Raw genomic sequence first — 57,671 nt, 5'->3', positions numbered from 1 at the left:
CTATTAGCTACAGGAAAAGTTGACGTAGAACCTCTGATTCATGCTCACTACCCACTCAGCCAAGGGCTTTTGGCTTTTGAGGAAGCCCAACGCCGAGGCGTGTTAAAGGTATTATTAGAGATTGGTAATTAGTTGTTTCCCCTGCCTACACTAGTATAAGTAAGGATTAGTCTTTGCTTGATAATCCATACAGTTGATGGCTTCTTCTGTGTTAGCACGGGATGGGTGTACAGTGCATTTCAGACGATAGTCATCTGTAAAAAATTGGCAGCCAGAACAGGGTATTTGGTGCATTTGTTTGGCTGTGTTGATACTATCTCGCGTAGCACTCCACAAACTCCAAGCGATGAGAATCATCAAACCCCATGCACCGACAAAACAAATCGGTACTAAAAACTTTTGAATCCCCAGAATGATAAATATAATTGCTTCCAACACGGCCAGTCCTGATAAAAGTGACGAGTTAGAAGTTATGTTATCGCAATACGGAGTGTAGAGTTCTAAGTCCTAAGTATTATTCAATCTATTTTAAGTTCTGGCAGCTAGCTCATTTTAAAAACCAAATGCCAGAAATCCTCCATCAACAGCGATACATTGTCCTGTAATATATGATGCGGCAGGCATACAGAGAAAAGCTGTAAGACTCGCTACTTCTTCGGGTTGACCCACGCGTTTCATTGGTGTACGTGAAAGAACTGCGCTTAAAGTTTCGGGATTGTTGAGTAGAGGCTCGGTTAGAGGAGTTTGGATAAACCAGGGTGCGATCGCATTAACGCGAATACCATCATCTGCCCATTCTACCGCCAGCGATCGCGTTAACTGCACAAGTGCGGCTTTGGTCATGCCATAGGGTGCGCCAGTCCGAACGGAAATTAATCCAGCAACAGAACCGATGTTAACGATACTGCCGTTTTTACTTGTTTTGAGTAAAGGATAAAACAGTCGGGAAAGCTCAAATATAGAAGTTAGATTAATTTGAAATATCGCAGCAAATTCTTCTTCCGTGTAATCAGTCGCTTTCTTGCGAATATTTGTGCCAACGTTATTCACCAAAATGTCAAGTCTTCCAAAGGTCTTGCTAACGTACTCAAGCATCATTTGACGACCTTCAGAAGTGGAAACGTCGGCGGCAACTCCGTGAACGTTCCCCGCAGAATCCCAAGCCTTTATCTGCTGCTCAATCGCTTCAGCATTGCGAGCAACAATGACGATTTCTGCACCTAAAGCCAAAAACTCTTGGGCGATCGCTAAACCAATTCCTTTTGTAGCTCCGGTAATCAAAGCTTTTCGTCCGGCTAATGTCCAGCGTTCCCGGATTTTTTCCCCAAAAGCTGGAGGGGTAACAAAATCTTCCATCGTCATATACCTCTGGATGTTTTTAGACAGGTGAATTATTCCTGTTAAATTCACCTGTCAACAAGAAGAAAGGGGGCAGGGTGCGGGGGGAAAAGGGGAAAAGTCCCTCCTTTTCCTCCTGCCTCTTCCGGTCAAGTATCAAAAATGTCAAGTATAGCCGTAGCCAGATAGATTAGGACAACAAGCTAAGATCAAACGCTGACAACACAAGGCTTTCAAATCTGTCAACCGTCAACAGTCAACCGTCAACAGCTATATTGCGGAGATCGGTGGCGGTAATACCTTCTAATGCTAGACCATAGCCAATCCCTTCATTAACCAACCGCTTCAGTCTTTGGGTCAAGGCCACACGGGTGTATCGCAAGTTTAATGTGGGCTGTTTGGCAAGTGTCCTGGCAATTTCCCAAGCCCGTTCCATGAGTTTGCTTTGCGGTAATACTTCATGGACAACATTAAGTTCATAAGCTTGTTGAGCCGTCAGCTTTTCTTGAGTAAGCAAGAAGTAGCGCCCGCGATAAAGACCAAGTGCCAACGGCCATAGTATGTGTACTCCGTCACCAGGTACTATACCTGCATTTAAATGAGGCATATCTTGAAATACGGCGTTTTCAGATGCAAGAATAATGTCGGTCGTCAGAATGTATTCACTATGAAGTAATGCTGCACCATTGACAGCAGAGATGACTGGTACTTCAATATCCAAGAGGTTTTGCAGCACCTTTTTACCTTCCCAATAAGTTTTATCCCACTCACGAGGATTGGTGACATCTCCTAAACTAGCAAAATCGATTTCAGCCATCCAAGCATCACCAGTACCTGTGAGGATGACAACGCGGTTATCTCTGTCTCGGCTAATGTCATAAAATGCGTCGGGAAACTCTCGATGAGTTTTACCTGTGAAAACAAGTGAACCACCGTTTGTGTGCATTCTCACTTCTAGAATGCCATTCTCATCTCGATGGAAATGCAGGTTTTCGTATTTAGTGAAATATTCAGGTTGATTCAAAGTCATGATTTGTTCTGTGTTGGCATAGCTTCAGATTTCCGTAGCTAAATCTATGCTTTCGGCACAGAGACTTCTTTGATTGAAATCAAGTTTGAGATGATTTTTAATAATCCGTAATTTTACGATTAAGTCCGATATAGTTCTTGAACTAATACAATTTGTCGTTTTTTGCGGGTAATTGCCCCGTCTTTTTGCAGTTGACTCAAAACGCGAGACAATGCTTCCTGGCTCAACCCCATATCTTCGGCTATTTCCTTCAGAGGTTTATCCAAATTGACAATGTTTCCGTGTGGATGGGCGGCAATTTCCAAATAACGAAGCACGCGATCGCGGGCAGAACGAATACTCCGCAGTTCTAGTAAAATTTTTACTTGGTGAAATCTTCGCGCCAGTTGTACTATGAGTGCTTCTGATAAATCTGGATGCTGGCGTAAAGTTGCTAGAAACGCCTGTTTAGGAAAAGTAGCAACACGGGAAGGAATATCAGCGATCGCCGTACAATCATAAAATTCGTTGAACAAAGCAGCTTCCGCAAAACTTTCTCCAGCTTTGACTTCATAGTGCTTGATAGATTGACCAGTGTCGGTATAGTGCATAAGTCTGATCTGTCCAGATATGACTACAAAAATGGCTCTGGTTAAATCACCTTGATGGAAAAGGGGCTGTCCAGCCGTTAAACTCTCATAGGTGATTGCCATCGCCATTTTGATATTTTCTGGCAGCTGGTCAATGTTCAAAAAATTGATCATGTACTTGACTTTTTTTGAATTCAAAATTCAAAATTTAAAATTCAAAATGAAGAGAAGAAGCGAGCGTTAGCTGCCCGCAGGGAACTTAGAGAAGCCGTAGGCTATTGCGAATTGGTTTAAATTCCCGCATGACCCAATGCTAAACCAGCTACAAGCATACCTAATACCAGGAATGGCTGGGCGCTGGCTTGGTATTTCACATCGTTTTTTAAGGGGTCACGCAAGAAATACATATCTTGGAAGGTGATTTGCGGAATGATTAACAGTACCAAGATGGCAGCGTACAAATTCTCATGAATGGTCACAAGATAAGCCGCAATTAATCCTTGGAACACGTCAATCATGACCACGCAAATCCAGGCAGCCGTGTTGATACCAAACATTACAGGTAGCGATTGTAATCCCAATTGGCGATCGCCTTCTACACTCTTAAAGTCGTTGACAATGGCAATTCCCAATCCTGCCAAACTATAAATCAAGGTGAGAACAGCTATTTTCCAGTTGAGTTCGCCAAATAAAGCATGACCAGCCCACCAAGGTAAGGCGATGTAACTAGCACCCAAAGCGTAGTTACCCAACCAGCCGTTCTGCTTCAACTTTAAGGGAGGCGCAGAGTAGATAAAGGCGATAAAGGAACCAAACAACGCCAATACTGTGACATTGGGGAACTCATGACCCGCCCATAAATCCAGGGTAAATGCAACGGCAATCCCCGCGAGAAATAACGCCACAATTTGGGTCACTACCTGGGGTACAGAAATTGCGCCGGAAGGGATGGGGCGATAAGGTTCGTTGATGGCATCAATTTCGCGATCGTAAAAATCGTTGAGGGTTTGAGTGTAACCCGTCAAAAGCGGCCCGGACAACAACATACAAGTTGCCGCCTTCAAAACATTTTCCAATGACCAGGTATAGTTACCAGAGGAAGCCGCACCACAAACCACACCCCAAATCAGAGGAATCCAAGTAATCGGCTTCATTAATTGCAGGCGGATTTTCCAAATGGAAGTTTCCCCTGGCGCTGCACCTTTCATACCCAACAACTGCCGGGTTTTGGCAGTGCGGTCACTAGAGGCGATCATATCTGGGCTGGGATTCGCTAAAGCCTCAGATGGATTGGAATCGGGAGTAATGGGAGATGATTCAGACATAATAGTAATTCGTAATTAGGGTATACAGAGAAACGCTTTAGGTCTTGAAGATTAGCGATTAGGAAAATTTATTTTTCCCCATCTCCAATCCCCAATCCCCAATACCCAGTCCCCACAACTTAAAAAGAAATGATCAAATAATTATTTTGGAACTTTGCCCCAGTGATAGGTCTACCACTGAGTGCGGGAGGTAAGAAAATATTCCTTCGTTGGTCACCGGCTTCTACTGTTACTTCCGGGCCGTACTGGGTGAGTTTGACCTGTTTTTTATCAAATCCGGGTAAAAAGAGGCGTACCTGACGATTATGGGTGTCGATAGTAATCGGAGGGGGAGCTTTTACTGCTTGCTCAACAAAATTGGGGAGGGCATCTATTAAAGGTTGCCACTCACCTTTAGCAACGTCAGGAACAACAGTTACAGGTAAGGGTGTAAATTCTGCCGATAAGTCGCCCTCTGTTTGTGAGGATAACTGGATCACACCACCAATCGTTAACCCGATTTGTTGAGCGCTACCCCATAAATAACGTACACTGACAACTTCTAGAGGGTCTGCTGTAGTGACCAAAAAAGCAGCAACTCGCTTGGGGTCAGCCAGTGCCTCTTTTCCCTTATCTAGGAAATTATTGACTTGATTGGTAGGTTGAGCAAAGTTATCTGCTGTCCAATTGACGTTGAAAAAGCTGCTGATTAACGGTTGAATCAAGGGTGATTCGGCGATAGTTTTACCTAAATCAGAGTTGACAAACAATTGCCGAAAGCGCCGTACATACCAGCTTAGAGATTCCGGTAACCCCAACATCCGTAAAGTGAAAGCGTCGCCTGTGCCATCGTAGACGATCGCATCATACTTACCACTGGCATCATATTCACGAATCGCATTCAAAGCCAAGGCGCTGTCCATCCCCGGTAATACTACCAGTTCTTGACCGTACACCTCTTTGATAATGGGCGTGCGGAGATATTGCGCCTCAAGTTTTTTCACTTCTTCCCAATTGCGTTCCAGCAACACAGAAGATTGAAACTGTACAACTTCTAGATTGGGGGCAATTTGCTGGGGGTCAGGGGTTAGGGTTTGCTCTAACAGGAGGGGCAATACTGGTTCTGCCAATCCTGCTAGAAGTACCCGCTTGCCTTGACTTGCCAATGACTTGGCTGTGGCGATCGCTATTTTTGTTCGCGCTACGCCACTTTTGCCCAAAAATGTCAATATCAGGGCCATTATCTTGATTTCCAATTACCGCAGGTCTGTTCAATTCCAACTTAACACTAGGCAAATACTCTTAGCTTCTACCTAGAGTTGCTTCTATGACACTGGTTTGATTTCATCTTCAAAAAACCAAGTGGAAGTATTGTCGTTAAACTTCACCACTACACCGATACCAGCACCATCAGTTACCTTGTAACCCTCGATGATACCGACTTCTCCGAGCTTTTTGGCGATTGGAGCAGAAACGCGATCGCGCAAACGAAACACCTTAACCTTTTGTCCGATTTCCATGCCTACATAAAACGCAATAAACCAAGTTTCAGTTTAGCTGAATCCGGTACTCATCGGTTATACGATTTGGGGAGAAGAAACCAGGGACAGAACTTTTGACTGTTGACTAACGACTATTGACTAATGACTATTGAGCCAAAGCTTAAAATTAGAATAATCCGCAATCAGGTATAAAACCATGTTTGTCACAGCGCAACAGCTAGAACAACAAATGCCCGATGCAACTCGGTTGTTAAGTGATGAGCCGGAAATGGAAACTTCGTTGCATTATATGCAGCTATTACTGCTAGTAACTTGCCTAGAATGGCTATGGCGTGATACAAATGACTATTTTATTGGTGCCAATCTGACAATATACTTTAGCCGTCAGCAGTTGCGAAATCGAGATTTCCGAGGCCCGGACTTTTTTTTGGTGAAGGATACTGAAAAGCGCCCCCGCAATTCTTGGGTAGTCTGGGAAGAAGATGGTCGTTATCCAGATTTAATTATTGAGTTACTTTCTGACAGTACGGCTGATGTTGACCGAAATTTAAAGAAAAGCTTGTATGAGAATCGATTTCATACACCTGAGTATTTTTGGTTTTCCCCAGAAAGTCTAGAATTTGCTGGTTTTGAATTGATAGGTAATAGGTATCAAGAAATCCTACCTGATAGCCGTGGCTGGCGTTGGAGTGAGGTACTTGGTCTGTATCTAGGTATACAAGAAGGTAAACTTCGCTATTTTAATGCCGAGGGTAATTTAGTACCAACGCCAGAAGAAGCTGCTATGGCGATACAACAAGAGGCGATATCAGCCCAACAACAAGCAATAGCAGCCCAACAACAGTTATCTGAATCACAACAACAGTTATCTGAGTCACAACAACAGTTATCTGAATCACAACAACAGTTATCTGAGGCTGAAATAAGATTGCAGCAAGAACAGGAGCGATCGCAACTGTTGGCAGAATATTTACGTTCTCTAGGCGTTGACCCAGATAGTTTGAGTTAAGCAAATTCGCTGAGGTAAAAGTCATGTATCAAACTGAGCCGCCCCGCCCACCACAAGAAACCATGCCGACAATGTATGATTTACCCAGTGAATTAGTAGGGGAATCAGGCTTGCCAGACGAATTTCATTGCATCCAGGCAGATTTACTCAGTGAGACTTGTCAGCTTCCCAATTATCCACCGGAGGAAATTTTACTGGCCAGCGACTTAAACCTTTACTACGACCCCCGCCATACTTTATGGTACAAGCGCCCAGATTGGTACATGGTTTTGGGAGTACCTGGTGCTACTCAACAGCAAAACTTACGTTTAAGTTACGTTATTTGGCAAGAAGGAGTTGCTCCTTTTTTAGTAGTTGAACTACTTTCTCCAGGGACAGAACCAGAAGATTTAGGGCAAACCCTACGAGAAGTGAACAAACCCCCAACAAAATGGGAAGTGTATGAACGGATTTTGCGCGTTCCTTACTACGTTGTCTATGACCGCTACGAGAATAACTTACGAGGTTTTCGACTGAATGGCGCTCGTTATCAGGCAATTCCTTTACCAGAAAAGCGATTTTGGTTAGAAGAATTAGAATTGGGTTTGGGTCTTTGGCATGGTACTTATCAACAGACCACTGGACTATGGTTGCGCTGGTACAATGCAGCAGGTTGGTTGCCAACACTCAAAGAACAAGCTCAACAAGAACGTCAACGGGCTGAACAGGAACGTCAACGGGCTGATAGACTGGCAGAGTATATGCGATCGCAAGGAATAAATCCAGACAACTTACCTATATAAGAAAATATAAAATCCCAATACTAACTCCATGCAGAAAAATGCACTCTGATAGTATAAAATGCGCGAATAACTCGCTTGTGGTCTGTGGTGGTGTTTGAAGATGGCTCTTGTAATTAAAAATAATTCAAACTGGCTGCAAGTGCAGCGCTACTGGGAACTGCTGCGTGTTTTAGTGATGAGGAATCTCAAAGTACGCTACCGGGGTTCCTTGTTAGGCGTATATTGGTCGTTACTAAACCCGTTGATTATGACGGGACTGTACAGCGCCATTTTTGGCACAACATTCGCTTCTTATTATGGCAATTCCATCCTGAACTATATATTGGCAGCATTTACTGGTTTGGTGGTCATCAATTTTTTTTCATCCTCCACATCCCAAGCCTTGTCCAGTGTAGTAGGCAACGGAGCATTGTTGAATAAAATCCGCTTGCCTGTTAGTGTGTTTCCCGTATCAATGGTTGCGGCAAATATATTTCAGTTCGCAGTCGGAGCCTTCCCTTTACTGGTGATAATTACATTCGTTAATTCTAAAAGTATAATAAACGTTCTAGCACTATTCTTTCCCTGTCTGGCTTTAGCTTTAGTTTCTACCGGGGTGGGATTTTTAGTCAGCGCCTTGTATGTCTTCTTTAGGGATTTACCTTACTTTTACGAGTTAGTTGTGTTTGTACTCTGGGTTAGCAGCCCAGTCTTTTACCCGGCCGCTATTGTACCACCTCAAGTCAAACCATTTTTAGTCTTAAATCCACTATCTCCCATTATTGAAAGTTTACGTCAAATCACAATATCAGGAAATTTACCAGATTTAAGTCTAATTTGGGGCGGTCTACTTGGTGGCATAATTATGTTGTCCCTGGGATGGGTTTGTTTTCAGTTGTGGCGACATCAATTTATGGATCTGCTGTAGATGGAAGTAATTCGTCTGGATAAAGTGTCGCTATGGCGGCGAACCCAAGAAGAGTTTTCTTATGATTTGAAGAAAACGTTGCTATCTGTTTTAGAGGGTAAATATCGCAAGCCAGCCAAGAAGTTGGTTTTAGACGGAATCGATTTGGTTGTAGAAAAAGGTGAAAAAATAGGCATTATTGGCGCAAATGGATCTGGCAAATCAACTTTATTGAAGGTCATTTCTGGTATACTGCAACCAACAAGTGGAATAGCCAGAGTCCGAGGACAAGTTGCACCTTTAATTGAGTTAGGTGCTGGGTTTGATGTCGAAATATCTGTGATGGATAACATCCTGTTATATGGGGTGTTACTAGGGTTTTCTAGGGCCGAAATGAAAAAAAGAGCCAATTCAATATTGGAATTTGCTGAATTACAAGACTATGCTTTAGTTCCAGTAAAGGGTTTATCATCTGGAATGATCGCACGTCTAGGATTTTCCATTGCTACAGATGTACAACCAGATATTTTGATATTAGATGAGGTCTTATCAGTAGGGGATGAAAAATTTAAAAATAAATGTGAACAGCGAATTGAAAAATTTTGGGATGATAATGTGACTATTTTAGTAGTCTCGCATGATTTAAAATTTATAAAAAACTTTTGTCATAAATCCATATGGTTAGATCAATCTAAAATAAAAGTATCGGGAGAAACACATGATGTTGTCGCTAAATATTTAAATTCTATAAATAATAAATAACGTAATTATAAAAATAGTACAAAATTCGTTAATTCGTTAATCCGTTTATGATATCAAGAATTGAGGTAAGTATTAATGCTAGAAACCGGAATCTTCACACCTAGTAATTTAAAAATTCAACATTGGGGAACTTTCGATGTATGTAACTATGGTGATTTAATATTTCCGCTAATACTTGAATCTGAAATTAGTAAAAGAATTTCTAACATAGAAATAACACTTTATTCACCTAAAGGTGGAAAATTTAAGCCAGAAGAAAGCAGAGATATAAAACAAATTATTAGATTAGAGGAAGATGGATTTTTTCGGGAAATATTAAACTACCAAGGAATTATTTTGGGTGGGGGAGATATCATCAGATTTGATGATTCTGCAATGGTATCAGTTTATGGAATTTCTCAAGAAACAGCAGAACAAGAACGCTCATATCAAGTTTTCATAGAGGATTTAGGCAAACTATCTTCCTGGATTCCAGTTATATGGAATTCAGTCGGAATACCTTTTCGATTTAATGAGCAACAATCATTACTTTTAAGAAAAAGCCTTGAAAAAATCGCTTACATAAGCGTAAGAGATGATTTGTCTAGGCAAAAATTAATTGATGCTGGAATTGATCAAGAAATTTATCTAGTCCCAGATACTGCATTTTTGATTTCTCGTTATTATCCTAAAACTAATCTCACAGAGATACATAGAAATCTAATTCAAACTAACCAATTTCCAGGATCTGGTAAGGTTTTGTGCTTTCAAGTTAATTATGATGCTATGAAGTATCTGCCAGAATTAGTATTAGCGATTAAGGAAATAATTTTAATATGTCCTGAGATAGAAATTGTATTTTTACCTATTGGATTATGTCATAAAGATCAAGTAATTTTACAAAAATTACAAGCAGAAATAGACAAGAGAACGTTTTTATTATGTGGAGATATAGATATTAAAAAAATCGCTACTGTAATTGCTTATTCAGATTATTTTGCTGGTACTAGCTTACATGGTAATATCACAGCTTATGCTTATGGAATTCCTAATTTGTTAATCAATTTTTCTGATTTAGAGAAAATTAAAGGAATTGCAAAAATCATGGGGCTTGAGCAAAATATTATAAATCAAGCTAGTATACTGAAAACTTCGTTGCATCAATTAATCCAGCAGCAAAAAAGAGAACATAGAAACCTATCAGAAATTATCAAAAAAATTGATGATCATTTTGATAAGATTGCTGAAATATTGGAAACACCATCAAATCTTATTTTGCCCATTAATGAAACAATTCAAAATATTGAAGAAGTTAGTAAATCTCTGAAATATTATATTAAGAACATAGAAGTAAAAAGCCAAAATAAAGCAATAGAAGGATTAAAATTAGAAGTACAAGAAATTAAAGACCAATTAGAGCGATCACAGTCTCATCTACAGGTTGAACTAGAGCGATCGCAGTCCCAAATACAGCAAACTCAGATACGATTAGAGCGCTCGCAGTCTCAGCTACAGGCTGAACTAGAGCGCTCGCAGTCTCAACTACAGCAAACTCAAACAGAATTAGAGCGATCGCAGTCTCAACTACACGCTGAGTTAGAAAGATTACAATCTAAATTAAAATATACACAAAGAAAACTGGATTATCAGAAAATAAACCTAAGGATAAAATTATTTAACAATCCATTTTTAAAACTATTTACTAAAATATTGAGAATCCGTGAAATCTCCCCTAATGGATATCTGGTAGGTAATTTAGAATCACCAAATGTTCAAGAAAATAATATTAATAATATATTACAAATTTCTGGCTGGATTTTTAGTAAAAAAACTAAAATTAACTCTCTAATATTAGTAAGAGAAGATTTACAAGAAGAGCAAATTGAATATGGTTTTACACGCACTGATGTAGCTAAATTTTATTCAGATATAGAAAATGCAAGTTCATCAGGATTTACATCTAATTTAATTGTGACTAATCCAACTTCTGGCTATATAGGTATTCAAATTTGGGCAATTTTAGAAACTGGTGAAAGTATTTGCTGTTTTACTCGACGTGTTCAATTTATACAACCAAACCGGAATAAAAAGGTGAATGGTAAAGAAAGCAAAATAAATCTTTTCTTATTTATACGTGGTGTAGTAATCAAAGCTATAACTGCTTACAAACAGGGAAGATTACCGCTAGCTCCAAAGTTATGGATTTATTATCTACGGCGTTACTATAGACAAACTCAGTACTTACAGAACTATCACACTACAGGTATACAATACTCAGGCATCATTCATCCCTGGCAAACGCAAGATCCATATCAAAGATGGCTTCAGACTAATAATTTGTCATCAAATCTTTTAAATAGGATGAGAGATGATGCTAAAACACTCGCCCCACACGGAGTCAAGATTAGCCTTATTGTGCCAGTTTATAATACTCCTCGGCATTTGCTGATAGAAATGATTGACTCCGTACAAAATCAGATATATCCAAATTGGGAATTGTGCATAGCTGATGATGCCTCTAGCAAACCTCATGTTCGAGAAATTTTACAACAAATAACGGCAGAGGATGCACGCATTAAAGTGGTTTTTCGTCCAAAAAATGGTCATATTGTCGAAGCTACTAATTCAGCTTTGGAAATTGCTACAGGTGATTACATAGCCTTACTTGATCATGATGACACTTTATCTTGTGATGCACTATTACACGTTGCCGAATGCGTAAACCAACATCCTGAAGTGGACTGGATGTATACAGATGAAGACAAAATCAACGAATCTGGATACCACTTTGATCCACAAATGAAGGGTGCGTGGAGTCCCGAAATGGCAATTACCCACAACTTCACCCACCACCTCACAATCATCCGCAAAACCTTGATAGACCAAGTTGGAGGAATGCGAAAAGGATTTGAGGGAGCGCAAGATCTCGATCTATTTTTGCGTGTGAGTGAAAAAATAACACCAGATAAGGTTCAGCATATTCCTCATATCTGTTATCACTGGCGAACACACTCTGGCAGCACGGCTTCACGCGGTACTCAAAAGAAATATGTATTTGATAGTGCTTACAATGCCATAGAAGAAGCAATTCAACGCAGAGGTCTAAGAGCCAAAACATTTTTACCACCAATTGCTCAAAAACATGGCTTATGTTTACATCAACTCAAATGGGATAATTCACTAATAGCAGAAAATCCTGTGACAATTGTTATCCCCACAAAGGATAGAATAGACCTTTTAAAAAAATGCGTTGCTAGTCTTGAGAAAACGGTAGATAAGCGCTTTGTCAAACTATTAATAATCGATGATTGCTCTGTAGAACCATCAACTCACCAATACTTTAATAAATTACAACAAGAGCAAATATTACAATGTCGAGTTATTCGCTCTGAACGCAAAGTAGATACTTTCAATTATGCCCAGTTAATGAATTTAGCTTGTGAGCATATTGATACACCTTATATGCTTCATCTGAATAATGATATACAAGCCTTAGAGCCAGGTTGGCTAGAAGACATGGTTGGTTGGATGTCTATAGATGGTGTAGGCGTTGTGGGAGCTAAACTTTTATATCCTGATAATACTATTCAACACTCTGGAGTCGTAGTAGGCCCTCATAATGGATTAGCTGACCACTTGTTTCATCGTTTACATCAAGATGAAGTTGGTTATATTTGTTTACCCCATGCAACACGCAACGTTTCAGCAGTAACAGGTGCTTGTCTTTTAACTTCAACCAATCTGTATCGTGAACTTGGTGGCTTTGATGAAGAGAATTTTGCAGTCGAGTATAACGATGTTGATTACTGCTTACGAGTAGTGCAATCTGGAAAACGTATTGTTTGCTCACCTCAAGCTGTCCTGATGCACGAGACTAGTGCTTCTAGGGGTAGAAGTTATAACCCTCAAGAACATATTAACTTTATTGAAAAATATAAGAACTTTGTAGATCCTTTCTTCAGTAGAAGTTTAGATATAAATTCTATGTTTATGGCTATTAATCCTTACCATTATAGTCATGTAAATAGAATATCAAAAGCAAAAATTATCTTTATTACTCACAACCTAAACTTAGAAGGCGCGCCATTAATTGTTTACAATTACGCTCATTACTTTACCAGTAAAACTGGTTGTGAGATATCTGTTATTTCTTCTAAAGACGGTATTTTGCGGAAAGAGTATGAGAATTTAAATATACAAATAAAAATTGTCCAAGATATCTTGCCGTTGCATCAAGAAAGCTTAGAGGAATACCACCAACGTCTTCAAGAAGTTGCGAAAAAAATAAACTTAGAATCATATGATTTAGTTATATGCAATACCTTGCTAAGCTTTTGGGGTATAGCAATGGCAAAGCTTTTTAACATGCCAACTATCTGGCATATTCATGAAAGTCAGGATATCGATGCTAGCATAGATAATTTCTTTGGTCAGGCATCTAGGGAAATTATGCAAAAAATATTGCCTGATTGTTTTTTAAATGCAAGCAGAGTAGTTTTCCAAGCCGAAGCTACACGCAGAATTTTTCATCAATTCGATATCAAAGACAATTTTCGTACTATTTCTGGAGGAGTTGATTTACCAAAAATCAATGATTTTCGGAGTACTCATGGAAAATCTCAGTTGCGACAAAAATACAGCATAAATCCACAACATTTAGTAATTTCTATAGTGGGTACAACATGTCTAAGAAAAGGTCAACATATTTTTATAGAGGCTATTAAAGAGTTAGAAAAAATTTGTGCTGATAAGTTTCTTAATATATCTTGTCTCATAGTAGGTGCTAGAAATACTACCTACATAGATAAAAATTATTTAGAATTATTAAAACGTAAAATACAAGAATTGTCCTTGAAAAACATCTCTATTTACTTTGAAACTAAAGATGTTTATGATTTTTATACTCTAAGTGACATTTTTGTTTGTGCATCTTTTGAAGAATCTTTTCCCAGAGTATTGCTAGAAGCAATGGCATTTGAATTGAAAATCATTAGTACTGATGTATTTGGTATACCAGAAATTATCAATGATGGGAGTGAAGGTTATTTAGTAGAACCAGGAAACCCCAAAGCTCTAGCTGCTGCAATCTATCACTGCATAAAAGAGCCAGCAATATCGGAACGCCTGGCGAAAAATGCTTATGCAAAAGTATGCCGGATGTTTGACAACAATAATTTACTTCAGCAGCATTGGTCATTAGCTAAAGAAGTTATTTTAAGCCAACCTTAAGAAATGGATTTTTATTGCAATCTCTATGTTCTATAGTTCATCAAATAAAAAAATAAATATACTAGTTATTTTTTTATGTTTTTACATTTTTTTGGCTTTTTTACCCTTGCCTTCAGGAATAAAAGTAGGGCTTGATCCATCATGGCAATACGCAATTAGTCGTGCAGCAGTTGATAAACTTGTTTTCGGTAAGGATATTATATTTACATATGGCCCATTCGGCTATCTCATTCATGGAGCCGTATTAAAAGAAAACTTTTATGGAATATTTTTATTTCGCTTAATGGTTGAATTGATAACATTTGTTATTAGTATTGCAACGATTAACCTTCAAAAAACAAAATTTAACAAAATATTACTTTCCATTAGTATATTTTTTACGTATCTAATTGGCTCTTCGATCGATTACAAAATCATATTTGCATTGATAATGGTATTATCTTGGGATAATATTATCAATCAAAAAAATATTAGATGGTGGGCTTTAGTAATTGGTGCAATATCAGGTTTTTGTTTGCTAACAAAATTTAATATCGGAGTTTGTACTTTAGGTATTATTGTTTTCGTAATTATAGGTAGAATATCCTGGGATTTTCAGCATAAAGCTGAATTATCTACAAACATATTTGCCTTGTCTGATTCCATAATTGCTGCGTTAACTTCAGCTTTTTTATTATTAAACACTAGTGATATTAACCATCTTAAGCAATTTATTTTCTGCATATTTTTTGCCAGTTTTTCTGGAATATTTTTTGATTTTATTAAAAAATATTTACTTAAAGATAATAATTCTGTAAATCCTAACATTATACATAGAAAAATATATCCTAAAATAAACTTTAAAAATGGTTTTTATATAGCATATATATTGGCTATTTTAGTAACAAATTTTTATTTTTCTCCCCAATTAATCAATTTTCTTAAGGGTTCACTAGAAATTTCCTCTGGATATTCTAGTGCGATGAGTATAGTTGGCTCTCCTTGGGAATTAGGGTTTGCTATTGTAGGAGTTTTCGTTCTCTTATTAACGCTTATCCAACTCATACATGGAGAATTTTTAGGGCTAGGATTAGCTTTAGGTTTTACTTTATGGATGAGTTTCAAGCATGGTTACGTTCGTCAAGATGGCCATGTTTATCTTTTTATTCAATGTTGGCCTATTATTTCTTCTATCGCTATTACTAAATTAAGCGATCATTCTAAAATTGTTAAAAATGTAACTTTATTTTATTTAATTTCTTTAATTTCTATATATTCTTTGACTGCATCACCTTTTGGAAACGCAGATGCCAATCTGAGTTCTAAGTTAATTAATAATTTCAACCCTATTAATGTAATTAATCAAGTATCAATGATACTCAATCCAGAAAAGCTATTTTCTCAAATAAATGAAAGTAGTAATTTAGAGTTATCAAAAGTTAAATTACCTGAGATTGTATTACAAACTTTAAATGATGCTACAGTAGACATTTTTCCTTGGGAAATTTCAATTGTTGAGTCAAATAAATTGAACTGGCTACCCAGACCTATATTTCAATCTTACTCTGCATATACTAAGTTTCTCGATAATGCAAATTTGCATAGCATATCAAGAAAGTCTCCAGAAAATATAATATATGATTTTTTATCTATTGATAATAGACATCCTTTCTTTGATGAACCAGCAACATTTTCCTATGTAGTTTGTAATTATAAGTTGTCTTCAAAAGTGCAACAATTTATAAACACACCTGCACTTTCTAATTTGATATTTTTACAAAAACGCGAGAATAATATATGTACCCCATCTTTAAATCATAAACTATCTTTAGTAGATTGGAATCAATCTGTAAAGTTAATGGAAAATCCTTCTTTAGTTCGTGCATCTATCAAGTTTGAATATTCTTTATTAGGTAAAATTTATAAAACTTTGTTTAGAATACCGCCTGTAACTATTGATATTGAGCTTAAAAATGGTTCTCATCCCTTTTTCAGGATAATTCCTGAAAATTCAGAAAATGGTGTTATAGTAAGTCCTCTACCGATAAATGATAATCAAATTTTCTCCTTATTCGATGGGAAGTGGAATCAACAGGTTAAGTCTTTTAAGTTCTCCACAAGTAATCCTATCCTGTACAAACCAAAGATTCAGGTAAGACTTGATAATTATGGAATTTTGGATTCATCTATCTCTATCAAAGATGAATTTATTGATATTTCCAAATTAAAAGATATCCTTTTTCTTCAAAAGCCAACGGAAGAACATATTGGGTCAGTAGATTATCAAAATATTAAGTCTGTAAAAGCACAGGCTATTGATATAAATGGATGGATGATATCTAAATCGAATCCGCAAAAACCTCTATGGATATTCGTAACACAAGGTGCAGCAAATATTCCTGTTGCCATTACCAAAACAGGTTTACATAGATATGATGTTGCAGAATTTTATAAGAACCAAAGCTATAATCAATCTGGCTGGTCTCTTTCTTTAAGAGCAGATGACATCTTGAAAGATTCCTATTTTATTAAGTTTTGGATTTATGAACCCGAAAATAAAACCGCTAAACCGATTATTGGTAATCATATCCTAAAAATTAAAAAAGGAACTTAATTTTGCAATTAACTCCTGGATATGAAATGAATAATTGAAAATAAATCATCAACTTTTAATACTCTTATTCTATTTGTCAACTGATAATCTGCTATGTACAAAAAAACTTCTTATGCAAAAATACTAAAATTTCTGTTAGGTGGTGGATTAGCTGCTGGGCTAAATTTAGTACTCATTTTCTTACTTATTGAGAAGTTAAATTTTGACACTGCCTTTCTGAGAAATATTGCCAATGTACTATCTATTGAAATATCGTTAATATTTAGTTTTTTTATATACAGAACTTGGGTATGGACTGGTGGTATTTGGAATTTGAGAGAAGTAGTTTTACGTCAACTGCCTCTTTATCATGTTTCTGCTGGACTAGCAGTTATTACGCGTGTTTTCTTGATTTTTCCGATTTTAGATTGGTTGCGGGTTAACTATGCAGTTAATACTCTAATAGGCGCACTTTTGAGCGCATCTATTAACTATCTTATTAGTGACAGTTTTGTATTTAAAACACCAAGAAAACAAAATCGAGATGACTTACAAGGAGAAACCCCTTTAGATTCATATTATCCAGAAGCATTAGCTCCAGCTATATCAATCGGCTCAAGAACCAGAGAATCTGAACCGAAAGTTGTAGGTGTTTCTAAAACTATTACTACTTTATCAATAGTCATTCCAGCCTACAATGAAGAAGATTGCATAGTGCAGACAATGCAGACGATTAGTAAAACCTTAGAAGGTGAACAAATAGATTATGAAATTTTAGTGGTTAACGATAATAGTAAGGATAGAACTGAAGAATTATTACAGCAAATTACTTCACAGAATAGTAAGCTGCGCTATGTGAATAATTATTATCCTAATGGCTTTGGCTTTGCGGTTCGCTGTGGTCTGGAGAACTTCACAGGTGATGCTGTAGCTGTGGTGATGGCAGATAGTTCAGATGCACCAGAGGATATAGTATCCTACTTCTATAAGTTACAAGAGGGCTATGACTGCGTTTTTGGTTCTCGTTTTGTTAAAGGTGGTAAAGTAATTGATTATCCTGGTCACAAACTGGTAGTAAATCGTTTAGCAAACTTATTTATTCAAATCTTATTTGGTTTGAAATTTAATGATATTACTAATGCTTTTAAAGTTTATCGCAAAGAAGTAATTGAAGGTATTTCTCCATTAATTTCTCATCATTTTAACTTAACGGTAGAATTGCCTCTTAAAGCTATAGTTAGAGGTTATTCTTTTACAACTATTCCTATAATTTGGAGAAATAGAACTACGGGTGTTTCTAAGCTCAAGCTAAAAGAGATGGGTAGTCGATATTTGTTTATAGTTCTCTACATCTGGTTAGAAAAACACCTGTCCCGTGGAGATTACCATCTTAGTAAAAAAAGAACTGTCGTTAAATCAAAGGCTGAATCAAATGGCTGAACGTATTTTAATTTTAGGAGGGGCTGGTTTTATTGGCAGTTCTTTAGCAATCAGTCTCAAACAACAGCATCCTTCATGGAAAATCAGTTGTTTTGATAATTTACGGAGACGAGGTTCAGAATTAAATCTGACTAGATTCAAAAAATCAGGAATTGAGTTTATTCACGGTGATATTCGCTCTCCTAGCGATTTAGAACCAGGAATGTTCAATATCGATACTATTATTGACTGTTCTGCTGAACCTTCTGTTCTTGCAGGATTTTCCTCTCCACAATACGTCCTGCAAACAAATTTATTAGGAACTATTAATGTTCTGGAATTAGCTAGACAAATCGATGCTCGCTTGCTCTTTCTCTCTACTAGTCGTGTTTATCCGATTGAAACACTGAAGTCCATTAATCTGATAGAATCACCAACCCGATTGACTATTGCTCCTGAGCAAACAATTTCCGGAGTATCTAATCTTGGTATTGCCGAAGACTTTCCTCTTCAAAGCTACCGTTCTCTATATGGTACTACTAAACTTGCATCAGAGATGCTAATTGAAGAGTATCGACAAGCTTACGGTATTCAAGCAATAGTTAATCGTTGTGGCGTAATTACAGGGCCTTGGCAAATGGGGAAAGTTGACCAAGGTGTTTTTGTTTTATGGTTAGCTGCACACTACTTTGAAAAATCTTTAAGTTATATCGGCTACGGCGGTACAGGTAAACAAGTGAGAGATTTATTGCATATTGAAGATTTATTAAGACTAATTAACTACCAATTAGAACATTTTTCGGAACTAGATGGGGATGTATTAAATGTTGGTGGAGGTGCTGATAATAGTCTATCTCTATTAGAAACTACTAAGATCTGTGAATCAATTACGGGTAAGTCCATTCCTATTAAATCAGAAGTCACAGCCAGACAAGGTGATATCCCCATTTACATTACAGATTCTTCCAAGATTATCTCTAAGACTGGGTGGAAACCAAGCATAAATCCAGAACAAACTCTTCGAGATATATATAAATGGATTATTGACTATGAGGAATTTCTCCAGCCTATTTTATCCTAATCTATTTACTATACTTTCATGTGAGAAATAATATTATGCCTACTGTTCTAATTACTGGTTCATCTGGTCTAATCGGTTCAGAATCCGTTCACTTTTTCGTCCAGAAAGGTTTTCGGGTTTTGGGCATTGATAATAATATGCGTGCGGTGTTTTTTGGTGAATCTGCTTCGACAGACTGGAATCGTCAAGTTTTAGAAGATAAATATGGTGAGAGGTATCGCCACTATGATATCGATATCCGCGATCGCACTGCTATAGAAAACCTCTTTCAAGCATATTCTACTGATATTTCTCTCATTATCCATACAGCAGCGCAACCATCCCATGATTGGGCTGCAAAAGATCCCCACACAGATTTTACAGTCAATGCCAACGGCACTTTAGTTTTATTAGAAGCAACTCGACAATACTGTCCGCAAGCAGTTTTCATATTTACTTCCACTAACAAAGTCTATGGAGATACACCTAACTATTTACCTTTACAGGAGTTAGAGACTCGCTGGGAAATTGCGCCCAATCATCAATATCAAGCAGGTATTGATGAGTCAATGACCATTGACAACTCCAAACATTCCCTCTTTGGTGCTTCCAAAGTCGCCGCAGATGTACTAGTTCAAGAATATGGCAGATATTTCGGCATGAAAACTGCCAGTTTTAGAGGTGGTTGCTTGACTGGGCCTAATCATTCTGGCGCTCAATTGCATGGCTTTCTCGCCTACTTAATGAAATGTACTATTTCGGGCGATACGTACACCATCTTTGGCTACAAAGGCAAACAGGTTAGAGATAATATCCACAGTTACGACTTAGTGAACGCTTTTTATCACTTCTATCAACAACCCAGATGTGGAGAGATTTATAACATTGGTGGTTCTCGGCATAGCAATTGTTCTATGTTAGAAGCGATCGCAATTTGCGAAAATATCGTTGGCAAAAAGCTGCAATATGTTTATACAGATGATAATCGTTCTGGCGATCACATCTGGTATATTTCAGATGTGGGCAAGTTTCGCTCTCACTATCCCACATGGGAGTATAAATATAATCTTCAACAAATACTAGAGGAGATTTATTATGCTCAAGTATCTAGACAAACAAGCTAATTTAAAATGAGTTACTTAGATTATCTTGCCAACAACCAATTCAGTAAAAATCTGTGAAAGTTATTCCTGCGGAAATCCCTGATATATTTCTCCTCGAACCGCAAGTTTTTAGCGACTCACGCGGCTTTTTCTTTGAGTCCTACAATCAGCAAAAGTTTATAGATAAACTGGGTATTACCGTAAACTTTGTTCAGGATAACCACTCATCTTCCCAGCGAAATGTTCTGCGTGGACTGCACTATCAAGTTATTCAACCCCAAGGAAAATTAGTCCGCGCTGTCGTGGGGACAATTTTTGATGTAGCTGTAGATATTAGAAAAAGCTCTCCCACCTTCGGACAATGGGTAGGTTATGTACTCAGCGCCGAGAACAAGCGCCAATTGTGGGTACCTCCAGGCTTTGCTCATGGCTTTGTTGTACTTTCTGAAGTTGCCGAAGTTATTTACAAAACTACAGATTACTATGCGCCTGGTGGCGATCGCACTATTCTATGGAATGATCCTGATTTAGCAATAAATTGGCCTCTCAAAGAACCACCAATTTTATCGGCTAAAGATAGCCAGGGTCAGCCATTGAAAAGCGCGGAAGTATATGAATGAATCAATCCTACTAATAGGTAGTAACGGTCAAGTAGGTCAAGAAATTCAACAAATTCTTGCACCTAGATACAAAGTTATCTCGGTCGCACGACCCAGGATAGACCTAACTCAAGCTGATAGTCTGCGTCAAATCATCAAAGAAGTCCAAGCGCAGATAATCATTAACGCCGCCGCTTACACTGCTGTAGACAAAGCCGAAACTGAACCCGAACTAGCTACAGCTATCAATGCTACAGCACCCCAAATTATCGCCGAAGAATGCCAAAAACTCGGCTCGTTCTTAATTCACATCTCCACAGATTACGTTTTTGATGGTCAGCAAAGTCACCCTTACCAAGAAACTGACCCCACTAATCCCTTAAGTGTTTACGGTAAAACTAAACTAGCTGGAGAAATAGCCATTAAACAAATTCACCCCCAGCACCTTATTCTCCGTACAGCTTGGGTTTATGGCAGTTTTGGTAAAAGTAACTTTGTCAAAACTATGCTGCGACTGGGTGCAGAACGCCAAGAAATTCGGGTAGTCAAAGATCAAATTGGCTCCCCTACTTGGGCGCAAGATATCGCTGACACCATAGCCCAGGTGATACCTCAAATACCGGAAATTTCTGGGACTTACCACTACACAAACACTGGTGTAATTAGCTGGTATGACTTTGCAGTGGCTATTTTTGCAGAATCCCAAAAACTAGGTTTTCCGCTCACAGTCCAACAAATTATTCCTATCACCACCGCCGAATATCCGACTTTAGCTCCCCGCCCCGCCTATTCTGTCCTGGCTTGTGAGAAAATGTCACAAGTTTTGGGAACTGCTCCCCCCCATTGGCAACAAAGACTGCGGTTGATGCTTCAAGACTGGCTATCCAAATATTCTTCACTATGAAAGCACTAATTCTCTCCGGCGGTAGAGGTACACGCTTACGCCCGCTCACATATACTGGAGCAAAGCAACTTGTCCCAGTTGCGAACAAGCCCATTCTCTGGTATGGGATTGAAGAAATGGTCGCGGCTGGTATTACTGATATCGGTATAATTATCAGCCCAGAAACAGGGGCAGAAGTACAAAGTAAAACTGGAGATGGAAAACCTTTTGGAGCTAACATCACCTATATTTTACAAGAACAGCCTGCCGGTCTAGCTCATGCTGTTACCGTTGCTCGTCCCTTCTTAGAAGATTCACCTTTTGTCATGTACCTGGGTGATAACCTAATTCAACAAGGCGACTTAAGCAACTTTTTACAACAGTTTATCCACGAACAACCTGATGCTTTAATTCTGTTGCGTGAGGTTGCAAATCCTACTGCCTTTGGTGTGGCTAAGGTGGATGACACCGGGCGGGTACTACAATTAGTCGAAAAACCCAAAGTTCCTCCATCTAATCTAGCGCTGGTGGGTGTTTATTTCTTTTCCCCAATTATTCATGATGCTATTGCTCGTATCCAGCCTTCAAACCGGGGAGAGTTGGAAATTACTGATGCTATTCAACGCTTAATAGACGATAAAAGACAAGTATTAGCTTGTAATTTATATGGTTGGTGGTTAGACACTGGCAAAAAAGATGATTTATTAGAAGCTAACCGCTTAATTCTTGATACCTGTTTAACAACGTCTAATTTAGGGGAAGTGGATGCTGAAAGTCAAATCATTGGACGAGTTCAAATTGGAATCGATTCTCAAATTATCAATTGTACAATTCGTGGCCCCGTAGTTATTGGCAATAATTGTTATTTAAAAAATTGCTTTATTGGCCCTTATAGCAGCATCGCCAACAATGCAACACTCATCGACTCAGATTTAGAACACAGCGTAATTTTAGAAGGTGCTAAAATATCCGGAATCGATCAGCGAATCATTGATAGTGTAATTGGACAGCGCGCGCAACTAACAATTGCTCCCCGTCGCCCAAAAGCCCTACGCTTTCTGATTGGTGATGATTGTCAAATCGAATTGACATAACTCCTAATAAAGTTAGGGCAAAAATAAAGCTATGTTATGCAAGACAAGGTTTTTACATCGGCTTGTAGTAGGGTTCAGCCTGCGACACTCTCCTAAGCGACTGTAGACCATATCCTGCTTATGTAGCAGATAATACCAACTCTCAATTATCTAGGTTGTTTTACTTAAGATAATGCAGTTTATAGAAAAAATCGGTATTGTTTTAGCCACATACAATCCCAATCTGGAATATTTTGAGAAACAAATACAGTCTATTAGACAACAGAGTTGGAAAAACTGGGTTTGTCACGTTGTAGACGACTGTTCTAACTCAGAATATCAAATGGGAATCAAGAAGATTATTGATAACGATCCGCGTTTTATTTGCCATTTCCACAGTCATAATCTCAACCACTATTATAACTTTGAACGAGGTCTAAAATATTGCGCTCAAGATAAATCTATTACTGCTATATCTCTTGCGGATCAAGATGATATTTGGCATGAAGACAAGTTAAAAATTTTATTAAAAAAACTACGTTCACAAAAAGCAGTCTTAATACATTCTGATTTAGAGTTAATTAATAGTTACGACCAGACTATTCACCCCTCTGCTTGGGATTTTGAAGGACGTAGACCTCACAAATTGTCTCACGATTTATTGTTACTTCGCAACGTGGTGACAGGATGCTCTGTATTATTTTGTACTTCTCTGCTCACGGATGTACTACCATTTCCACCACAAAATAAAATTAGGTGGTATCACGATTGGTGGATAGCACTAGTTGCATCACATAGAGGCAAAATTGTAAATATCCATCAACCCTTAGTTTGGTATAGAATTCATAATGCCAATAATGTCGGCGTTCTCAAAGACTCAGGTAAAATTCATTGTGAATTGTTGATTTTATGTCGCAAGAAATTTAAAATCAATGGCAATAGTTATTTAGTTCACCGAGACTTTAGTAAAGCCTTTTATCGTCGATTTAAACGAGAATTGAATGAGCTAGGTCATACCAACCCTTTTGATGATAGAAAATTAGATTTTGGTTGGCATATCTTTAAATTATTGTATAAAAGTTTGCTTATAGGCTATAATTCGGAAGGTACGGCGTTAAGAATTGGTGTTTTAAAATTAATTTTCGATGTCCAAAGAAGTTATAAGATTATACTTTCCCATTCTTTAAAAACGTTTAAAAGTTATTATAAAAACAGTCAATAGTATGGACGCAGCGTCAAATGTTCTAGTATCAATTATTTTAGTTAATTATAATGGCGCTGATGTTCTACCAGATTGCTTAAATTCCATAGATAAATTTATTCCTAAAGATAACTGTGAAATTGTATTAGTTGATAATGCTTCTCAAGACAATAGCTATGAGTTTGTTGCTAAGGATTTTCCTGATGTCAAAATAGTTAGGTTGCCGAAAAACTATGGTTTTGGTGCAGGAAATAATGCTGGTGCAAAAATCGCCAAAGGTGAATTTCTACTATTATTAAATACTGATACTATCCTAACTACTAATATTTTACCACACCTGATTGATTTGATGAGAGAAAATCCAGATGTGGGTATTATCGGTACTAAATTACTTTTTCCAGATGAGACATTTCAAGTTTCTTTTGCATATACAGTTGGTATTAAGGGCGAATATAAATCTAGAAGACTCCATAAATACGCCGAGGATAAATCTAAGTTAAATAGTTTAGAGCAGGAATTTAACACGATTAAAGAGGTGGATATTGTTGTTGGAGCAGCCTTATTTATTCGTGCAGATTTATTTCATAGTTTGGGTGGTTTTGACGAAAAGTTTTTTATCTATTTTGAAGATGCAGATTTATGTAAACGAGTGCAAAATCAAGGATATAAAATTTTATATACGCCTCAAGTGTCTTTAATACACATAAGAGGCCATTCTATGAAAAAAAATGCCAACGCTACGGCGATGGAATATAGACGTAGCCAAATTTATTACTATAAAAAACATTGTCCTTTATGGGAGATAATTCTTTTAAAAATATATCTATTGGCTAAATTTGTACCTGAGTTTTTGGTGACAAGAAATCCTTACAGTTTAGAAATAATAAAATTATTATTCGTAATAGCTTAAATATACTAAGCTATTTTGATACTTAATTTAGCTAGTTATGACTGTATTGGTAAACTTATCTTTTGCCCCCTTAAAGCCAACGGGATGGTTAACTTATAGCCTGAATTTATTGCCGCATATTAAATATTTAGGTGTTAATGTTCTCAGTCCCAGGGAAATTCCTGAAGTAAAAGTTTATCAATCTCCAGCTAACATTACAACAGAATGTGGAATTAAAGGACATTTTCAACGGTTGATGTGGGTGCAGTTTAAATTACCCAGTTTTTATAAAAAACTAAACTCTCAATTATTATTTTCGCCTATTCCCGAAGTTCCTTTATTTTCTAGTTGTCTCAGTATTGTTACTATTCACGATTTAATTCCTTTAAGATTTCCCCAGGAATTTTCTACGGCGCAACTTTTTTATTGCCGTAATTATCTACCTGCGGTGATTAAGCAGTCAGAGCATATTATTTGTAATTCCTTGATTACGGCTCATGATATCCAGCGTTTTTTAGGTGTTTCAGAAAAGAAAGTAACTGTAATTCCCTTAGCTATTGATCGGCGAAATTTTCGTTTTTTGGACTTGCCGAGAAAAAATTATTTCTTGTATTATGGGCGACATAATATTTATAAAAATTTAAATCGAATTATTGCCGCTTTTGCTGCGTTACCGAACAAGGATTATGAACTGTGGTTAGCAGGCCCAAATGATGCACGTTATACTCCGACGTTGCAAGCACAAGTTGAGGAATTAGGGATAACTCATCGTGTGAAGTTTCTTGATTATGTTTCTTATAGTGAATTACCTGTCATTATTAATCAAGCGATCGCACTTGTTTTTCCCAGTCTTTGGGAAGGCTTTGGTTTCCCAGTGTTAGAAGCCTTGGCCTGCGGTACTCCTGTCATCACCTCTAATTTATCTTCCTTACCTGAAGTGGCTGGAGATGCAGCCATTCTCATCAACCCCTACAACACAGCAGAAATCACAGATGCGATGCAGACTATAGCTCATGATGTTAAATTGCAATCCCATCTGTCTACCAAAGGAATCACTAGAGCCAATCAATTTAGTTGGGAAAGGACAGGTAAAGCAACGAGTGAAGTCTTATCTCGTTATCTTTGAATTAATTCTGGGTTTCAAGCCCCCGCTAAATTTAAAATTTAGCGGTCTTCAATGAGTGGCGCTTTCTTACCCCCACTCATTGTCTCTAATTTTGAATTTTGAATTTTGTAGCTTTAGCTTCCCGTAGGGTATTTTGAATTGGAGCGTTCGCGCAGCGTCTCGTAGAGAAGCGAGTTGACTAATCCACCTTTTGTAACTGGGCGACTCTGGGGTCAATAATTTTCTGACCCAAGCTTGTAAATTTAACCGCTACAGAAAGCTTGCTACCAGCACCAAAAACGTGGGTTATTTCCCCAATCCCAAAACTTTTGTGTAAAACTCTGTCCCCTACTTGCCAATCTTGATTGGCTGCTTGCTTACCATTGGTAGTTGTTGATGGGGGTCTAGTATAGGTTTGTCGGACTTGGTATTGGGTGGTGATTAATTCGGCTGGTAGTTCGTCGAGAAATTGCGATCGCATGGCTGGTTCCCGTGAGCCATATAAGCGGCGTTCACGGGCGAAGGATAAATACAACCGTTCTTGGGCGCGAGTAATCCCTACATAACATAGGCGGCGTTCTTCTTCTAAGGCTGCGGGGTCACTTAGTGAACGGTAGCCGGGGAATAATCCCTGTTCTAAGCCTACCAAGAAGACTACAGGAAATTCCAAACCTTTGGAAGCGTGCAGAGTCATCAGGGAAACGGCTGTTTGACCTTCTTTGAGGTTATCTAAATCAGAACTAAGGGCTGTACTTTGCAGAAACGCTGTTAAAGAAACATCTTCATTCTCTTCTTGGAATTGTAAGACAGCGTTGTAAAGTTCCTGCACGTTTTGGATGCGGTCTTCAGCTTCGTCTGTTCCTTGGCTTTGTAAATCTTGTACGTAACCAGAATCTTCTAAAATCCCCATAACTATTTCTGTAACTGGGGCTGTGGTTATTTGCTCTTGCCAACGGTTAATCATTTGGGCAAAGTTATTTACCCCTTTAGCCGATCGCCCAGCTAACGTGTTGACTGATGTTTCATCACTTAATATTTCCCAGAGAGTTGTACCTAATTGCTGGGAAGCATTGATTAAGTTATCAATAGTCGCTTTACCGATACCACGCCGAGGGGTGTTAATCACTCGTAATAGACTAACTGTATCTGAGGGATTAGCGATCGCTCTTAAATAAGCTATAACATCTTTAATTTCTTTGCGGTCATAGAACTTCATCCCACCCACAACTGTGTAAGGAATCTGATTTCTGACTAACAATTCTTCAAAGGGACGAGATTGGGCATTTGTCCGATACAAAATGGCAAAGCTACCCCAATCTAATTCCGGGTTTTGATGCTCTAATGTGCGGATTTGACGAATGACAAAATCAGCTTCTTCTAATTCATTATCTGCCTTGTGACAATAAATTTCTTCGCCTGCTCCCCGCGTCGGCTTCAGGATTTTATCAATTCTTTGAGTATTATTTTCAATCAGTTCGTTAGCAACTTGGAGAATGTTTTCACATGAGCGATAGTTCTCTTCCAACTTCACCATTGTGCGGGTATCTTCATCTGGTAAACCATCACCAAATTGATTCTGAAAATCTAGTAATATGGTGAAATCTGCCATTCTAAAGCTGTAAATAGATTGGTCTGCATCACCCACAACAAAAACCGAGCGATTTTGCCATTCCCATGCACTTTTTTTCTCTTCACCATTGGTTGTCAACAGGCGAATTAAATCGTATTGTGTGCGGTTAGTGTCTTGATATTCGTCTACAAGAATGTGACAAAACTTGCGATGCCAGTAACCTAAAACCTGTTCATTTTGCTGAAATAATCTAGTGGGAATTAAGATTAAATCATCAAAATCAAGGGCGTTGTTTTCTGCTAGTTTATCTTGATAACGATTATAGACATCAGCAATTACTCTCCCACGATAATTTGGCTGGTCTTTTTCAAATTCCTGTGGTGAAAGTCCTTGATTCTTGGCATTACTAATGGCGTAGCGGACAGAACGCGGCTCAAACTTCTTATCATCTAGATTTAATTGTTTAGTGACGATTTCTTTAATGAGACCTTGCACATCAGATTCATCAAAAATGGAAAAATTACGATTCCATTGTCGCCCTTTTTCATCTTGATATTTTTCGATATCAAAACGGAGAATACGGGAAAACAAACTGTGGAAAGTACCACACCACAGTTCTTTAATAGTATTTTTATAAACGCGCGATCGCAATTTAGTTTGTTCGTGTTCTGGTAGTAAGTCTAAACGCTTTCCGTGTTCTGTCAAGGCTAATTGTTCGGCAAACAGCCGTTGAATCCGTTCTTTCATCTCCCTGGCGGCTTTGTTGGTGAAAGTCACCGCCAAAATATTTTCGGGAGCAACACGGTGCTTCAGTATTAAATTAGCAATCCGATAAGTTAGCGCTCGTGTTTTACCGGAACCAGCACCAGCAACAACTAACAAGGGGCCGCAATAGTGTTCCACGGCTTGACGTTGGCTGGGATTCAGATGACTGAGAAAGTCGGTAGTCATTAGTTATTAGTCAGTGGTCAGTAGTCAGTAGTCAGTAGTCAACAATTAATGTGAATTGTTCTCCTGACCTCCCCATCTATTACTCTACCTTCAACTTTGCTCCTGAAGTGGCAGATAGACGGTAAAAGTCGAACCCAGACCTGGTTGACTTTTGACGAGAATTTCCCCTCCCATCATCTGGCAAAAGTGGCGGCTAATCGCTAAACCTAGTCCGGTACCGCCATATTTTTTTGTGGTTGAGGTGTCACCTTGAGTAAAAGGTTGAAATAATTGTTGCTGCTGACTAGGAGACATCCCAATACCTGTATCACTAACCGTGAAGGAAATCGCACCAAAGGGCATTTCCGTTAAAAAGTCTTCTTTTTCTCGCCTAACTGTCAGTTTGACTCTGCCGTTAGTGGTAAATTTAGCAGCATTACTGAGTAGATTTAATAATACTTGCCGCATCCTGGTTTGGTCAGCATACATTGTACCCAGGTGTTCATCACAATACATTTCTAAAATGTTGTTATTTTTTTCTATCGCTGGTTTGACGGTTAAAACAACATTGTTGATGAGTGTGACAACATCAAATATCTCTGGATAAAGGGTCATTTTACCCGCTTCAATTTTCGACAAATCCAGAATGTCGTTAATCAGTTCCAATAGATGTCTACCCGCAGAATTGATGGTTTCTAGGTCACTAGTGAATTCTCCCGACAAACTCAGGTCAGCCGCATCGTCTTTCAGGAGTTGGCTTAAGCCAATTACAGCGTTTAAAGGTGTACGCAACTCATGACTAACATTGGCGAGAAATATACTTTTTGCCTTGCTGGCTGCTTCAGCTAGTTCTTTAGCTTGTTCTAGTTCTTTGGTACGCTCAGATACACGCTCAATGAGACGATTGAGGGATTTAGCTAGTAAGCCAATTTCATCTTCTGTAGTCACAGGAGCGCGTAAATCAAAATTCGGTTTACGGGCCACTTGTTCTGCTACTTGGGTGACAGTAATGACTGGTTCCGCGATCGCTCGACTAGTCCGCCATGCTACGATGGCAGCGATCGCTACTGACACCAGCATACTCACCATCACAATTAATCTCTCAACGCTTTTGGCTTCTTCCACATCTCTTTGCCTCTGACGCTCTTTTGATTCAGCAGTTTGTAAGATGTTGGATAACTTCCGTGAGAGATGCTCTAGCTGCATGGCTGTTTCGCCGCGCATAATCTCCAGTAACTTCGCTCTAACTTGAGCTACCTGTTTTGGTGGTACAGGTTGCTGAATTTCTGCGACGACAGCATCTATTTGCTGCACATAAGAATCTAAATAAAACGCATAGTCTTGTAAGAGAGCTTTTAAGTTGACGCTAGTTGCAGCTAAGTCTTTAGGTCTACCCTCTATAAACTTGGCAATTTTTTGTTCCCCAGCTTCGGCTTTTTTAACATCTCTCAAGAAATCGCCTTTTTTCATGGGTAAGCGCTGGGGATCTTCCAAAAATGCCACAATATTGGAGCTATGCAGTTGCGCTCCCATAACAGCATTCTTGTAATCGGTTAATAACTGTCTTTGTTCTTGAGCTTGATTAAATTCCCTGATTTCTTTGCCTCGGTAATAGTTGGCAATCACTAATCCCGTGAGCGAGCCAAAAAAGCCTATGCCAATGGCCACAAAGTATCCATACCCAATTTTCTGATGGATACGCCAGGAACTTGCTTTGAGTTTCCCTCGTGAAGGAAATTCTATAGTTGGGAGTTCGTCTGTCGATGTTGATGGCTCTTCTAATGACACTTCTTTGCCGTCTGAACTGCTGTCAACAGGGATTGGCTGTTGAGTTTGCATCCCTCAAATCTCCTTACCCTCCCGCAAAAACCACTAAACCACCTTCATTTGTATAATTACTACAAATGTTGATAACCACTTGTATTATCTTTGTTGATAAAAATATAAGTAATTCACCTTTTAGATACTTCGCATAACTTCATGGTGTTTGAGTAGTTTTGATATGAATGTTTACATGGTGACTTGCTAGTAGCAAATAACAAGTATTTTGTCGATTTTTTAGTAGTTTCCCTGATTATTTGTCAGAATCCTGTTAGTCTAGCCGAGTCTTGCGTTGATTCTAGATAAAAAAACTAACTACTAGCTTCTAACTTAAATAATCGCTTTTTCAGTCGGTTTCTATTCTAGATGACAAACCAGCTTCATAACCAGCAAGAAACTAAATCTTGTGGTCAATTATGAGAAATTTTCTGGTATACCCACTGGCGAAAGACCAGCGATCGCTCGTAAATTTTGGCAGCGAATCAAAGCGATAAAATCTAAGCTAGAACGTCCTTCTATCTTAGCTACTGACTCAATTGCTGACAGCAAATTTTGTGCTGCTTCGGCTGCGGAATAACCACGGCGTTGAGCAACTTTGATCGCTGCTGCGTCCGCATTTAACTCAGACTCTGGCGATTTGTTGCTGCGCCAGATCCGCAACAAAGCGATCGCACTCAATCCCCCAGCGATCGCCACCCCTACCACATCAGACTGTGCAGATTCCACCAATCCGCCCAAAAGCCCTGCTAACACCACACCCTGATAAATATTTGGTGTAAACCACCTGACCCCCGTCAACCAAGCAACCTTTTGTAGGATGAGTAAATCCCGTTGTGGTTTTGTCAAGCGCTCCCATAAATCGAAGTTTATATATATTAGCCTCTCTTGATTCCAGGGCAAGGGAAACATCGGGTCAATTACCTGATTTTGTTCTGGTTTGCTGACAATTTTAATCGTCATCCGACCAGAAGCCGGCATCACTTCAAATAAACGACGTATTTCAACTTTTGGCTCCATAGGAATAATTGGTAATTTGTAATTAAGTTACAAAGATCCGACGCTCGCAAACTTGCTAACGCCGCGACCAGTTAAAAAGATTAATTCTATGATGATGAGATATAGTGTATGAAAAAACACCGTAAAAATGTCTAAATTACGTTGGCGTTAGCCTTCTTGTTCAGGGTAGCGTTGCGTAGCACAAAGTATTATGAATTACGAATTATCTCATGGATGCGTTTGCTCCCACCCCGCCCGAATGGACACAAAAGGCAGTTCATGCTTACGAATTTTGCTGTCCAACCTGCCGCGCCAGTAGTTTAGAAGCTTCACAAGTTTGGATTAATCGGCGATCGCCCGTACTAACAACAGACCATCGACGTAAATGGCAAGAGTTCTACAATTGCCAATGTGGTTGTGTTTGGTGGGCTTGGAGTAGCGATCGGCCTCCGTCCGATTTGTCTAAATCACAAGATGCTGATTTGCAATAAAAAAGCCCTCTTGCTAGAGGGCTGTAGATTGATTATATTCAGCAGTTAAGTACTGAACCTAGAAAGTGAATGTAGTACGCAATGTACCTACATAAATTGGGTCATTATTATCATTGTTTTCTGGGTTGAAGATTACCAACAAACCAGGGGTGATCAGAATGTTATCAGAGAGCTTAAGCTTGTAAAGACCTTCTAAATGATAGGAAGTATCACTATCATCGACAGCTACACCGCTAGCATCAGTAACTCTGGGTGGTTGACCAAAGATCACACCCAAGACATTACCTTCACCACCAAAGTCTTTGATACCAACACTAGTACCCCAATACCAAGCATCTATGTCACTACGAGTGGCAGTATTGACTGCATCAGCAGTTGTGTAACCTACCCAACCTCCAAGGGTGATGGTAGAGCTAGGCTGGAATGTAGCTTGGAAACCATAGTGATTGGCTTCAGTTTTCACATTATTACCAAAGGGTCTGTTAGCATTTAGACCACCTGTAGCATAGAATAGGTCTCCACCTTGCTGGTAAGTACGAGCATAGGCGAAACCAAGATTCAAAGCTTGACTTGGCTTAAAAGCTATCTGACCAAAAATGGTGTTGTTACCATCAAATAAACCAAATCCTTCAGCAGGGTTAGCAGCATTATTCCGTCCACTTGCAATATAAGCTGCCGTAAAGGTCAAAGGCCCACTAGGATTAACATTGACCGTGATCCCGGCACCGTCACCACCCTGACGATAAATGGGACTAAAACGTCCATAGCGAGACAAAGCGCCAGAACCACTGCTTCTAAAGTCAGGGTTAAAGACGTTGGTGTTCTCGTTCAACTCAGCACCAGTTGCATCAATCTTGACGCGGATAGAATCACTCAGATTGAACGCATAGTTGAGTTTATCGATGGAAACACTGTTATCAGTACCACCGTCATAACCCAAACGGGTCATGTTAGTCCCAGTACCTGTGGTTCCCGAATTGGAAATAATATTTCCCGCATTCAACCGGGTTTGTAATTGGTCTGTTCCGGTGAAGCTGCTATTTAAGGTTAAACGCACCCGATTAGCAAACGCCAGGTTGGAATCCAAATCTTGTGTAGGATTTCCTGTACGAACCGCTACTCTATCACCAAAAGCTTGAGACACACTGAAGATTGCTTCTCCAGAAAGCTTTGTAGTAGTAGAGAATTGATTAGCTTCTAACTCAGCAGTACGAGCTTCTAAAGCATCAACCCGGCCGCGTAAAGTCGCTAATTCAGCAGAGAATTCTTCTTGTAAACGCTGTAAAGTTGCTAAATCTTGCTTGCTAACTAAATCAGCTGTTGCTGTAGCAATCAGTTCGTTAACTCTGTCTAAACAAGCGTTCAAACCAGCAGCAAACTCATAACGGGTCAAAGCACGATTACCACGGTATGTGCCATTGGGATAACCTGCGATACAGCCGTAGCGCTCAACCAAAGATTGTAATGCTTGGAATGCCCAATCCGTAGGTTGCACATCTGAAAATTGTGATACAGATGTTACCTGGCCAATGTTTTGAGATTCAGAAGCTTGTGTTAACTGGGAAACACTCATTACTGGCTCGCCAGCTTCAACTGCTAAGGCGCTATTAGTAGCGAAAAAGGTCGCAGCAAAAACAACTGGACTGAATTTTAAAGCGTTCCAGAATAGTTTTGTCATGGTTTATAAATCACTCACACCAACTAATTCACACTCATTGTGATATATTTGACCCTTTTACATTTCAGGGTATATACACAAGATATCTGTAATCACTATACATCTTTAGAAGTACCAAAGACAAGATAGTTACTTATTTTTTAAGTTCATATTCATAATTGTTTTATTTGGTAAACATAGAATAATCCGACGTTTATAACGTACCAGCACGCCTTCATTTTCAAACTGCTGTAGTAACCTTGTTACAGTCACTCTTGTTGTATTCAAGACTTCGGCTATTTCTTGATGGGTAATATACATCTCAATGAGTTTGCCGTTTTCTAAGTTACGCCCAAACTTTTGACTTAGCCAAACCAGAAATTGCCATAAACGTAGGGAAAGAGGTTTACGGTGGACTATGCTTAACAGTTCCTCTGAACGTTGAATATGCGTCAGTAGATTATTAGTGTATTGATGCCAAAGATGCTGGGGTATAGTAATAGCTTCTACACTTGTCAAGCATTCAATTTGATATGGGTTGACTTTGGATAAAGGATAACCAATCACATCTCCTACTCCCCAATACCCTAAAGTAATAAATGAGCCATCTTCACTCCAGGTAAGAGTCCGGACAGCCCCACTCTCAATGCGCCAAAGTATGTCTTTACAAGGTGGGATGACTTCTTTACGCGTAAATAGTCTTTGTGTTAAATGCTCATTTAGAGTAGAGTCATTCAAGATGGCAGCAGAAGTTTGAGAAAGAATTGTAGAAGACATTATATGAGCATTTTCTGGATAAAAATAATGAATTTTCCAATAATATTGGGTTTGGCAATTATATAAGTCTATGATATGTATTGCAACTAAGAAGCTGTTAATGAATTTGCTCTACTGCAATATAAAAGCGAAGTTTAAAGATTAATATTTGTTTTTGCGATTATCTTAAATAATGGCTATTTACAAAATATAAGTCTGCCTTTTATTTTTCGCCTAAAAATAAGATGTTAGCAAATATTTTCGCAGCAAAATATTTTACTTTAAGAATGCATATTTACCGCTTGTAAGAAATGTTTGAATCGCTATTTTCGAGTTAAATCATAGGGTATTTATGTATTAACATTTATCAGTTAGCTGTATTTTAAACACCTAAGACTAAGGCAAACATAATCCTTGCTGATAGATGAGATAAGATTATTTAATGTTGTTTTTTCTTCCTTTTGCGTTCAAAACTCATGTGATAAATTACGCAACAAGACAATGAAAATTTCTAACAGTCTCTAATTCCTACGTTGAGGTCAGAGTCTGGTGATGATAACCAACCAAAGCCTTACTTAAGACTTTTTGGTCAAATATAATAATTTTTACTACGTGTTTAGCTGTCGTTACAGCCTAATTTAGTTTTGTAAGTTTAAGAAAAGATAAACGATTGGTAAAATATCACCTTTAATAAAAAAAATCCCAGCCCTGGGAGGGATGGGATTAGCTTCAAAATAACCAAGCTATAATTAGGCACGTTGACCAGTAACAATGTATGCCACTCTTTGACCAATGTTAGTTGCATGATCTGCCATACGTTCTAAACAACGAATTGCCAGTGCTAGCAGTATAATTGGCTCAACCACGCCTTGCACATCTCGTTGCTGGGATAAAGTTTGATAGAGGTGATCATAGGCATTATCTACAGCATCATCTAAATGCTTGATACTACGTCCACCGGCTTCATCTAAATCGGCCAAAGCGACTAAGCTAGTGGCTAGCATAGCTTGGGCGTGATGGGCCATCACAGCAATTTCTGGTAGAGATGAGTGAGGCGGATAGGGAAAGATTTTGACTGCTATCTGAGCTAAATCTTTGGCATAATCACCAATACGCTCTAAATCTCTGACTAATTGCATAAAAGCACTCAAACAGCGCAAATCTTGGGCTGTAGGTGCTTGTAATGTCATTATGGATGTACAATCTGATTCTATTTGTCTATAAAAACGGTCTATTTTTTTATCTAATCGGGGAAGTTCCTCAGCTGCTTTTAAGTCACGGGAGAATAGGGCTTGGTGGCTGAGGCGGAATGATTGTTCTACCAAAGCTCCCATGCGTAATACATCCCGTTCTAAACGCCTAATGGCTCGTGCTAACTGGGGATTTTCAGGGTTGGGACTATAAACGACAGCTTTCACACTTGTAGTCTCAAACGTGAAGATATCTTTAACTATAGTCTTGGCGTTGTCAGTTTGCCACTACTTCAGGTATATGAAGTTGTATCCATGCGCCACCGATTTCTGAATGGTTCATGGCTTTGATAGAACCACCGTGAGCTAAAATAATTTGCCTGACGATCGCTAAACCTAAGCCATTACCGACAATATTAGTATCCTGCAAGGCTGAGTGTGTCCGCGCTTTATCCCCCCGATAAAATCGCTCAAAAACATGGGGTAAATCTTCTTCTGCAAAACCTTTACCAGCATCAATTAAATTTATTTCGAGGATGGGAGGAGCAGAATTAGCTTCATGATTCTTCTTAAAGGATAAGATTTCGGCTTGAATTTGAATACTGGTATTGGGTGAGCTGTACTTAATACTGTTATCTAGCAAGTTGAGAAATACTTGATAAATCCGGGCTGAGTCGGCTTTAATCAATAGTTTTTCTGGGCCGGAGTAGGAAAGGGACAGATTTTGACGCTGTGCTAGAGGTTCTAGGGTTTCCCACACTGAAGTGATGAGCGATCGCAATTCTACCGTTTCCATCTGCAACTGCATGGTAGGATTTGCTTCCATTTGAGTCAGTTCTAACCAGCTTTGGACTAAGTTAACCAATCTGTCTACTTCCTGCATCAAACGGTCAACCCAACGATTTAAGGGCGGTTCCAGGCGATTTTGCAGGGTTTCTGCCACCAAGCGAATGGAAGTTAGGGGTGTGCGTAATTCATGGGCTAAATCAGAAAAAGACCTTTCCCTTACCTGATTCATGTCTAGGAGGGGCTGGCGATTTTCCAGAAAAACTCCCACTTGTTCATCGGGTAGTGGTAGACTAAATGCCCTTAACATCATGGATTTGATGGTGGGCATTTCTGCGGCGTTATCACAAGAGGGATGAAATACCCACTCTTTAGTCTGGGGTTTTTGGCGATCGCGTGTTTGCTCGATTAACCGATCAAGTTCATAGGAGCGCACCAATTCTAGCAACAAACGCACCTGTCCCGGTTGCCATCTTTGTAAATATAAGATTTCTCTTGCTTGCTGATTACACCACAGCAATTGATTTTCTTCATCTACCTGCAAATAGCCCACTGGCGCAAATTCCAGTAGGTCTTGGTAAGTTTGCAGCGACTGTTGCAAATCTAGTCGATGCTGTTTGAGAGTAGCGATTTCTCGTTGCAGACGAGGAAGCAACGGCAACACCACTTTCAGCTTAGAAGTATGGGAGTGCAGAGGTTGGGTAACTCGCGTCAGGTAGCGGTTTAGTTGAATCTGTTGCCAAATCCATAACCCAATACCTACCGCCAAACCCAGAAAAAATCCCAATAAGAGCATTTGAGTTTAAGTTGTTAGTTGCGGGTGATTAATAAAAACTAACAACTATCTCAATAGCTTATCCGAATCGATATCCAAATCCTCTTACAGTCACAATATATTCTGGGTGACTGGGGTCTTGTTCCAATTTTTCTCGCAACCAACGAATGTGGACATCTACAGTTTTGCTATCGCCGACAAAATCCGGCCCCCAAACCTGGTCTAGCAACTGTTCCCGTGACCATACTCGACGGGCATAACTCATAAACAGTTCCAACAAGCGAAACTCTTTGGGTGAAAGATTTACTTCTTGTCCTCGTACCAATACCCGACACTCTTGAGGATTTAAAGTCACATCTTTAAATTTCAGTACAGGTAGTTGGGGTAAAGTGATGAGACGCTGACGACGGAGTAAAGCGCGACAACGTGCCACCAACTCCCGCATACTAAAGGGCTTAGTTAAATAGTCATCTGCCCCTACTTCTAAACCTAACACGCGATCTGTTTCACTACCTTTGGCACTGAGCATCAAAATTGGTACTGGGTTGCCTTGATGACGCAACAAACGGCAAATATCTAAGCCATTTATTTGAGGTAACATCAAATCAAGAATCACCAAATCAAAGGGAAAATCTCCTCCGTTTGGTTCAAAACTTTTGAGATACTCTACAGCTGACCTACCATCAGCGGCAGTTACTACCCCATAACCTTCCTCTTCCAGTGCTACTGCTAGCATTTCTTGGATGAGTTCTTCATCTTCCACTACCAGAATCCGACTGGTTTGTCCAATCTCTGTTCTAGCCGAATACTTGATCGATTCACTGGTGTACATTGATATCACAAAAGTTCAGGCCCTGTGGTTGTATCAATATGGTGGTTAGAGTTGATTATCTGTTTTTCACTACATTCACACTTTGGCGATCGTGAATGATTCTGCAAGTAATATATGTAACACTGCCAAATATACCATAAATCGCTCTAGCTACACGCCCAGAGCAATTTCTGGGGTGCAATAGCTCTACACAAAATTTAAAATACACCACAGATAGCCCCAAGAGATCCAAAATTCCAAAATTCTACAGGATTTTAGATTGAGCCTGAATTTAATATTGTCAAATAAAATCACAAATTGCTTGACAGAGGTCAATTGATTTGGGTATATTTTCTTTAGTACAAAAGTACTAAGTAAAGGCATACCAAACAATAATAAAACCCACGGCATAAGCTTGATTTTATGCCAAGTAATATTTATTGCTTTATTACAGTATTTGCACTGCACCTTAAATGTATATTTAGGGGCTACCATCATATGTGCATAGGGTAGTTACTGGTATTGCTGACTACCAAGTTAATCATTATCTAATCAAGGGAGTTGAAATATGACCACAGTTGCACTCAAAGATAGTAAGCAGCAACTAATGCAAGCATTTCAACAAATTTTAGCAGAACAGAAAAAACTAGAATCCAAAATAGCCACTAAACAAGAAGAAGCAGACAAGGCAAAAAATCAAGAAATTTTAGCGATTGCTTCTCAATATACAGTTGATAGTATTGTCAAATCTTTAGCAGATTTACAATTAGAATTTGGTAGTACTGTTAATGCACTTTCTACAAAATTGGCTAAAGAAAACTCTAAATTAGATGAATTGAATCAATCTATAGAAATCGAAGCCAAGCATTTACAAGAATTACAAAGAATTAGAGTTGTTGCAGATGCTTTAGATATCTTGACACAAGAACACCAGGAAAAATTAAAAACTCTAGAGCAAGATACGGCTAGTAAAAAAGAGGCTTTAGAAAAAGAAATATTAACCAGACGGAAAGAGTGGCAAAAAGAACAAGCAGAATATGCAGAATCTCTACAAGCATACAATGATATTTTAGCCAAAGAACGCCAGCGAGAAGCAGAAGAATATCAATATAAATTAGAAACAACTCGTAAACTCAATACCGATGTCTACGAATCTAAAAAACGTAATTTAGAAAGAGATATTCAAGAAAAAACTCAACAAAAAGAAAAAGATTGGTCAGAAAGAGAAAAAATTAACACAGAACGTCAAACTATCTTTGCTGAATATCAACAAAAAGTGGCTGCATTCCCCGCAGAATTAGAAGAGGCTGTGAAAAAAGCTAGAGAAGAAGCAATTAAAGATACAAGTCAAAAAGCTAAAATTGAAGCAGATTTATTTGAAAAAGAATGGGGATCCAGTAAGCAAAGTTACGAATTAAAAATTAAATCACTGGAAGAAACTATTCAAAAACAAACGGAACAAATAGAAAGTATTTCTACTCAATTGCAAACAACACTAAAACAATCACAAGATTTGGCAATGAGAGCTTTTGATAGTTCCACAACTAAATAAATTTGGAAATTTACAATAAATAGTGGCAGTAAATAGAGGTTTTTATGGCAGTCAAAAAGTTAACTGATAAGAACACAAAAGCAGAAATTTTACAAGCTTATGAGGATTTAACTAAAGAAACTGTATCTCTTAAATCTCAACTTAGCCAAGCACCTAAAGAAACGCCAACCATCAAAACGGAACAACCAAAATCAGAACAAACTCAAATAATAAATCAGCCTTATACCATCCAACAAAAAATGAATTATACAATTGAGAGCCTAGCAAAAATTCAGTTGGGATTTGGTAGTGCGGTAAATGAATTATCGGAAAAGCTAACTACACAAGCTTCAAGATTATCTGGAATTAGCGAAGCGGTGGCGACAGAAGTTGAGCAATTAAAGAACTTACATGGCTTAGAAGTTTCTGAAAATACATTAGATACACTTATCACTACTTATGAGGAAAACGCAAAAGCCTATCAAGATGAGTTTAATCAGCGCTATGAAATACTATCACAAGAAATTCTCGAACAAAGAATAAATTGGCAAAAAGAACAAGAAGAATACCAAAGCAATATCAAAGAACGGAATGAAAATCAAAATAAATCTCGACAAAGAGATAATGCAGAGTACAAATATGATTTAGAACTTGCTCGTCAATTGGCAACTGATGAATATGAACAACAGCAGAAAGCTTTGTATAACCAATTAGAAGCATTACAACAAGATGCAGAAAAACAGTGGAATGAACGGGAAAAAGTAATTGCTGAAAGAGAAAAGCAATTTGAAGACTTTAAAACGAAAGTAGAAGTATTTCCTAAAGAGAAAGAAGCTGCCGTTAAGAAAGCTACAGAAGAAGGTAAAGGAATTGCTTACTACCAAGCCAAGGTTAAATCTGATTTATACGCTAAAGAAGTGGAAGGACAGAAACGCTTTTATGAACAGAGGCTTCAATCTTTAGAACAAACAATTAATAATCAAGAGACACGACTACAAAACTTATTTAAACAGCTTGATTCTGCACTCAAGCAAGTTCAAGATTTAGCGGTGAAAGCTATTGAAGGTACTGCTAATGTCAATTCTTATCAAGCAATCAAGGAAATAGCTTTAGAACAAGCGAAAAGTCAAGTGAAAAATAAATGAAGTTATAGGACTGGTATTTGATTTCTGAAATATAATTAGGGGCGCTACTGGGTCATTGCCCACTATAACCGTCATGCGGTGGGCAATATCTGCCCTACAGACACTTAGATAATTGCAATCATCAAATCAGGTTCCTATAAATAATTAAAATATAGGTGTTGACAGTTGAAGCTTGATAAACTTAAAAGCCTTGTTTTGTAATAATTTTTTCTTAGCTTGATGTCTTAATCTATCTGGCTAAGGCTATAAATAAAAAGACGTAATAATAATTACGTCTTTTTAAGATGTAAATACATTTAATTAAAGATATTATTGGTCTGTTTTATCGGGTTTTCCATTATTTAGTGGTTTTTTTCTATTCTTGTTGCTTACCTTTAAATTTTTATTGGACGGTTGATTGGGATTAGGTTGTTGGCTAGCCATAGAACGCAATTTGCTAATGAGTAGTAATTGTATCTTCATTTAGCATATTACTATTTCCAGAAATCGGTCAATAAATTTACATAGTAAAATAAAATAGAGACGTTACAATATTTACGTCTCTATGGCAAAGGAAACCCATTATTTGTAGTTATTTTGAGAACTGAAAGATTTGCCAGAATAAATTATTCAGTATTTTAAGCTACTCTTTATAGATGGTTGTTTAGTAGGTTAATTTGATTGCAACCAGATGTTTTACACCAGTCCAGGGGAAACACTAACTGTCGATGAACTCATATAGCTAACTACAATCTGGTATCAGGGATTCCGGAAATTAAAAAACGCTATGGCAATTTACAGATGATACTTGTGTTCACATAGCATCTTGTAAAAACTCTACGCAAACACCATCAGTCTCAAGTTGAATTATTTTAGGCAAAGGAAGAGAAGTCTAAATTAGGTGGTATGTCTTGAATACGTCCTGGGCCGATCGCCTGCAATGCCTCCCTTAAGCTAATATCACCTGTATACAATGCACGTCCCACAATCACACCAGTCACGCCTTGGGGTTCCAATGCCAACAAACTCAACAAATCGGTGACAGAACTTACCCCGCCAGATGCAATCACAGGGATAGAAATGGCGGCTGCTAGTTCTCGCAGTGCGTCTAAATTCGGGCCTGCAAGAGTCCCATCACGGTGGATATCTGTATAAATGATGGCGGCTGCACCCATTTCCTGCATCTGTACTGCCAATTGGGTGGCTAAAACTTCAGATGTCTCTAACCAACCACGAGTAGCTACTAGTCCGTTACGAGCATCAATACCGATAATAATTTGTCTGGGGTATTGTTGACAGAGTTCTTGTACAAGCTGGGGTTGTTCTACGGCGACAGTACCAAGAATTGCCCACTGTACACCTAAATTAAACACCTGTTCCACACTAGAACGATCGCGCAATCCACCACCAATTTCAATTGGTATAGAAATAGCTTGAGCGATCGCTTCAATTGCTTCTAGATTTACTACTTTACCTGCTTTTGCACCATCTAAATCTACTATGTGCAGACGTGTTGCACCTTCATCTACCCACTGTTTAGCCACATCAACAGGATTTTCGCTAAACACTTGTGAGCGATCGTAGTCTCCCTGATAGAGTCGCACACAACGACCTTCTAGTAAATCAATTGCTGGAATAACATCCATCTCCATCCCCCTGTATTTAATGCCATGAAGAGTACTAATTTTGTGCAAATCCCGATTTAGTTTTTCGCTTTCAGTTGTCTGATAGCTTGTGCGAAACCCACTACAATCAAGATGTTAGAAAGAGTCAAAAATACTTCCGCACCACCGTGTAACCAGTCTACGTTTGCTAAGGCTTCACCATAATGAACTTTGGCATAAATGCCGGCGGGAATAGTAACGCCTACAAAAACAAGAGTACCGTAAAATCCATATAGGGCTAAACGAGGCATCAGCTGACTGCGGTGGATAAACCACAAGAAACCCAAATAGGGAAATAGGGATAGGGCAAATAGGGTTTCTTTAGACATAATCACTGTTCATTTGGTAACTGGTAATTGGTAATTGGGGGGAGAGATTTGCACTCGTTTACCTTCTCTTCCTCATTCTCTAATCCCTAACCTCTATTTTCGCAGAACGCCAAATCAACCATGCTGCTGCCAACAGGGTAAAATTCCCTACTAAAGTCATGGTTGCTTGCAATGTCACTATCCATTCTAGAGATTCGGGATTATCGAAATAATGCCATGTACAAGCACACATAGCACTAATCAAGGCTGGTAACATTGCTAGGGACAATCCCCACCAACTGCGGTTAGCAGTGAGTTCGCCATAAGTCCAGATTAACCAAATAGCGGCAATCCACTCGATAACGCTAGAAACATGAATAATCCAGGTGGGAATTGAGAGAACGTTCATAAAATAGTCAATAGTTATTAGTCAACTGTTAACTGTTAACTGTTAACTGTCAACCGTCAACACTTCCTTCATCTTCCCATAGGTAAATTCATATTTTTTGCGATATGACTGACATCTCGTCAACAATTGAGAAAATATTGATAATCTAAAATCCAACATCCAAAATTTTAAATGGAATGCGGGCATTATTATCTGGGTATTACGGTAAGGGAAATGGTGGTGACGAAGCTTTATTGGCAACGCTTCTGCAAATGTTACCATCTCATGTTACACCTGTGGTTCTGTCTGGGAATCCAGAAGAAACTAGCGATCACTATGGTGTAGAATCTCACAATCGGATGTCTCTTACATCTGTGTTGCCAGCTTTACGTTCTTGTGATGCTTTTATTTGGGGTGGCGGGAGTCTAATTCAGGATGTTACCAGCAGTATCAGTCCTTTTTACTATGGGGGGCTGATGACATTAGCGCAGAAAATGGGTTTAAAGACTGTGGCTTGGGCGCAAGGGATTGGCCCCTTGGTGCGTCCCCAGACTCGCTGGTTAGCACAACAGAATTTTACTGGTTGTACTAAAGTTAGTGTACGCGATCGCGCGAGTGCTGCATTATTAGCTGATTGGCAGATTCCCCATATCCTTGCACCAGACCCTGTGTGGGCGTTACAGGCAAAACCATTTCCAGAACTTGCCGATTTACCTAACCCTAGAATTGCTGTCACCTTAAGAAACCATCCCCAATTAACAGCGCCACGGTTAGCTAACTTAACTCAAGCCTTGGTGAGTCTGCAAAAATCTACCCAAGCCTTTATTTTATTACTGCCATTTCAAAAAAGCGAAGATTTAGCCATCGCTCAAGCAATACAACCACAATTAAAAGATGTTAGCGAAATTGTGTGTATAGAAGACCCACAGATTTTAAAAGGTGTATTTCGTGGCGTTGAAATGGCGATCGGCATGAGGTTACACAGTTTAATTATGGCAGCAAGTGAAGGTTGTCGCTGTTTTGCCTTGAGTTATGATCCCAAAATCAATCGTTTAATGGAAGATTTGGCAATACCTGGATGGGATTTAATAAATCTGCCAGATAACGCCAATATAATTAGTCAAACATGGATAGATTTCTACACCAACACTCAACCTTTAGCATCTGAGAAAATTACAACCTTAGTAGAAGGCGCTTTTATGCACAGAGAATTATTGAGTCAAGCACTAGTATAAAAAATTAAAATCTCCTCCTTTAAAAAAATGGAGATTTTATAAAACCAGAGGAATTACCAGCATTTTCATATCATATCTGGATCAATATTGAACTCTCGCAGTTTGGCAGCCAACCGTTCTGCTCTTTCCTCAGCTTGTTCTAGTTTTTGTTCTACCTGTTCTGCTCTTTCTTCTGGTGTCCCTACTAATTGACCATCTGCTGTAAAAAACCGTAATAATCCCTGATAAATCCCTAAATATAAGCCTAATTGCTGACTCCACAAATATCCTTGTTCATTTGCTTGTAGAGGTTGATATTTTCCATCTACTAAATGAAACCCAGCAAACTCTAATGTAAAAGGATCAAACCAGAAGTAATCATGAGTGCGGAAAGTATCTTGATATATTTCTTTTTTTAAACCTTTATCTGTTTTTGCTGTGGAATCAGAGAGAATTTCTAAGATGAAATTAGGATACTTACCTTCTTCTTCCCAAACTACCCAACTCTTACGGGTTTTGCGTTCAGTTCCCAACACCACAAAGAAATCTGGCCCCCGGAAATATTCTGATTTGAGTTGACGCGGACTGTAGTATATAGTCAAATTTCCCGCCGCATAAAAATCGTTTCTATCCCGCCATAGCCACTCAAGACATTGTAAAAGTAGGATTATCTGTCGTAGATGTAGTTCTGTTTCCAAGGGAGGCTCATCACTATATAAATCACCAGGGGGAAAGATCACATCTTCTGAGATGTCTGCTTGAGATTCTAATTCTTGGGCAATGGTCATAGAATCAACCCGGCATCAATTATTTCTGGGTTTATTTTATCATTGTGGAAAAAACAGGCGATCGCCTGTAATAGGCTACGCGATTCTCTTATGAAGTTAGCCACAAAAAATAGATAAAAATTTTAGCTTTTTTTAATATTTAATCCATCATTTATTATTAGCTGATTATATATCTATATAGATATAATTGCTGGATAGCAACCCGGCTAACTAAATAAACCTAACAGCACCTGCCAGAAGGAAGCCGCAAAGCATACGGGCAAGTTATAATTCTCTTGCGGATGAGCGTAACAAAAATTTATGAGTAACCCCCTTGTACAGGCCTTTTTTGTCGGTAGAGCTGTAGCCGAAGTCATTAATGAACGTCTAGAAGTCGCTTTTACCGATGCTTTGAGTGAAATCGGTAAATTTGATGCGGAAGCTAGAGAACAGCTACGCCAATTCACCGATGAAGTGATAGAACGAGCAAACCGAGCCTCGGCGGCGGCTGATGCAGGTCAAACAACTACAGGTAGTGGACGACAAACTGGGGCTGCTGACTCAGTTGACTTACAAGCCACCATCGATGAGTTACGGGCAGAAATCGCCCTCTTGCGTAACGAATTACAACGTTATCGCAGTAGTTCTGTATAGATTTAGTTAGTGGTCAGTTGTCAGTTTTGAAGCAGTGCGTTGGGGAGACAGCGCTGTGGGCAGCTTTGCCGACTTGAAGCGACTGTCGTCGGGTTCCCCGACTTGTAGCAACTGCTGTTAGCGTAGCGGTAGCGACGTTAGGAGCGTCACCCCTAAGGGTCAGTTGTTAACTGACGAGTGGCAATTTATGAAAACAATTTAGGAATCAGAGTGTCTTTTCTTCCAGGTGATTCAGTAAAAACCCAACGGTACGCGCAGGATATGGAAACCAATTATTCAGATAAGGCTTACCGTTGGAATCGGGAAAACTACTCTAGCAAGCGGCGCTTTGTGGACATTTGGTCTTTTGTCTTGACCTTAATGTTCAAGCTTTGGCGATACAACAAATCTTGGAGTTATCCTGGCGGTGTCACGGAAGCAAAACAGGCTGCAAGACGTAAAGCTCAAGCAGTCTGGATTCGTAATACTCTGCTGGATTTAGGCCCAACTTTCATTAAAGTCGGGCAGCTATTTTCTACCCGTGCAGATATATTTCCTGGCGAATACGTAGAAGAGTTGGCAAAGCTACAAGACAAAGTGCCAGCATTTGGCTATGAGCAAGTTGAAAAAATAGTTGAGCAAGAATTAGGTAAAAAAATTCCCGAACTCTTTCACAGTTTTGAGCCAATCCCTCTGGCGGCTGCTAGCTTGGGACAAGTACACAAAGCTGTCTTGCATAGTGGGGAATCCGTTGTTGTTAAAGTGCAGCGACCAGGATTAAAAAAGTTATTTGAGATAGATTTACAAATTCTTAAAGGCATTGCCCGTTACTTTCAAAGCCATCCCAAATGGGGACGGGGACGGGATTGGATGGGGATTTACGAAGAATGTTGCCGGATTCTTTGGGAAGAGATTGACTATCTCAACGAAGGTCGCAACGCTGACACTTTTCGGCGGAACTTTCGCGGCTATGAATGGGTAAAAGTCCCCAAAGTTTATTGGCGTTATGCTTCGCCACGGGTATTAACTTTGGAGTACCTACCAGGGATCAAAATCAGCCAATACGAAGCCATAGAAGCCGCAGGACTAGACCGGAAGGTACTCGCTCGTCAAGGCGCTCAAGCCTACCTATTGCAACTGCTCAATAACGGATTTTTTCATGCCGATCCCCATCCAGGTAACATTGCGGTTAGTGCCGATGGAGCCTTAATTTTCTACGACTTCGGTATGATGGGGCAGATTAAATCAAATATCCGCGAAGGGCTAATGCAAACGTTGTTTGGTATCGCTCAAAAAGATGGCGATCGCGTAGTCCAGTCTCTCATAGATTTGGGAGCGATCGCACCCGTAGATGATATGGGGCCAGTGCGACGTTCGGTGCAGTATATGCTTGACAATTTCATGGATAAACCCTTTGAAAATCAATCTGTAGCCGCGATTAGTGATGATTTATACGAAATAGCTTATAATCAACCATTTAGATTTCCTGCAACTTTCACCTTTGTGATGCGTGCCTTTTCCACCCTAGAAGGGGTAGGCAAAGGTTTAGATCCAGAGTTTAACTTTATGGAAGTTGCCCAACCATACGCAATGCAGCTTATGACCGATATGAATGGTTCTGATAGCAATAGCTTCCTCAACGAATTGAGCCGACAAGCAGTCCAAGTTAGTACCACTGCCTTCGGATTACCACGGAGATTGGAAGATACACTAGAAAAATTAGAGCGGGGAGATATGCGCTTGCGGGTACGTTCTATAGAATCAGAACGACTCCTACGGCGACAAGGCAATATTCAGATAGGCATAGGTTATGCACTGATAATCAGTGGATTTACCCTTTCAGCAACTATTCTGTTAGTTAATCATTATGTATGGTTAGCACTGCTGGCTGGTTTAGTTGCCGCAGCAGTGTCAGTAATACTGATTCGACTGCTTCTGCGCCTAGATCGTTATGACCGTATGTATTAATTGTTGTGATAAAAAGTTATGAAACTCAACTTCACGGGTCACACAGATCCGGGGCTTATTCGTTCTAACAATCAGGATGATTACTATATCGACCCTGAGGGGCGATTTTTCATCGTCGCTGATGGTATGGGTGGTCATGCAGGAGGTGAAGAAGCAAGTCGCATTGCCACGAGGGAAATTAAGGCGTATTTGACCGCTAATTGGGATGTTTCTAAACCCTCGCCCGAATTACTAGAACAAGCTTTATGGCAGGCAAACGAAGCCATTCTACAGGATCAGCAGAATCATCCTGAACGGGCTGATATGGGCACAACAGCCGTAGTCGTTATTTTCCGTAACCAAGAACAATGGTGCGCTCATGTTGGTGACTCTCGTCTGTATCGTTTGCGAGAAACACAACTAGAACAGGTTACGGAAGATCATACCTGGGTAGCCAGAGCAATTAAAATTGGCGACATTACCGCCGAAGAAGCGCGAGTTCATCCATTTCGCCACGTTTTATCCAGGTGTTTAGGCAGAGAAGACTTACACCAAGTAGATGTGCAACCACTGGATACGAAGATAGGCGATCGCCTATTGCTATGTAGTGATGGTCTCACAGAAGAACTTCCAGATCAGAAAATCGCTCATAACTTACAAATTAACCCCTTGTTGGATCAATCTGCTCTTTCCTTAGTTGAAGACGCTAAAGACCAAGGCGGACACGATAACATCACCGTGGTTATTGTTGCTTTAGAATAATGTCCCCAAAATAGCTAATTGCCAACTAGCAACTCACAACCAAAAACCGCATTTTTAGTAAATATACTCAGCAATTTGTTCAACCTGAGCATTTTTCCCATTTGCAACTTGATACAAATATTTTTAGCAGCAAATTTCCCCACTGCCAGCTTAGTTTACATAAATTTTGTCTGTTGACATCTTGCACATAATAAGGTATGACGCATATAATGCGATATTACTACCATTAATTTACTACCCAGTCATTAACATCTCCCGCCAGAGAATAGTTGCGACTAGGTAGTCAATTTTAGGTGTTGAACCTGCTGTAAATTTATTCAATCTATGAATTTAACCGAAATCTGCTCTAGCAGACTTGGGTTATATACCAGTAGGCTCAAGTGCAAAACAACGAAGCACAAACTTTACCCATTAAGGATATAGGCAATCTGTCAAATAGTTGTTATCTTTCTTAATACAGAGGAATAATCAACAATATGGGGCAGGTACTAACTAAAGTCCTATGCCTGTGGGGCTTCTGTAACCGACATAACCTTTACGCCTTGTCTTTTAGGAGTCTGTTATGAACCAACCAATCGAATTGTCATTGGAACAACAATTCAGCATTCGCTCATTTGCCACCCAAGTACAGAATATGAGTCATGACCAAGCCAAAGATTTTTTGGTCAAACTTTACGAGCAAATGGTTGTCCGTGAAGCCACATATCAAGAGCTACTCAAGCATCAGTGGGGCTTAGATTCTGGTTCCACTCCGGCATAGAGTCGCTATGTGTCGCAGTGGGCGACCTCCTTCTCTTGCTCAGTTCCAGGGAGGAAAAGAGCTGGGGATGCTGGGGCGTCAACTTACGACCCGAATAAATTCCCATTGACTAGTAAGTAAATAACTCAAAACTAAACATGGCATCTACTTTTGTTGTTAAGTACTGTCTTCCTTTAACTTGTTTAGCTTCTTGTTTACCAAGCTGATAGTATTAGTAAACTTCAACCTTCAAATGACTACTGGTTACATTACTATGTACCTTTGGCTTTTAAATCCCGTAAGTACTCTTAGACACCCTATTTTTGTAATTAACCAGGATCGTATTTTTCACTAACACTGATGATCATTATATTTATTGCCAATAATAGTTACAACTACGTTATATATTTTATTTATAAAAATTTACATTTTTAGACAAGATGTTTCGCTAATACAGATGTTACAGATAGTTCAAGCGGTTCTAGCCAGATAAGTCAATGGGAGAATCCGTATCAATAGCTGCCAATTTTGCGAGAATTTGGGGTTTAAGTTTTTCATATTCTCCTTTGAGGAGGTTTTTACTCATTTGGGGATCAACACAAGAGACAAAGGTTTTCGCGGTCATAATCCACTGTTGCAGCCGTTGACGTTGAGCTGAAGCAACACTAGCACTTAAAACATGGGAACAGCGATTTGGTGATTCTCGTGCAAAAAATAATAAACGATAGCCACCTGTTTGTACTAACAAGCTGGCTATCTCTTGACCGATACCAGTTTTGAGATCGAGATAGTAAGGTAACCATTTAGCCCCATATTTACGGTTATAGATAACCGTGATCCATAGCAGCATGGGATGAGGCGCTGTAATGAACAGAAATTGATTGTAACGACTGCAAATGATGCGCTTGAAAATTTCCTTCTCCGGCAGCATTACCCATAATGCAGGTAAGACTTCTCCATTAATATTGATAGACTGAGGAAAAACAATATCAGCAATAGGTTTATTTTGTGGCCAGGAAGTACTGTAAATACTGTTATCCTTAGGTACGGATAACAGCACATCAGGTTTTATCTTTTGTTCAGGGATAGTATTGATTGTTAAAGTAGCTGTAGATTGACGACTGTCGTAATTTTCCTGCTTCAATAAACGTTTACTACGTTGTTCCACTGACTCTAAAACTTGTAGTATTTCACTGATACTGGATGGGCGGTTTTTTGCTGCCTTAGCTAAACAGTTCGTTACTAAATTTTCTATTTCCTTAGGAATTGGTAAATCAGGTGCAACCTCAGAAAAAGTTCTGGGCGGTTGGTTGTGATGAGTTTTGTACCATGAGCCAAAAGAATGGGTAGGTGCAACTAATGGCATCTTACCGGTGAGCATTTCAAACATCATCACACCCAAACTATAAATATCGGAGCGATTATTTAATTCTTTACCCTCCATTTGTTCAGGAGATGAATAAGCTAGTGTCCCTAAATAAAATTTCGTCTGGTCACTATTGGACTGTAGTAATTTAGCAATACCAAAATCTAAGACCTTAACTAATTCTCCAAAACTGGGATCTTGAATCACTAGGATATTACTAGGTTTAATGTCACGGTGAATAATGGGGTAGACAGTTCCATCAACTGGAATACCATTATGAGCGCACTGTAAACCCAAGCAAATTTGACGCGCCATGCTCACAAAGCGAGACAAGGATATATTTTGCTGGCGAATTATTTGGTTGAGGCTGTGTCCTTGCAGATATTCCATGACATAGAAGGGGATTTTATTTTCATCTACGCCGTAATCCATCACGCGTACAATATGAATACTTTTCTGCCCTAATAAAGCACAAGTTTTTGCTTCTCGCTCAAAGCGTTCTCGCAAACGCATTTTCTCATTTTGCATTGATAAAGCCAGAAATTTCACTGCAACGGGTACACCTCCCAACAAAACATCCTTGGCACGGTAAACTCTACCCATTGCTCCAGTACCAATTAATTCCTGAAGCTGGTAACGTTTGCCAAGTAAACGACCTATGTTGGGGTCTGACATAGAGAATTGGACTCCAATATTCAACAGTGGTGAGCTAGACCTGTACTGAAAAAGTGCAGAGTAGTATTAGCAGGACGATAAGCAGCTTTATGTTAGCGGTAGCGGGGTGTTTAGCCCGTAAAATTTACCAGCCCCTTACCTCTAAACCTCTAGTCCCCTCTTCATCCTGATGTACACAGTTCATTATGGATACTCAGGATATGAGTACTCAGTTCTGTGGTTGAGGAGCGCAAACAAAAAACAATAGGTAGATGTATCCTAATGTTCTGCACTGGGATTTTGATGTAGTTTTAGTTTGCCCAATTTTTCTGTAGTAGATAACTTATAGGGATATCAAAAATTATGGGGGGAAAAAGATAACTACTGACAACTAACGATTGACTAATTATTTGATTAAGACTGACGCTCTAAGCTTGCTTCCATTGTGCTTGTTAAAAAATGACCTGACATAACACCGCTACTTAAATAATAGGCATCGTCAGAAATGCGGTGCATGGTTTCAAATCCACTCCGGCGTTGCCGATCGCTCATTGCCCAATAACGTTGCACAATTGTATCTAGACCAATCCAACCCTCACCTTCAACCTGTCCTAAAAGACTATGTTGCAGTAAAAAAGTATATTGGCGTTCTTCTTGATGTAAACGCCCCTTATACTGTAGTGAAATTTCTGGGCGATCGCTACCTGGAAATATCAACTTTGCTGCCATAGTAAACCAGTTATCTCGACTCCAAGCTACCAAGGTCATACCCTTGACGCTGATTGGCATACCATTCCGTTCTAGCCAACTGCCTTGTATTTTCCAGCGTCCTGGTTCCAACAAAAAAGTGTGAGCCACTTTGTATCTTCCTTGCCTTGATCGAGTAGTCCTCAGACTATAAACATATATTCTGCAAAGTCGAAATGTCATTAGTCAGTGGTCAGTAGTTATCTTTATACCCCTACTCCCCATTCTCTATCTTCACCCTTGATGAACTTCTCCCAACAAAACTTCATGTGGTGCGCCTGTGGCTGTTGGTAGGTTGCCTGGAATGCCTAATTGTCGCCAGTAAGCTAAAACAGCAAAGGCGATCGCTTCTTTAAAGTCGGCACTCACGCCTGCTTCATCAGTGGTCAAGACTGGGACGGTTTCTAACGCTAACTGTAATCTTTGTTTTAAGTACAAATTACGACTACCACCACCACATAAAAATACACGTTGTGGCATTTGTGGTAAAAAAGTACGATAACTGTGAACAATGGAAGCTACAGTTAGTTCTGTGAGTGTTGCTAGCATATCAGCTGGACTGAGTTGGTATGGTTCGGCATCTTGGAAACATTGATTTAGGTAAGCCACGCCAAACAATTCCCGACCAGTGGATTTAGGAGGTGAGAGATGAAAATATTCGTGGGTGAGCCATTTTTTGACTAAAGGATAGCAAGGAGTTCCACTGGCTGCCCATTGACCATCTTCATCATAGGTTTTAGTACCAGATGTCAGACGTTCTACTGCTAAATCTAATAGGCTATTACTTGGGCCTGTATCCCAACCACGAATTTGTGAAAGCCAGTCATCAGTACGCGCTGGGATATAAGCAAGGTTACCAATACCACCTAAATTTTGAATACAGCGACTCTCATGGGGATGACTCAGTAAAAAGGCATCGACTCTGGGAACAAGAGGTGCGCCGTGACCACCAACAGCGATATCAGCAACGCGAAAATTACTGACAGTTGTAATTCCTGTCAGATAGGCAATCATCTCACCACGACCAAGCTGGAGAGTATAGCCAAGGGTTGTCTTCCCTACTCCTGCTTCTTTTGGTGGTCGATGATATACAGTTTGACCATGAGAGCCTATTAAATTTGCTGGCTGATAACCTATTTGAATATTTTGAGCTGCTTGGGCAAAAGCTAGGGCGATCGCATCATCCATATCTGCAAGTTCCAACATAGAAATAGCTTCGCCTGCACAAACTGCCAATATGCGTTCTCTTAAGTCCGCAGGATAAGGATATGTTTTTCCTGCTAGTAATTCAACTTTCAGATCCAATTCTGTGCCAGTAATCTCTACTAAGGCGGCATCTATACCATCTACAGATGTGCCACTGATTAAACCGATAACACGGTGAGGAAGGGCAGATGCTTGAGAAGAATACATGATTGATTGTTGCTAATTGTCAGGGGTAGTCTAATTGATACTTGTCTTTTTGTCAAAAACTTCAATTTTTATTTTGTCTTTATGAAAATGATATAGGTTCTGACCTAGTTATTAACTATCAAATTCATACTACCTTCAATATTTTTCATTTTTAGCCAGAATTTTATCTCCGTACAATTTTATTTCATATTTCCTTTAAATTATTTGGCAGAATCTTTCAGGATAATCAATGTTTTTACTTATTGATGCTATGCAATAAAGTACTAAGTTGTGCATATATGCTTTTAGCTAAAGTCTAGTATTTATATCCTGTCTTTTAACTGTAATTACTCACAGAATTAAGTTGTGTTGACTAATTAGACAAAAGCAGAGTTCAAAATAATGATTCTGAAAAAACTTGTTTGTGCCACAGCTATTTCTGTATCCGCGATCGCTCCTTTTGCTAATACTGGTTCTGCCCATGCGATTGCAACACCAGTTTCTTCAATGAACTTAATTGTTAATGGCGGCTTTGAAGACACAACTTTAACTGGTACTAACCAAGCTCAACTAACAGGTAATAGTACTTGGAACATTTATGATCGGATTAATGGTTGGTCTGCAACACCAAACGGTAAAATCGAAGTCCAACGTGGTGGTATAGCTGGCTCTCCCCATAAAGATATTTCCGATCCTAATAACGCTTATGATCGTAACCTAGTTGAGTTGGATAGTCATGGTTACGATAAAACTAAATTTTCAGCAGAAAATCCCTTGGGCATATACCAAGATGTCGCAACTGTAGTAGGTCAAACATACACTCTATCTTTTGACTACTCTGCTCGTCCAAACACCAGCGCAGCAAATAATATCTTTGATGTATTGGTTGGCGATGTTGCCAATGTTGGTAATGTCCTCCGTGAAAGGATTTCCATTGGTGCTGGCGGTCAAACGACTGCTTGGACAACATTTACTAGGACTTTCATTGCTACCAGTCAACTATCACGGGTGCAATTTAACTACACCCCGAATGACTTAAATACTGGCTTAGATACTTATGGTTCTTACATCGATGATGTGAAACTAGTGACAGCTAACGTCGCCGAGGTTCCAGAGCCAGGTGCAATGGCAGGAATAGTCATAGCTGGTTTAGGATTAGTTACTTTTAAAAAGCGTAGTGCTTAAAGATAACTATCTATTGAAGATTGGACAAATTGAAGACAGGTTGTATTCCTGGTGAAGTTTGATAAGGCTGAAAAATTTTAAAATACTCATGATCACATCTCCACGGCTCTATTTAAGTGTCTGGAGATAATTTTTATTGATAGTTAGTAGGGTGTGTCAGTATGAGTAATTTTCTGGTGCAGCTAGGTTTTCTCGCAAGTAGCGCGCCCTACGTTTTGGATATTTTTTTATAGTGAATAAAAGGATTTAAGACCCCTACGTCTATACGTAGTATCATTTTCAGGCGGGGTTTAAATCCCCATCTGAAAATGTCTTTAATTTTAAATTTTGAATTTTGTAGGCTTGCCTTCCCGTAGGGTATTTTGAATTGTTAACTGGAAGTCCCTTACACCCTAAGACCAGTGTTTGAGAAAGCATAACTGTCTCCACCTTTCAACCACGCTGTCCCATCTGTCGGCGTGCTGCTTGTAATAATAAGCGGTGTTCAGCACGAGCGATCGCCTGATATGTCCTCTCTACTGCTTCTGGTTCCACGGAAATCGATGTGATACCCCATTGCACCAATTGATCGATAATTTCTGGATATATTGCTGGCGCTTGTCCGCAGATAGAACAAGGGATGCCGGCTGTTTGGGACATTTGGATTAGTTGGGCAATAGCAGCCATCACAGCTGGGTGGCGTTCATTTAAAACTTTGGTGATGTCTCCCTGTTCCCTGTCTGCACCTAATAGCAATTGTGTCAGATCGTTTGTACCGATAGATATACCTGCTACCCCAGCTTTGACATATTCTGGTAGTAAAAATAATACACTAGGAACCTCTGCCATCATCCAGAGTTGAAACTGGGGAATTTGGGTGAGTCCGAATTGTTCAACTTTTTGGCGACAGAAGGTAAATTCGGCGACGCTGCGAACGAAGGGCAATAAAAGATGAATGTTATCATAGCCGTCTTTCTGGGCATTAGCGATCGCTGTAAGTTCTAATTCAAAAACATCAGAATTGCGGACATAACTCAATGTACCGCGATCGCCCAAAATTGACTGGGGCGCAGATTGGAAATTATTTGCTGATAACTCATGCGATCGCCAATCCAAGGAGCGATAAAACACTGGGCGCGGAGCAAAGGCGCGGGCAAACTGGACAATCTGCTCAGATAGTTGCTCTAATAATTCTGATTTCCGCCCATCCAAAAGCCAAAAATTCGGATGCTGTCCCTTGAGTAAAGATAATAACATCAACTCTGAACGCAATAATCCCACCCCATCTACAGGCAAGTTCTGTACTTGCTCAATTAGACTAGGTTGACTGAGGTTAACCAGCAGTTGGGTAGCAATCATTGGCATTTGCCTGCTAACAACAGGTTGAAATGGTAGAGTCAGAGGTTGCTGGTGTGAATTTTCTACCGTAGTGGCTTCATCTGCTTTTAGTAAATATACCTCTCCGCGATCGCCATCTATTAGCAATCGTTCACCATTAGGAATTAATAAGGTGGCATCTGCTACATTGACAACGGCTGGAATGCCCAGTTCCCTAGCCAAAATTGCTGCATGACTGGTTACTCCTCCTTGGGCTGTGACAATACCAACGGCTTGTTCTAGTAACGACAACCAATCAGGTGTAATTGCTGCTACTACTAAAATTACGCCTTTGGGTAGTTGTTCTGGTTTACTGTGGGAGTCAGTGACAACATAAGCATTAGCGGTGACACGTCCTCTAGCCGCCCCAGCACCCTTGATGAAAGGTATATTAGGGATTGCAGATTGGGGAGTACTCACTTGCGTAATGTAGAGACAGGGGGTGGAATTTTCCTCAGGAATTGTCCATTCAATAGTGAAACTATTACCTAGTTCGCTTTTTAGTTGATGCCCTAAGGTAATTACTTGTTGTAGGTATTCTTCAGTTAAAGCATATTGTTGCTGGTGAGACTCTTCCACTGAATACGCGCCTACACAAGGGTAATCTAATGTGAATAACTCTTTATCGGCTAGTTCGGCATCATTCAATTTTGAACTATCTAGACGATAGGCGAACATTTTATTTCCCAGATGTCTTTCTAAAACAATACCTGTTTCTTGTTGAATGTGGTGTGTATCTGGTATAACTTCGCCCTGAGTCAAGGCTAATCCTAATCCCCACGTAGCTTGGATTTTATAGCCTGAGGAGTTAGCGATTAATAAACCACTGGCGATCGCATTTTTGACTGGCTGTACTAAGATTGCTAGATTAACTTCTTGGAGGTTAACTCCCATACGTTGCCAATATAGCAAGCTTCTGGCGCGAAACAGTTGACTCCAGGTATGCTTGAGAGTGTGAGCGATCGCGTCTTCATTGCAGTAACAGAAAGCAGCATCCAATAATCCAGATGTGTTTCCTAATCTGTAGGTTTTTGTTGCTAGCGTTAAGCTAGGACGGAAAATTAAAAAGTTAGTTTGCCATTCCCTAGCGGCCGTCAGAATTGTATTCACCCACTGTGATGGTACAGTTGCATGAATAATTTCCTGACGTAAACGCCCAGCCACCTGCTGGAGTTGTCGCCAGTTGGCTACATCCAAGTGTAAGGAAGAATTAGGTAAGTTAGCGACTAATGATTCTGAACTGTTGAGAGTTTCTAGAAATAATCGCAAAACTTCTTCAGACACTACAAAGCCAGGAACAACCGGGTAGCCACGCTGCTTGATTCTACTTAAATAGAACGCTTTGTCACCTACTTTAGCCCGGTCTTGTAATTTAATGTGGTCAAGCCAGTAGAGTTTATCCACTCAATTTTTTTGATTGTCAGTTTGCCAGGAGAAGTTTTTATTTAGGTTCTGTCGCAAGTAGCACACCCTACCACGCCATCAATTTCGGATAATTTATTTTTTAGTGTTCCCTAACTTCAAATTATCTATAAAAAATCAATCAATAATCAAGTGTCACCATATGTTAGCTGAGATCATCAATATTGCCATAAATTAACTCACATTCTATCTATCCCTGCAAAAATTAGATTATCGAGAGATTAATAATAGCAAAATCGCTATTTTTCCTATTGAAATAATTACCCTAGAGTGCAGTTAATATTGAATTATAGCCTTTCTCAGTCTGGTGAAGTACAGTAACAAGAATGGGTAAACCAATTATAAATATCATTTAACGAAACTTGATTAAAAGCACTTTCAATTGCTTTTGCTAA

At 39.3% G+C, this 57,671-nt stretch carries 48 protein-coding genes (1 of these 48 running past the window's edge); 25 read left to right on the top strand and 23 right to left on the bottom strand.

All coding sequences use genetic code 11. The annotated features are described in order from the left end of the window. A protein-coding gene (locus H6G14_RS07955; protein WP_190566604.1) for an MDR/zinc-dependent alcohol dehydrogenase-like family protein crosses the window boundary here: on the top strand, positions 1-132 show its end. It extends 825 nt beyond the left edge of the window; only the last 132 of its 957 coding nucleotides appear in the window; its start codon lies off the left edge, out of view; it ends in the stop codon at positions 130-132. Between the two features lie 18 nt (positions 133-150). On the opposite strand, the gene H6G14_RS07950 is transcribed toward H6G14_RS07955, so the two are convergent. The 7 genes from H6G14_RS07950 to petP all read right to left on the bottom strand — a co-directional run bounded on the left by H6G14_RS07950 (position 151) and on the right by petP (position 5,761). After that, positions 151-438: a hypothetical protein gene (locus H6G14_RS07950; protein ID WP_190566602.1), complete on the bottom strand. Its 288-nt coding sequence runs from the start codon at positions 436-438 to the stop codon at positions 151-153. Between the two features lie 114 nt (positions 439-552). Further along, positions 553-1,356, bottom strand: coding sequence for an SDR family oxidoreductase (locus H6G14_RS07945; protein ID WP_190566600.1), 804 nt, complete (start codon positions 1,354-1,356; stop codon positions 553-555). Between the two features lie 238 nt (positions 1,357-1,594). After that, complete coding sequence (locus H6G14_RS07940) at positions 1,595-2,368, bottom strand: enoyl-CoA hydratase/isomerase family protein (RefSeq protein ID WP_190566598.1); 774 nt, start codon at positions 2,366-2,368, stop codon at positions 1,595-1,597. Between the two features lie 119 nt (positions 2,369-2,487). Then, the gene (locus H6G14_RS07935) at positions 2,488-3,099 is read right to left on the bottom strand and encodes a Crp/Fnr family transcriptional regulator (protein WP_242053376.1); all 612 of its coding nucleotides are present in this window, start codon (positions 3,097-3,099) and stop codon (positions 2,488-2,490) included. A gap of 128 nt (positions 3,100-3,227) precedes the next feature. Further along, positions 3,228-4,262: a chlorophyll synthase ChlG gene (gene chlG, locus H6G14_RS07930; RefSeq protein WP_190566594.1), complete on the bottom strand. Its 1,035-nt coding sequence runs from the start codon at positions 4,260-4,262 to the stop codon at positions 3,228-3,230. Positions 4,263-4,381: 119 nt separating this feature from the next. Then, the gene (locus tag H6G14_RS07925; RefSeq protein ID WP_190566592.1) at positions 4,382-5,482 is read right to left on the bottom strand and encodes a Get3/ArsA fold putative tail anchor-mediating ATPase NosAFP; all 1,101 of its coding nucleotides are present in this window, start codon (positions 5,480-5,482) and stop codon (positions 4,382-4,384) included. An 84-nt stretch (positions 5,483-5,566) separates the two neighbouring features. Further along, positions 5,567-5,761 carry a cytochrome b6f subunit PetP gene (gene petP / locus H6G14_RS07920; RefSeq protein WP_010998615.1) on the bottom strand — a complete coding sequence of 65 codons (195 nt, stop codon included), beginning with the start codon at positions 5,759-5,761 and terminating at the stop codon, positions 5,567-5,569. Between the two features lie 178 nt (positions 5,762-5,939). On the opposite strand from petP, the gene H6G14_RS07915 reads away from it, so the two are divergent. From H6G14_RS07915 to H6G14_RS07845, 15 genes are all read left to right on the top strand, one after another. After that, positions 5,940-6,752 (top strand): Uma2 family endonuclease, encoded by an 813-nt coding sequence (locus tag H6G14_RS07915; RefSeq protein ID WP_190566590.1) that lies wholly within the window; start codon positions 5,940-5,942, stop codon positions 6,750-6,752. A 23-nt stretch (positions 6,753-6,775) separates the two neighbouring features. Beyond that, the gene (locus H6G14_RS07910) at positions 6,776-7,534 is read left to right on the top strand and encodes a Uma2 family endonuclease (protein ID WP_190566588.1); all 759 of its coding nucleotides are present in this window, start codon (positions 6,776-6,778) and stop codon (positions 7,532-7,534) included. 100 nt (positions 7,535-7,634) lie between these two features. Further along, positions 7,635-8,441, top strand: a complete 807-nt coding sequence (locus tag H6G14_RS07905; protein WP_190566586.1) for an ABC transporter permease — start codon at positions 7,635-7,637, stop codon at positions 8,439-8,441. Next, positions 8,442-9,182, top strand: a complete 741-nt coding sequence (locus H6G14_RS07900) for an ABC transporter ATP-binding protein (protein WP_190566584.1) — start codon at positions 8,442-8,444, stop codon at positions 9,180-9,182. 75 nt (positions 9,183-9,257) lie between these two features. After that, positions 9,258-14,390, top strand: coding sequence for a glycosyltransferase (locus tag H6G14_RS07895; RefSeq protein WP_190566582.1), 5,133 nt, complete (start codon positions 9,258-9,260; stop codon positions 14,388-14,390). A 25-nt stretch (positions 14,391-14,415) separates the two neighbouring features. Further along, positions 14,416-16,983 carry a hypothetical protein gene (locus tag H6G14_RS07890; RefSeq protein WP_190566580.1) on the top strand — a complete coding sequence of 856 codons (2,568 nt, stop codon included), beginning with the start codon at positions 14,416-14,418 and terminating at the stop codon, positions 16,981-16,983. Positions 16,984-17,076: 93 nt separating this feature from the next. Continuing rightward, positions 17,077-18,402: a glycosyltransferase gene (locus tag H6G14_RS07885; protein WP_190566579.1), complete on the top strand. Its 1,326-nt coding sequence runs from the start codon at positions 17,077-17,079 to the stop codon at positions 18,400-18,402. Next, positions 18,395-19,462 carry an NAD-dependent epimerase/dehydratase family protein gene (locus H6G14_RS07880; protein WP_190566577.1) on the top strand — a complete coding sequence of 356 codons (1,068 nt, stop codon included), beginning with the start codon at positions 18,395-18,397 and terminating at the stop codon, positions 19,460-19,462. The genes H6G14_RS07885 and H6G14_RS07880 overlap by 8 nt, the downstream gene beginning before the upstream one ends. Before the next feature lie 35 nt (positions 19,463-19,497). Next, positions 19,498-20,565, top strand: coding sequence for an NAD-dependent epimerase/dehydratase family protein (locus tag H6G14_RS07875; RefSeq protein ID WP_190566575.1), 1,068 nt, complete (start codon positions 19,498-19,500; stop codon positions 20,563-20,565). 53 nt (positions 20,566-20,618) lie between these two features. Beyond that, a complete protein-coding gene (gene rfbC / locus H6G14_RS07870; protein ID WP_190566573.1) occupies positions 20,619-21,164 on the top strand; it encodes a dTDP-4-dehydrorhamnose 3,5-epimerase in 546 nt (181 codons plus the stop codon). Further along, positions 21,157-22,047, top strand: a complete 891-nt coding sequence (rfbD, locus tag H6G14_RS07865; RefSeq protein WP_190566571.1) for a dTDP-4-dehydrorhamnose reductase — start codon at positions 21,157-21,159, stop codon at positions 22,045-22,047. The genes rfbC and rfbD overlap by 8 nt, the downstream gene beginning before the upstream one ends. Continuing rightward, positions 22,044-23,120 (top strand): glucose-1-phosphate thymidylyltransferase, encoded by a 1,077-nt coding sequence (locus H6G14_RS07860; protein ID WP_190566569.1) that lies wholly within the window; start codon positions 22,044-22,046, stop codon positions 23,118-23,120. The genes rfbD and H6G14_RS07860 overlap by 4 nt, the downstream gene beginning before the upstream one ends. Positions 23,121-23,292: 172 nt before the next feature. After that, positions 23,293-24,321 carry a glycosyltransferase family 2 protein gene (locus H6G14_RS07855; protein ID WP_190566567.1) on the top strand — a complete coding sequence of 343 codons (1,029 nt, stop codon included), beginning with the start codon at positions 23,293-23,295 and terminating at the stop codon, positions 24,319-24,321. A 1-nt stretch (position 24,322) separates the two neighbouring features. Continuing rightward, complete coding sequence (locus H6G14_RS07850; RefSeq protein WP_190566565.1) at positions 24,323-25,210, top strand: glycosyltransferase family 2 protein; 888 nt, start codon at positions 24,323-24,325, stop codon at positions 25,208-25,210. Positions 25,211-25,247: 37 nt separating this feature from the next. Beyond that, positions 25,248-26,315, top strand: a complete 1,068-nt coding sequence (locus H6G14_RS07845; RefSeq protein WP_190566562.1) for a glycosyltransferase family 4 protein — start codon at positions 25,248-25,250, stop codon at positions 26,313-26,315. Positions 26,316-26,493: 178 nt separating this feature from the next. Here the strand turns inward: H6G14_RS07845 and pcrA are convergent, their stop codons facing one another. The 3 genes from pcrA to H6G14_RS07830 form a co-directional block, all read right to left on the bottom strand. Next, positions 26,494-28,815 (bottom strand): DNA helicase PcrA, encoded by a 2,322-nt coding sequence (pcrA, locus tag H6G14_RS07840; RefSeq protein ID WP_190566560.1) that lies wholly within the window; start codon positions 28,813-28,815, stop codon positions 26,494-26,496. Positions 28,816-28,905: 90 nt separating this feature from the next. Continuing rightward, the gene (locus H6G14_RS07835; RefSeq protein ID WP_190566558.1) at positions 28,906-30,633 is read right to left on the bottom strand and encodes a sensor histidine kinase; all 1,728 of its coding nucleotides are present in this window, start codon (positions 30,631-30,633) and stop codon (positions 28,906-28,908) included. Positions 30,634-31,029: 396 nt separating this feature from the next. After that, positions 31,030-31,632 (bottom strand): DUF3318 domain-containing protein, encoded by a 603-nt coding sequence (locus H6G14_RS07830; protein ID WP_190566556.1) that lies wholly within the window; start codon positions 31,630-31,632, stop codon positions 31,030-31,032. A 209-nt stretch (positions 31,633-31,841) separates the two neighbouring features. Between H6G14_RS07830 and H6G14_RS07825 the strand changes: the two genes are divergently transcribed. Continuing rightward, positions 31,842-32,102, top strand: a complete 261-nt coding sequence (locus H6G14_RS07825) for a hypothetical protein (protein WP_190566554.1) — start codon at positions 31,842-31,844, stop codon at positions 32,100-32,102. 58 nt (positions 32,103-32,160) lie between these two features. Here H6G14_RS07825 and H6G14_RS07820 read toward each other — a convergent pair whose 3' ends face one another. The 5 genes from H6G14_RS07820 to H6G14_RS07800 all read right to left on the bottom strand — a co-directional run bounded on the left by H6G14_RS07820 (position 32,161) and on the right by H6G14_RS07800 (position 38,098). Next, positions 32,161-33,780, bottom strand: coding sequence for an iron uptake porin (locus H6G14_RS07820; protein ID WP_190566553.1), 1,620 nt, complete (start codon positions 33,778-33,780; stop codon positions 32,161-32,163). Positions 33,781-33,909: 129 nt separating this feature from the next. Beyond that, on the bottom strand, positions 33,910-34,536 hold the full coding sequence (locus H6G14_RS07815) for a Crp/Fnr family transcriptional regulator (protein WP_190566551.1): 627 nt from the start codon (positions 34,534-34,536) through the stop codon (positions 33,910-33,912). 728 nt (positions 34,537-35,264) lie between these two features. Next, positions 35,265-35,933, bottom strand: coding sequence for a phosphate signaling complex protein PhoU (phoU, locus tag H6G14_RS07810; protein WP_190566549.1), 669 nt, complete (start codon positions 35,931-35,933; stop codon positions 35,265-35,267). Positions 35,934-35,982: 49 nt separating this feature from the next. Further along, complete coding sequence (locus H6G14_RS07805; protein WP_190566547.1) at positions 35,983-37,287, bottom strand: sensor histidine kinase; 1,305 nt, start codon at positions 37,285-37,287, stop codon at positions 35,983-35,985. Positions 37,288-37,345: 58 nt separating this feature from the next. After that, positions 37,346-38,098: a winged helix-turn-helix domain-containing protein gene (locus tag H6G14_RS07800; protein ID WP_011320093.1), complete on the bottom strand. Its 753-nt coding sequence runs from the start codon at positions 38,096-38,098 to the stop codon at positions 37,346-37,348. 547 nt (positions 38,099-38,645) lie between these two features. Between H6G14_RS07800 and H6G14_RS07795 the strand changes: the two genes are divergently transcribed. Next, positions 38,646-39,629: a coiled-coil domain-containing protein gene (locus tag H6G14_RS07795; protein WP_190566545.1), complete on the top strand. Its 984-nt coding sequence runs from the start codon at positions 38,646-38,648 to the stop codon at positions 39,627-39,629. A 44-nt stretch (positions 39,630-39,673) separates the two neighbouring features. Further along, on the top strand, positions 39,674-40,753 hold the full coding sequence (locus H6G14_RS07790; protein WP_190566543.1) for a hypothetical protein: 1,080 nt from the start codon (positions 39,674-39,676) through the stop codon (positions 40,751-40,753). An 851-nt stretch (positions 40,754-41,604) separates the two neighbouring features. Here the strand turns inward: H6G14_RS07790 and hisA are convergent. The 3 genes from hisA to H6G14_RS07775 form a co-directional block, all read right to left on the bottom strand. Then, positions 41,605-42,378 carry a 1-(5-phosphoribosyl)-5-[(5-phosphoribosylamino)methylideneamino]imidazole-4-carboxamide isomerase gene (hisA, locus tag H6G14_RS07785; RefSeq protein ID WP_190566541.1) on the bottom strand — a complete coding sequence of 258 codons (774 nt, stop codon included), beginning with the start codon at positions 42,376-42,378 and terminating at the stop codon, positions 41,605-41,607. A 56-nt stretch (positions 42,379-42,434) separates the two neighbouring features. Continuing rightward, on the bottom strand, positions 42,435-42,725 hold the full coding sequence (locus tag H6G14_RS07780; RefSeq protein ID WP_190566539.1) for a DUF3593 domain-containing protein: 291 nt from the start codon (positions 42,723-42,725) through the stop codon (positions 42,435-42,437). A gap of 79 nt (positions 42,726-42,804) precedes the next feature. Further along, positions 42,805-43,113, bottom strand: a complete 309-nt coding sequence (locus tag H6G14_RS07775; protein WP_190566537.1) for a DUF2499 domain-containing protein — start codon at positions 43,111-43,113, stop codon at positions 42,805-42,807. Positions 43,114-43,289: 176 nt separating this feature from the next. Here H6G14_RS07775 and csaB point away from each other — a divergent pair, with 176 nt between their 5' ends. Further along, the gene (gene csaB, locus H6G14_RS07770; RefSeq protein WP_190566535.1) at positions 43,290-44,327 is read left to right on the top strand and encodes a polysaccharide pyruvyl transferase CsaB; all 1,038 of its coding nucleotides are present in this window, start codon (positions 43,290-43,292) and stop codon (positions 44,325-44,327) included. A gap of 65 nt (positions 44,328-44,392) precedes the next feature. On the opposite strand, the gene H6G14_RS07765 is transcribed toward csaB, so the two are convergent. Further along, complete coding sequence (locus H6G14_RS07765; protein WP_190566533.1) at positions 44,393-45,094, bottom strand: Uma2 family endonuclease; 702 nt, start codon at positions 45,092-45,094, stop codon at positions 44,393-44,395. A gap of 300 nt (positions 45,095-45,394) precedes the next feature. Between H6G14_RS07765 and H6G14_RS07760 the strand changes: the two genes are divergently transcribed. From H6G14_RS07760 to H6G14_RS07745, 4 genes are all read left to right on the top strand, one after another. Continuing rightward, positions 45,395-45,727, top strand: coding sequence for a DUF6825 family protein (locus H6G14_RS07760; protein ID WP_011320104.1), 333 nt, complete (start codon positions 45,395-45,397; stop codon positions 45,725-45,727). A 261-nt stretch (positions 45,728-45,988) separates the two neighbouring features. Continuing rightward, positions 45,989-47,674, top strand: coding sequence for an ABC1 kinase family protein (locus tag H6G14_RS07755; protein ID WP_190566755.1), 1,686 nt, complete (start codon positions 45,989-45,991; stop codon positions 47,672-47,674). A gap of 18 nt (positions 47,675-47,692) precedes the next feature. Then, positions 47,693-48,415: a Stp1/IreP family PP2C-type Ser/Thr phosphatase gene (locus H6G14_RS07750; RefSeq protein WP_190566531.1), complete on the top strand. Its 723-nt coding sequence runs from the start codon at positions 47,693-47,695 to the stop codon at positions 48,413-48,415. A gap of 562 nt (positions 48,416-48,977) precedes the next feature. Continuing rightward, the gene (locus tag H6G14_RS07745; RefSeq protein WP_010998650.1) at positions 48,978-49,175 is read left to right on the top strand and encodes an NblA/ycf18 family protein; all 198 of its coding nucleotides are present in this window, start codon (positions 48,978-48,980) and stop codon (positions 49,173-49,175) included. Between the two features lie 460 nt (positions 49,176-49,635). On the opposite strand, the gene H6G14_RS07740 is transcribed toward H6G14_RS07745, so the two are convergent. The 3 genes from H6G14_RS07740 to H6G14_RS07730 form a co-directional block, all read right to left on the bottom strand. Continuing rightward, a complete protein-coding gene (locus H6G14_RS07740; protein WP_190566529.1) occupies positions 49,636-51,195 on the bottom strand; it encodes a serine/threonine-protein kinase in 1,560 nt (519 codons plus the stop codon). 393 nt (positions 51,196-51,588) lie between these two features. After that, complete coding sequence (locus tag H6G14_RS07735) at positions 51,589-52,032, bottom strand: hypothetical protein (RefSeq protein WP_190566526.1); 444 nt, start codon at positions 52,030-52,032, stop codon at positions 51,589-51,591. A 123-nt stretch (positions 52,033-52,155) separates the two neighbouring features. Next, entirely contained in the window at positions 52,156-53,334 is a 1,179-nt protein-coding gene (locus H6G14_RS07730) for an anhydro-N-acetylmuramic acid kinase (RefSeq protein WP_190566524.1), read from the bottom strand. A 381-nt stretch (positions 53,335-53,715) separates the two neighbouring features. Between H6G14_RS07730 and H6G14_RS33510 the strand changes: the two genes are divergently transcribed. Continuing rightward, a complete protein-coding gene (locus tag H6G14_RS33510; RefSeq protein ID WP_242053374.1) occupies positions 53,716-54,498 on the top strand; it encodes a PEP-CTERM sorting domain-containing protein in 783 nt (260 codons plus the stop codon). A gap of 432 nt (positions 54,499-54,930) precedes the next feature. Here H6G14_RS33510 and H6G14_RS07720 read toward each other — a convergent pair whose 3' ends face one another. Next, positions 54,931-57,258, bottom strand: a complete 2,328-nt coding sequence (locus H6G14_RS07720; protein ID WP_190566522.1) for a putative PEP-binding protein — start codon at positions 57,256-57,258, stop codon at positions 54,931-54,933. Positions 57,259-57,671 lie beyond the last annotated feature (413 nt).

The organism is Nostoc parmelioides FACHB-3921 (assembly GCF_014696625.1).
GTDB lineage: Bacteria > Cyanobacteriota > Cyanobacteriia > Cyanobacteriales > Nostocaceae > Trichormus > Trichormus parmelioides.
The sequence above is the reverse complement of the archived record's forward strand: the minus strand, read 5'-3'. Positions and strand labels throughout refer to the sequence as shown.

What these genes read in the sequence shown, in the direction of transcription:
- H6G14_RS07755 (WP_190566755.1), top strand. Translation starts at nt 45,989, where the DNA reads ATGGAAACCAATTATTCAGATAAGGCTTACCGTTGGAATCGGGAAAAC.
- chlG (WP_190566594.1), bottom strand. Translation starts at nt 4,262, where the DNA reads ATGTCTGAATCATCTCCCATTACTCCCGATTCCAATCCATCTGAGGCT.
- H6G14_RS33510 (WP_242053374.1), top strand. Translation starts at nt 53,716, where the DNA reads ATGATTCTGAAAAAACTTGTTTGTGCCACAGCTATTTCTGTATCCGCG.
- H6G14_RS07775 (WP_190566537.1), bottom strand. Translation starts at nt 43,113, where the DNA reads ATGAACGTTCTCTCAATTCCCACCTGGATTATTCATGTTTCTAGCGTT.
- H6G14_RS07900 (WP_190566584.1), top strand. Translation starts at nt 8,442, where the DNA reads ATGGAAGTAATTCGTCTGGATAAAGTGTCGCTATGGCGGCGAACCCAA.
- H6G14_RS07740 (WP_190566529.1), bottom strand. Translation starts at nt 51,195, where the DNA reads ATGTCAGACCCCAACATAGGTCGTTTACTTGGCAAACGTTACCAGCTT.
- H6G14_RS07825 (WP_190566554.1), top strand. Translation starts at nt 31,842, where the DNA reads ATGGATGCGTTTGCTCCCACCCCGCCCGAATGGACACAAAAGGCAGTT.
- H6G14_RS07850 (WP_190566565.1), top strand. Translation starts at nt 24,323, where the DNA reads ATGGACGCAGCGTCAAATGTTCTAGTATCAATTATTTTAGTTAATTAT.
- H6G14_RS07855 (WP_190566567.1), top strand. Translation starts at nt 23,293, where the DNA reads ATGCAGTTTATAGAAAAAATCGGTATTGTTTTAGCCACATACAATCCC.
- H6G14_RS07760 (WP_011320104.1), top strand. Translation starts at nt 45,395, where the DNA reads ATGAGTAACCCCCTTGTACAGGCCTTTTTTGTCGGTAGAGCTGTAGCC.
- rfbD (WP_190566571.1), top strand. Translation starts at nt 21,157, where the DNA reads ATGAATGAATCAATCCTACTAATAGGTAGTAACGGTCAAGTAGGTCAA.
- H6G14_RS07880 (WP_190566577.1), top strand. Translation starts at nt 18,395, where the DNA reads ATGGCTGAACGTATTTTAATTTTAGGAGGGGCTGGTTTTATTGGCAGT.
- H6G14_RS07910 (WP_190566588.1), top strand. Translation starts at nt 6,776, where the DNA reads ATGTATCAAACTGAGCCGCCCCGCCCACCACAAGAAACCATGCCGACA.
- H6G14_RS07835 (WP_190566558.1), bottom strand. Translation starts at nt 30,633, where the DNA reads ATGCAAACTCAACAGCCAATCCCTGTTGACAGCAGTTCAGACGGCAAA.
- H6G14_RS07805 (WP_190566547.1), bottom strand. Translation starts at nt 37,287, where the DNA reads ATGCTCTTATTGGGATTTTTTCTGGGTTTGGCGGTAGGTATTGGGTTA.
- H6G14_RS07915 (WP_190566590.1), top strand. Translation starts at nt 5,940, where the DNA reads ATGTTTGTCACAGCGCAACAGCTAGAACAACAAATGCCCGATGCAACT.
- H6G14_RS07830 (WP_190566556.1), bottom strand. Translation starts at nt 31,632, where the DNA reads ATGGAGCCAAAAGTTGAAATACGTCGTTTATTTGAAGTGATGCCGGCT.
- hisA (WP_190566541.1), bottom strand. Translation starts at nt 42,378, where the DNA reads ATGGATGTTATTCCAGCAATTGATTTACTAGAAGGTCGTTGTGTGCGA.
- H6G14_RS07730 (WP_190566524.1), bottom strand. Translation starts at nt 53,334, where the DNA reads ATGTATTCTTCTCAAGCATCTGCCCTTCCTCACCGTGTTATCGGTTTA.
- H6G14_RS07945 (WP_190566600.1), bottom strand. Translation starts at nt 1,356, where the DNA reads ATGGAAGATTTTGTTACCCCTCCAGCTTTTGGGGAAAAAATCCGGGAA.
- csaB (WP_190566535.1), top strand. Translation starts at nt 43,290, where the DNA reads ATGCGGGCATTATTATCTGGGTATTACGGTAAGGGAAATGGTGGTGAC.
- H6G14_RS07815 (WP_190566551.1), bottom strand. Translation starts at nt 34,536, where the DNA reads ATGTCTTCTACAATTCTTTCTCAAACTTCTGCTGCCATCTTGAATGAC.
- H6G14_RS07905 (WP_190566586.1), top strand. Translation starts at nt 7,635, where the DNA reads ATGGCTCTTGTAATTAAAAATAATTCAAACTGGCTGCAAGTGCAGCGC.
- H6G14_RS07800 (WP_011320093.1), bottom strand. Translation starts at nt 38,098, where the DNA reads ATGTACACCAGTGAATCGATCAAGTATTCGGCTAGAACAGAGATTGGA.
- pcrA (WP_190566560.1), bottom strand. Translation starts at nt 28,815, where the DNA reads ATGACTACCGACTTTCTCAGTCATCTGAATCCCAGCCAACGTCAAGCC.
- H6G14_RS07895 (WP_190566582.1), top strand. Translation starts at nt 9,258, where the DNA reads ATGCTAGAAACCGGAATCTTCACACCTAGTAATTTAAAAATTCAACAT.
- H6G14_RS07925 (WP_190566592.1), bottom strand. Translation starts at nt 5,482, where the DNA reads ATGGCCCTGATATTGACATTTTTGGGCAAAAGTGGCGTAGCGCGAACA.
- H6G14_RS07765 (WP_190566533.1), bottom strand. Translation starts at nt 45,094, where the DNA reads ATGACCATTGCCCAAGAATTAGAATCTCAAGCAGACATCTCAGAAGAT.
- H6G14_RS07780 (WP_190566539.1), bottom strand. Translation starts at nt 42,725, where the DNA reads ATGTCTAAAGAAACCCTATTTGCCCTATCCCTATTTCCCTATTTGGGT.
- H6G14_RS07750 (WP_190566531.1), top strand. Translation starts at nt 47,693, where the DNA reads ATGAAACTCAACTTCACGGGTCACACAGATCCGGGGCTTATTCGTTCT.
- H6G14_RS07885 (WP_190566579.1), top strand. Translation starts at nt 17,077, where the DNA reads ATGTACAAAAAAACTTCTTATGCAAAAATACTAAAATTTCTGTTAGGT.
- H6G14_RS07845 (WP_190566562.1), top strand. Translation starts at nt 25,248, where the DNA reads ATGACTGTATTGGTAAACTTATCTTTTGCCCCCTTAAAGCCAACGGGA.
- H6G14_RS07790 (WP_190566543.1), top strand. Translation starts at nt 39,674, where the DNA reads ATGGCAGTCAAAAAGTTAACTGATAAGAACACAAAAGCAGAAATTTTA.
- H6G14_RS07745 (WP_010998650.1), top strand. Translation starts at nt 48,978, where the DNA reads ATGAACCAACCAATCGAATTGTCATTGGAACAACAATTCAGCATTCGC.
- petP (WP_010998615.1), bottom strand. Translation starts at nt 5,761, where the DNA reads ATGGAAATCGGACAAAAGGTTAAGGTGTTTCGTTTGCGCGATCGCGTT.
- H6G14_RS07875 (WP_190566575.1), top strand. Translation starts at nt 19,498, where the DNA reads ATGCCTACTGTTCTAATTACTGGTTCATCTGGTCTAATCGGTTCAGAA.
- H6G14_RS07940 (WP_190566598.1), bottom strand. Translation starts at nt 2,368, where the DNA reads ATGACTTTGAATCAACCTGAATATTTCACTAAATACGAAAACCTGCAT.
- H6G14_RS07820 (WP_190566553.1), bottom strand. Translation starts at nt 33,780, where the DNA reads ATGACAAAACTATTCTGGAACGCTTTAAAATTCAGTCCAGTTGTTTTT.
- H6G14_RS07890 (WP_190566580.1), top strand. Translation starts at nt 14,416, where the DNA reads ATGTTCTATAGTTCATCAAATAAAAAAATAAATATACTAGTTATTTTT.
- H6G14_RS07795 (WP_190566545.1), top strand. Translation starts at nt 38,646, where the DNA reads ATGACCACAGTTGCACTCAAAGATAGTAAGCAGCAACTAATGCAAGCA.
- H6G14_RS07860 (WP_190566569.1), top strand. Translation starts at nt 22,044, where the DNA reads ATGAAAGCACTAATTCTCTCCGGCGGTAGAGGTACACGCTTACGCCCG.